The 57,671-nt window shown below is 32.7% G+C and carries 58 protein-coding genes and 2 pseudogenes (1 of these 60 running past the window's edge); 42 read left to right on the top strand and 18 right to left on the bottom strand.

What is annotated here, in order from left to right; all coding sequences use genetic code 11:
* The 6 genes from CBF36_RS06415 to CBF36_RS06395 form a co-directional block, all read left to right on the top strand.
* On the top strand, positions 1–367 hold the 3' end of the coding sequence (locus CBF36_RS06415) for a TrkH family potassium uptake protein (RefSeq protein WP_125957610.1). Its footprint begins 977 nt before the window's first position; 367 of the gene's 1,344 nt are visible here — the last part of the coding sequence; the start codon falls outside the window, past its left edge; its stop codon occupies positions 365–367.
* Positions 368–478: 111 nt separating this feature from the next.
* Positions 479–1,369, top strand: coding sequence for a beta/alpha barrel domain-containing protein (locus CBF36_RS06410; RefSeq protein WP_125957608.1), 891 nt, complete (start codon positions 479–481; stop codon positions 1,367–1,369).
* A 65-nt stretch (positions 1,370–1,434) separates the two neighbouring features.
* Positions 1,435–2,115: an NAD(P)H-dependent oxidoreductase gene (locus CBF36_RS06405; RefSeq protein ID WP_125957606.1), complete on the top strand. Its 681-nt coding sequence runs from the start codon at positions 1,435–1,437 to the stop codon at positions 2,113–2,115.
* Positions 2,115–2,291 (top strand): hypothetical protein, encoded by a 177-nt coding sequence (locus CBF36_RS12265; RefSeq protein ID WP_165865403.1) that lies wholly within the window; start codon positions 2,115–2,117, stop codon positions 2,289–2,291. The genes CBF36_RS06405 and CBF36_RS12265 overlap by 1 nt, the downstream gene beginning before the upstream one ends.
* A 60-nt stretch (positions 2,292–2,351) precedes the next feature.
* Positions 2,352–2,936, top strand: coding sequence for a hypothetical protein (locus CBF36_RS06400; protein ID WP_125957605.1), 585 nt, complete (start codon positions 2,352–2,354; stop codon positions 2,934–2,936).
* 119 nt (positions 2,937–3,055) lie between these two features.
* A complete protein-coding gene (locus tag CBF36_RS06395) occupies positions 3,056–3,805 on the top strand; it encodes a tyrosine-protein phosphatase (protein ID WP_165865402.1) in 750 nt (249 codons plus the stop codon).
* A gap of 10 nt (positions 3,806–3,815) precedes the next feature.
* Here CBF36_RS06395 and CBF36_RS12525 read toward each other — a convergent pair whose 3' ends face one another.
* Positions 3,816–4,289 carry a methylated-DNA--[protein]-cysteine S-methyltransferase gene (locus tag CBF36_RS12525; RefSeq protein WP_270279664.1) on the bottom strand — a complete coding sequence of 158 codons (474 nt, stop codon included), beginning with the start codon at positions 4,287–4,289 and terminating at the stop codon, positions 3,816–3,818.
* An 82-nt stretch (positions 4,290–4,371) separates the two neighbouring features.
* Here CBF36_RS12525 and CBF36_RS06385 point away from each other — a divergent pair, with 82 nt between their 5' ends.
* From CBF36_RS06385 to CBF36_RS06370, 4 genes are read left to right on the top strand one after another with little or no spacing between them, the layout of a single operon-like run.
* Positions 4,372–5,739, top strand: coding sequence for a bifunctional metallophosphatase/5'-nucleotidase (locus CBF36_RS06385; protein WP_125957601.1), 1,368 nt, complete (start codon positions 4,372–4,374; stop codon positions 5,737–5,739).
* 19 nt (positions 5,740–5,758) lie between these two features.
* Positions 5,759–6,367, top strand: coding sequence for a YutD family protein (locus tag CBF36_RS06380; RefSeq protein WP_125957599.1), 609 nt, complete (start codon positions 5,759–5,761; stop codon positions 6,365–6,367).
* Between the two features lie 10 nt (positions 6,368–6,377).
* Positions 6,378–7,142, top strand: a complete 765-nt coding sequence (locus tag CBF36_RS06375; protein WP_125957598.1) for a TIGR01457 family HAD-type hydrolase — start codon at positions 6,378–6,380, stop codon at positions 7,140–7,142.
* Positions 7,143–7,145: 3 nt separating this feature from the next.
* Positions 7,146–7,784 (top strand): TIGR01906 family membrane protein, encoded by a 639-nt coding sequence (locus CBF36_RS06370; protein WP_125957596.1) that lies wholly within the window; start codon positions 7,146–7,148, stop codon positions 7,782–7,784.
* Positions 7,785–7,788: 4 nt separating this feature from the next.
* Here the strand turns inward: CBF36_RS06370 and CBF36_RS06365 are convergent, their stop codons facing one another.
* Together CBF36_RS06365 and CBF36_RS06360 are read right to left on the bottom strand one after the other, a co-directional pair.
* Positions 7,789–8,295 carry a phosphatidylglycerophosphatase A family protein gene (locus tag CBF36_RS06365; protein WP_071457198.1) on the bottom strand — a complete coding sequence of 169 codons (507 nt, stop codon included), beginning with the start codon at positions 8,293–8,295 and terminating at the stop codon, positions 7,789–7,791.
* A gap of 67 nt (positions 8,296–8,362) precedes the next feature.
* A complete protein-coding gene (locus CBF36_RS06360) occupies positions 8,363–9,352 on the bottom strand; it encodes an NAD(P)/FAD-dependent oxidoreductase (RefSeq protein ID WP_125957594.1) in 990 nt (329 codons plus the stop codon).
* A 151-nt stretch (positions 9,353–9,503) separates the two neighbouring features.
* Between CBF36_RS06360 and CBF36_RS06355 the strand changes: the two genes are divergently transcribed.
* From CBF36_RS06355 to manA, 6 genes are all read left to right on the top strand, one after another.
* Positions 9,504–10,172, top strand: coding sequence for a TetR/AcrR family transcriptional regulator (locus CBF36_RS06355; protein ID WP_125957593.1), 669 nt, complete (start codon positions 9,504–9,506; stop codon positions 10,170–10,172).
* A gap of 12 nt (positions 10,173–10,184) precedes the next feature.
* Complete coding sequence (locus CBF36_RS06350; RefSeq protein ID WP_125957591.1) at positions 10,185–11,903, top strand: ABC transporter ATP-binding protein; 1,719 nt, start codon at positions 10,185–10,187, stop codon at positions 11,901–11,903.
* On the top strand, positions 11,900–13,744 hold the full coding sequence (locus CBF36_RS06345; RefSeq protein ID WP_125957590.1) for an ABC transporter ATP-binding protein: 1,845 nt from the start codon (positions 11,900–11,902) through the stop codon (positions 13,742–13,744). The genes CBF36_RS06350 and CBF36_RS06345 overlap by 4 nt, the downstream gene beginning before the upstream one ends.
* Positions 13,745–13,872: 128 nt before the next feature.
* The gene (locus tag CBF36_RS06340; protein ID WP_165865401.1) at positions 13,873–14,757 is read left to right on the top strand and encodes a VOC family protein; all 885 of its coding nucleotides are present in this window, start codon (positions 13,873–13,875) and stop codon (positions 14,755–14,757) included.
* Between the two features lie 73 nt (positions 14,758–14,830).
* Positions 14,831–15,853, top strand: a complete 1,023-nt coding sequence (locus tag CBF36_RS06335) for a serine hydrolase domain-containing protein (protein ID WP_125957587.1) — start codon at positions 14,831–14,833, stop codon at positions 15,851–15,853.
* Between the two features lie 51 nt (positions 15,854–15,904).
* Entirely contained in the window at positions 15,905–16,867 is a 963-nt protein-coding gene (gene manA / locus CBF36_RS06330; protein ID WP_125957585.1) for a mannose-6-phosphate isomerase, class I, read from the top strand.
* Positions 16,868–16,914: 47 nt separating this feature from the next.
* Here the strand turns inward: manA and ald are convergent, their stop codons facing one another.
* From ald to CBF36_RS06300, 6 genes are all read right to left on the bottom strand, one after another.
* Complete coding sequence (gene ald, locus CBF36_RS06325) at positions 16,915–18,033, bottom strand: alanine dehydrogenase (RefSeq protein WP_125957584.1); 1,119 nt, start codon at positions 18,031–18,033, stop codon at positions 16,915–16,917.
* 126 nt (positions 18,034–18,159) lie between these two features.
* Positions 18,160–18,846 carry a type 1 glutamine amidotransferase gene (locus tag CBF36_RS06320; protein WP_125957582.1) on the bottom strand — a complete coding sequence of 229 codons (687 nt, stop codon included), beginning with the start codon at positions 18,844–18,846 and terminating at the stop codon, positions 18,160–18,162.
* 1 nt (position 18,847) lies between these two features.
* Positions 18,848–20,191 carry a Mur ligase family protein gene (locus CBF36_RS06315; protein ID WP_125957581.1) on the bottom strand — a complete coding sequence of 448 codons (1,344 nt, stop codon included), beginning with the start codon at positions 20,189–20,191 and terminating at the stop codon, positions 18,848–18,850.
* Between the two features lie 140 nt (positions 20,192–20,331).
* Positions 20,332–21,735, bottom strand: coding sequence for a TrkH family potassium uptake protein (locus CBF36_RS06310; protein ID WP_125957579.1), 1,404 nt, complete (start codon positions 21,733–21,735; stop codon positions 20,332–20,334).
* A gap of 198 nt (positions 21,736–21,933) precedes the next feature.
* Positions 21,934–23,373, bottom strand: coding sequence for a cardiolipin synthase (gene cls / locus CBF36_RS06305; protein ID WP_125957577.1), 1,440 nt, complete (start codon positions 23,371–23,373; stop codon positions 21,934–21,936).
* Positions 23,374–23,440: 67 nt separating this feature from the next.
* Positions 23,441–23,860 carry a reverse transcriptase-like protein gene (locus CBF36_RS06300; RefSeq protein ID WP_165865400.1) on the bottom strand — a complete coding sequence of 140 codons (420 nt, stop codon included), beginning with the start codon at positions 23,858–23,860 and terminating at the stop codon, positions 23,441–23,443.
* Positions 23,861–23,944: 84 nt separating this feature from the next.
* Here CBF36_RS06300 and CBF36_RS06295 point away from each other — a divergent pair, with 84 nt between their 5' ends.
* On the top strand, positions 23,945–24,382 hold the full coding sequence (locus CBF36_RS06295) for an EbsA family protein (RefSeq protein ID WP_125957574.1): 438 nt from the start codon (positions 23,945–23,947) through the stop codon (positions 24,380–24,382).
* On the opposite strand, the gene CBF36_RS06290 is transcribed toward CBF36_RS06295, so the two are convergent.
* Positions 24,379–24,600, bottom strand: a complete 222-nt coding sequence (locus CBF36_RS06290; RefSeq protein WP_125957572.1) for a cold-shock protein — start codon at positions 24,598–24,600, stop codon at positions 24,379–24,381. The genes CBF36_RS06295 and CBF36_RS06290 overlap by 4 nt on opposite strands.
* A 192-nt stretch (positions 24,601–24,792) precedes the next feature.
* On the opposite strand from CBF36_RS06290, the gene lspA reads away from it, so the two are divergent.
* Both lspA and CBF36_RS06280 read left to right on the top strand, forming a co-directional pair.
* Positions 24,793–25,248, top strand: coding sequence for a signal peptidase II (gene lspA / locus CBF36_RS06285; protein ID WP_125957571.1), 456 nt, complete (start codon positions 24,793–24,795; stop codon positions 25,246–25,248).
* A gap of 66 nt (positions 25,249–25,314) precedes the next feature.
* Positions 25,315–25,761: a Fur family transcriptional regulator gene (locus CBF36_RS06280; RefSeq protein ID WP_125957569.1), complete on the top strand. Its 447-nt coding sequence runs from the start codon at positions 25,315–25,317 to the stop codon at positions 25,759–25,761.
* Positions 25,762–25,804: 43 nt separating this feature from the next.
* Here CBF36_RS06280 and CBF36_RS06275 read toward each other — a convergent pair.
* Together CBF36_RS06275 and CBF36_RS06270 are read right to left on the bottom strand one after the other, a co-directional pair.
* Positions 25,805–26,848: pseudogene (locus CBF36_RS06275) on the bottom strand (toxic anion resistance protein); the annotation flags it as partial.
* A gap of 149 nt (positions 26,849–26,997) precedes the next feature.
* Positions 26,998–27,669: a 5-bromo-4-chloroindolyl phosphate hydrolysis family protein gene (locus CBF36_RS06270; RefSeq protein ID WP_125957565.1), complete on the bottom strand. Its 672-nt coding sequence runs from the start codon at positions 27,667–27,669 to the stop codon at positions 26,998–27,000.
* 183 nt (positions 27,670–27,852) lie between these two features.
* On the opposite strand from CBF36_RS06270, the gene CBF36_RS06265 reads away from it, so the two are divergent.
* From CBF36_RS06265 to CBF36_RS06255, 4 genes are read left to right on the top strand one after another with little or no spacing between them, the layout of a single operon-like run.
* A complete protein-coding gene (locus CBF36_RS06265; protein ID WP_125957564.1) occupies positions 27,853–28,401 on the top strand; it encodes an NUDIX hydrolase in 549 nt (182 codons plus the stop codon).
* Between the two features lie 10 nt (positions 28,402–28,411).
* Positions 28,412–28,582, top strand: a complete 171-nt coding sequence (gene macP, locus CBF36_RS12260; RefSeq protein WP_165865399.1) for a cell wall synthase accessory phosphoprotein MacP — start codon at positions 28,412–28,414, stop codon at positions 28,580–28,582.
* Between the two features lie 12 nt (positions 28,583–28,594).
* Positions 28,595–29,287 carry a 5'-methylthioadenosine/adenosylhomocysteine nucleosidase gene (locus tag CBF36_RS06260; RefSeq protein WP_125957562.1) on the top strand — a complete coding sequence of 231 codons (693 nt, stop codon included), beginning with the start codon at positions 28,595–28,597 and terminating at the stop codon, positions 29,285–29,287.
* A gap of 11 nt (positions 29,288–29,298) precedes the next feature.
* A complete protein-coding gene (locus CBF36_RS06255) occupies positions 29,299–29,844 on the top strand; it encodes a cysteine hydrolase family protein (protein ID WP_125957561.1) in 546 nt (181 codons plus the stop codon).
* A 46-nt stretch (positions 29,845–29,890) separates the two neighbouring features.
* On the opposite strand, the gene CBF36_RS06250 is transcribed toward CBF36_RS06255, so the two are convergent.
* Positions 29,891–30,895, bottom strand: a complete 1,005-nt coding sequence (locus CBF36_RS06250; RefSeq protein WP_125957559.1) for a YeiH family protein — start codon at positions 30,893–30,895, stop codon at positions 29,891–29,893.
* Between the two features lie 108 nt (positions 30,896–31,003).
* Here CBF36_RS06250 and CBF36_RS06245 point away from each other — a divergent pair, with 108 nt between their 5' ends.
* A complete protein-coding gene (locus CBF36_RS06245; protein WP_125957558.1) occupies positions 31,004–31,831 on the top strand; it encodes a LysR family transcriptional regulator in 828 nt (275 codons plus the stop codon).
* 2 nt (positions 31,832–31,833) lie between these two features.
* On the opposite strand, the gene CBF36_RS06240 is transcribed toward CBF36_RS06245, so the two are convergent.
* Positions 31,834–33,300, bottom strand: coding sequence for a helix-turn-helix domain-containing protein (locus CBF36_RS06240; RefSeq protein WP_165865397.1), 1,467 nt, complete (start codon positions 33,298–33,300; stop codon positions 31,834–31,836).
* Positions 33,301–33,611: 311 nt separating this feature from the next.
* On the opposite strand from CBF36_RS06240, the gene CBF36_RS06235 reads away from it, so the two are divergent.
* From CBF36_RS06235 to CBF36_RS06175, 13 genes are all read left to right on the top strand, one after another.
* A complete protein-coding gene (locus tag CBF36_RS06235) occupies positions 33,612–35,036 on the top strand; it encodes an amino acid permease (protein WP_125957555.1) in 1,425 nt (474 codons plus the stop codon).
* Complete coding sequence (locus CBF36_RS06230; RefSeq protein WP_125957554.1) at positions 35,033–37,501, top strand: YhgE/Pip domain-containing protein; 2,469 nt, start codon at positions 35,033–35,035, stop codon at positions 37,499–37,501. The genes CBF36_RS06235 and CBF36_RS06230 overlap by 4 nt, the downstream gene beginning before the upstream one ends.
* 65 nt (positions 37,502–37,566) lie before the next feature.
* Positions 37,567–38,952: a glutamate decarboxylase gene (gene gad / locus CBF36_RS06225; protein WP_125957552.1), complete on the top strand. Its 1,386-nt coding sequence runs from the start codon at positions 37,567–37,569 to the stop codon at positions 38,950–38,952.
* 160 nt (positions 38,953–39,112) lie between these two features.
* A complete protein-coding gene (locus CBF36_RS06220) occupies positions 39,113–39,775 on the top strand; it encodes a hypothetical protein (protein WP_125957551.1) in 663 nt (220 codons plus the stop codon).
* Between the two features lie 20 nt (positions 39,776–39,795).
* Complete coding sequence (locus tag CBF36_RS06215) at positions 39,796–40,038, top strand: hypothetical protein (RefSeq protein ID WP_125957549.1); 243 nt, start codon at positions 39,796–39,798, stop codon at positions 40,036–40,038.
* A gap of 147 nt (positions 40,039–40,185) precedes the next feature.
* On the top strand, positions 40,186–41,703 hold the full coding sequence (locus CBF36_RS06210) for an AcpB/EbpR/MafR family transcriptional regulator (protein WP_125957548.1): 1,518 nt from the start codon (positions 40,186–40,188) through the stop codon (positions 41,701–41,703).
* A 166-nt stretch (positions 41,704–41,869) separates the two neighbouring features.
* Complete coding sequence (locus tag CBF36_RS06205; protein WP_125957546.1) at positions 41,870–43,384, top strand: flavocytochrome c; 1,515 nt, start codon at positions 41,870–41,872, stop codon at positions 43,382–43,384.
* Between the two features lie 163 nt (positions 43,385–43,547).
* Positions 43,548–46,361: a sigma-54-dependent transcriptional regulator gene (locus tag CBF36_RS06200; protein WP_125957545.1), complete on the top strand. Its 2,814-nt coding sequence runs from the start codon at positions 43,548–43,550 to the stop codon at positions 46,359–46,361.
* Between the two features lie 140 nt (positions 46,362–46,501).
* Positions 46,502–47,017, top strand: coding sequence for a mannose/fructose/sorbose PTS transporter subunit IIB (locus CBF36_RS06195; protein ID WP_125957543.1), 516 nt, complete (start codon positions 46,502–46,504; stop codon positions 47,015–47,017).
* A 17-nt stretch (positions 47,018–47,034) separates the two neighbouring features.
* Positions 47,035–48,024 (top strand): mannose/fructose/sorbose PTS transporter subunit IIA, encoded by a 990-nt coding sequence (locus tag CBF36_RS06190; RefSeq protein WP_125957541.1) that lies wholly within the window; start codon positions 47,035–47,037, stop codon positions 48,022–48,024.
* A 23-nt stretch (positions 48,025–48,047) separates the two neighbouring features.
* Entirely contained in the window at positions 48,048–48,866 is an 819-nt protein-coding gene (locus tag CBF36_RS06185; RefSeq protein WP_125957540.1) for a PTS mannose/fructose/sorbose transporter subunit IIC, read from the top strand.
* A gap of 18 nt (positions 48,867–48,884) precedes the next feature.
* A complete protein-coding gene (locus CBF36_RS06180; RefSeq protein WP_125957538.1) occupies positions 48,885–49,796 on the top strand; it encodes a PTS system mannose/fructose/sorbose family transporter subunit IID in 912 nt (303 codons plus the stop codon).
* A 101-nt stretch (positions 49,797–49,897) separates the two neighbouring features.
* Positions 49,898–50,275: a DUF956 family protein gene (locus CBF36_RS06175; protein ID WP_125957537.1), complete on the top strand. Its 378-nt coding sequence runs from the start codon at positions 49,898–49,900 to the stop codon at positions 50,273–50,275.
* Between the two features lie 29 nt (positions 50,276–50,304).
* Here the strand turns inward: CBF36_RS06175 and CBF36_RS06170 are convergent, their stop codons facing one another.
* Together CBF36_RS06170 and CBF36_RS06165 are read right to left on the bottom strand one after the other, a co-directional pair.
* Positions 50,305–51,258 (bottom strand): glycosylasparaginase, encoded by a 954-nt coding sequence (locus CBF36_RS06170; RefSeq protein ID WP_125957535.1) that lies wholly within the window; start codon positions 51,256–51,258, stop codon positions 50,305–50,307.
* A 21-nt stretch (positions 51,259–51,279) separates the two neighbouring features.
* Positions 51,280–52,581 (bottom strand): annotated as a pseudogene (locus tag CBF36_RS06165) (Sapep family Mn(2+)-dependent dipeptidase).
* A 325-nt stretch (positions 52,582–52,906) separates the two neighbouring features.
* Between CBF36_RS06165 and CBF36_RS06160 the strand changes: the two are divergent.
* The gene (locus CBF36_RS06160) at positions 52,907–53,464 is read left to right on the top strand and encodes a recombinase family protein (protein ID WP_117972750.1); all 558 of its coding nucleotides are present in this window, start codon (positions 52,907–52,909) and stop codon (positions 53,462–53,464) included.
* 51 nt (positions 53,465–53,515) lie between these two features.
* Here CBF36_RS06160 and CBF36_RS06155 read toward each other — a convergent pair whose 3' ends face one another.
* Both CBF36_RS06155 and CBF36_RS06150 read right to left on the bottom strand, forming a co-directional pair.
* Positions 53,516–54,274 carry an ABC transporter permease gene (locus tag CBF36_RS06155; RefSeq protein ID WP_125957533.1) on the bottom strand — a complete coding sequence of 253 codons (759 nt, stop codon included), beginning with the start codon at positions 54,272–54,274 and terminating at the stop codon, positions 53,516–53,518.
* A 1-nt stretch (position 54,275) separates the two neighbouring features.
* On the bottom strand, positions 54,276–54,917 hold the full coding sequence (locus CBF36_RS06150; RefSeq protein WP_125957532.1) for an ABC transporter ATP-binding protein: 642 nt from the start codon (positions 54,915–54,917) through the stop codon (positions 54,276–54,278).
* Positions 54,918–55,098: 181 nt separating this feature from the next.
* Here CBF36_RS06150 and udk point away from each other — a divergent pair, with 181 nt between their 5' ends.
* The 4 genes from udk to CBF36_RS06130 all read left to right on the top strand — a co-directional run bounded on the left by udk (position 55,099) and on the right by CBF36_RS06130 (position 57,275).
* A complete protein-coding gene (gene udk / locus CBF36_RS06145) occupies positions 55,099–55,731 on the top strand; it encodes a uridine kinase (protein WP_125957531.1) in 633 nt (210 codons plus the stop codon).
* A 20-nt stretch (positions 55,732–55,751) separates the two neighbouring features.
* Positions 55,752–56,336 carry a peptidylprolyl isomerase gene (locus CBF36_RS06140; protein WP_125957530.1) on the top strand — a complete coding sequence of 195 codons (585 nt, stop codon included), beginning with the start codon at positions 55,752–55,754 and terminating at the stop codon, positions 56,334–56,336.
* Between the two features lie 130 nt (positions 56,337–56,466).
* Positions 56,467–56,835, top strand: a complete 369-nt coding sequence (locus tag CBF36_RS06135) for a CvfD/Ygs/GSP13 family RNA-binding post-transcriptional regulator (RefSeq protein ID WP_125957529.1) — start codon at positions 56,467–56,469, stop codon at positions 56,833–56,835.
* 71 nt (positions 56,836–56,906) lie between these two features.
* Complete coding sequence (locus tag CBF36_RS06130; protein ID WP_125957527.1) at positions 56,907–57,275, top strand: hypothetical protein; 369 nt, start codon at positions 56,907–56,909, stop codon at positions 57,273–57,275.
* Positions 57,276–57,671: the final 396 nt, after the last annotated feature.

Below are 57,671 nucleotides of genomic sequence, written 5' to 3'. Positions count from 1 at the left end.
TCGCGATGAAGCAGAGTGGCAAGAGCGTTCTATTCCACGAAATATTGTGATGAAATCTTTTGTTTTATTTTTCTTTGCAAGTTTATTGTGTTTACTTAGTGCATTAGTATTATCTATGACAGAATATAGTCCGCAACATTCTGGTATAGAGTATGTCTTATTTGAAGTAGTTTCAGCATTTGCGACTGTTGGCTTAACGATGGGATTAACACCGCATTTGACTATATTTGGCAAATTGCTTATCATGTGTTTGATGTTTATTGGGCGAGTAGGACTTTATACAGTCATGTACGCCTTATTGAGAAAAGAATTAAAAGATATGGGGAATAAATTTAATTATCCAAAAGAAACTGTTTTGATAGGTTAGAAATGAACGTCTTTTTTAAGAAAATTATTTTTGAAAATTTTCAAAATTTAATTTAAATTTTTGTGTGTTATGTATTATAATGAGCATATTAAAAATAAAGGAGAATGTGACATGCTAGATGAAAAGACATTAACTATTGTAAAAACACATCCAGGATTTATTGCGGCAATGGATCAGGGTGATTTGAGTACTCCAGGTGCTTTGAGACAGTATGGTGTGCCAGATGAAACGTACCAAACATCTGAAGAAATGCATAATATTATTCATGATATGCGCACACGTATGATTATTAGTGATGAGTTTTCGTCAAAATATGTATTAGGTGTTATTTTATACAAAGATGCGTTAGAGAGAACCATCTTTTCAGAACCGATGCCAAACTATTTGTGGGATAAAAAAGGCATGTTACCGTTCTTGAAAATTGATCAAGGATTAGCACCAATTAGAAATGGTGTTCAATTGATGGAGGAGTTAACAGAGTTTGATGAGTTGGTGGAAAAAGCAAAAGACTTTCCATTTATTGGGTTTAAATACCGTTCATTGATTTGTTCAGCTAACAAAGAGGGCATTAAGCAACTAGTCAAACAACAATTTGATTTAGCAGAAAAAGTGTATGATTTAGGTTACTTACCAATGTTAGAGCCTGATATTGAGTTACATATTCCAGACAAAAAGCAAGCGGAAATTTATTTAAAAGAAGCATTAAACGAGGAATTAAGTCAACTAGATAGTGACGTAAAAATCATGTTGAAATTGACGTTACCGACAGAAGCAGATTTTTATCATGATTTATTAGATTATCCAAATATTGTAAGAATGTTGGCTTCTTCAAGTGGTTTAAGACAAACAGAAGCAGATAAAAAATTAAGTGAAAATCATGATATGATTGCAAGTTTTTCAAGAGCATTAACAGAAGGACTAAGTTATCAAGAAAGTGATTTAGAGTTTGATTTTCATTTAAGACAAACACTTCATGCGATATTTAATGCATCAAATACATAAAAAGTAAAGAGTGACCATCTGAGACAGGCAGATGGTCTTTTTATAGCAAAGATTAGGAGAGAGTTATGAAAACATTAGTGGTTATCGCCCATCCCAATTCACATGAATCTGGGGTGCAATCATTTTTAAAAGAAAGTTGTGCTTCTTTATCATCGGTTGAAATATACGATATACAAGAGGAATTAAGTACTTTTGATTTAGTCAAAACACAGGAATTATTAAAAAAGCAAGACAGGATTATTTTTCAATTTCCAATGTACTGGTATGCAGCACCAGATATTTTATACAAATGGCTAGAAAAAGTACTAACTACTTCATTATATAGGGACGCTCTGAAAGATAAAGAGTTGGGCATTGTGATTAATATGGGGCAAAAGCTATCTTCTTTTCAAGCAGGTGCATCAGAACATTTTACCATTTCAGAGTTATTGAGACCTTTTCAGGCAATTGCTTACAAGTGTCAAATGACTTATTTAACACCTTTTCCAATTGCACTATTTTCTTATTTAAAAGAAAATGATAAAAAACAATTATTAATTAACTATCAGCATTATTTGACAAAAGAAAAGGATAGTCGCTTTTCTGTTAGAGAAAATTGGGCTATCAAGCGATTAGTTGAATTAGAACAAAAGCAAGTCATTAAAGATAAAGAAAATCGATTATCATCAATACGGGATGCATTAGAAGAAAATCGTTTAGAGTTAGATAGCTTATTGATGACATTGGAAGAGATGAGGGATGAGTAGTGCAAGAAAAAGAATGGGTATTAAATGAATTATCTTTATTAAAAAAAGAAACTCAAACATATGAGGTGAGTGCTTTTTTAAATGAGTTAGAAGATATTTTAAGCGAACAATATAAACGAATTGAACAAGCAAAAGCTGAGCTAGATGGATTATTATGGAGTCCAAATGAGTGGTAGTATTTATCTTTTAGACTAAATTTGTTATAGTAAAGAAAAACACATTTAATAGGAGAACCAATGAAAAATGTAAAATACTTAATACTACTTCTATTTTTAGTTGGCCTAAGTGGTTGTGGAGATAAAAAAAGTGAAACAAAAGAAACAACTGAAAGTACAGTCGGTATGGTGATTAAAGACAAAAAAGGGAAACGTAGTACCGTTGTGAATAATATGCTAGTAGGGCATTCTAAGATTAGTTTCAACAATGAAAAATACGATATACTGTCTGAAGGGAAATTTAACCAACAAACATTATGGGGAACATTTCAACAAGAAAATAATCGAAATACCTATATTCAAATAGATGCTTTTGATAATACTCAAAAAATGTATGGTGATATATCAGGTTATGTGTTAGATGGCATTAAGTGGGGAGAAGAAGAACCAGTCCAATATTTAGGGGTGATGGAAGAAGCGCTTCAGCCGTCTAAGGATAAGAAAACCTTAATGTATAAAGCACGTACAGGTGATATTATTTTTTCAGTTACCATGTTTGGTAAAGATAAATTAACGAATAAAGAAATACTAGATTTAAAAGAAATTGCTAAAAGTATAAAAATCGAGTACGTAGCAGATCAAATGACGTCTTTAAGCGGTGAATAATTTCATCGCTTTTTTATATTTTTTTGGAAAAAATTCAAAAATAACCTTATTAAAAAAAACGTAAGTTTGGTAAACTATAAGATGTAGCATATTAAATGATTTTTTTAGGAGGAAATACAATGGATACATTAGTGAATTTTAGAGATTTAGGTGGAATTGTGACCTTAGATAATAAAAAAGTGGTGAATCATCAATTTTTAAGAAGTGGTGAAGTAGTCCATATTTCAACAGAAGATAAAGAAGAATTAGTTAACACATACAATTTAAAAAAAATTGTTGATTTTAGAGGGGACACTGAAGTTAGCCAAAGTCCTGATGACACCATAACAGGTGTATCCTATGAGCATATTGATATTTTAGGTGAAACAGCTAATCAAGGTGCGAGTTTAGAAGAATTATTAAATCCTAAATATGATCCAAAACAAGCGATGATGACAATTTATGAAGAACTTGTTTTATCAAAAGACGCACAAAAAGGCTATTCTAAATTTTTAAGAGATTTTTTGACTGAACCAAATGAAGCCACATTGTTCCATTGTTTTGCCGGAAAAGACCGAACAGGATTTGCTGCTGCGTTGATTTTATCTAGTTTAAATGTATCAAAAGAGGCGATAGATGAGGATTATTTGAAAACAAATGAATCTAGAAAAGCAGCCAACGATGTGATTTTAAATGAAATGAAGGAAAAAGGAGCATCAACTAAACAACTGGATAATATGTTAGTCATGTTAACGGTTGATAAAGATTATCTTGATTATGCCTTTGATTTAATTAACCAACATTTTGGTAGTTTAGAAAGCTATTTTACAGATATTTTAAAACTTCCAACAACTTTTTCTAAAGATATGCAAAAATTATATACAATCTAACAAAAGGAAATCATTCGTGATTTCCTTTTTCTAATGTAATAAGCGATTGTTTAATCCTTAAGCCAAATTCAGATGTCCCAAAGTATCCTGTTAGTTGACCAGATTGACTGATGACTCGGTGACAGGGAATGATTATCGGGATAGGATTTTTTTTACAAGCTTGTCCGACAGCTTGATAGGCTTTTGGTTGATTTATTTTTCTGGCGATATCTTTGTAGCTACATGTTTGACCATAAGGGATATCCAACAAGGCACGCCAAACGTTTTGTTGAAAAGATGTTCCTATACTTAAGTCTAGTGGTACAGTAAATTGTTCTCTTTGATGTGATAAATATTCTTGTAGTTCCTTTAAACATTGGCTAATCGTCGAATCAGTCGGTTTAGTGGTATTGATTACATCCAAGGGATCAATAAAATGAATATGAGATATCTTTTGGTCTGTTTGTTCGATATCTAAAAAAAGATGGTTAATGTTATAGGTCAATGGAATCGACTCCTTTGTTTATCATAATACCCAATTTTAATGAGATATGATAGTATAAAAGATATGAGAAGGGACGTTAATCATGAAAGAAACCATTCACTTACTACATACAAATGATATACATTCACATATAGAGAAATGGCCTAAAATTAGGCGTTGGCTAAATGAAGAGACAAAAAAATATGAAAATCAAGGCAATAATGTTTTTAGATTTGATGTGGGAGATTTTCTGGATAGAGTGCATCCTCTAACCGAAGCAACAGATGGCACAGCAAATGTTACCTTGATGAATCAAGTTCATTATGATGCTGTAACGATTGGAAATAATGAGGGAATTACTAATAGCCAACCTGTACTAAATCATTTATATGAACAAGCAAATTTTCCGGTAGTCTTAAGTAATTTAAAGGATAAATCAACCAACGATTATCCAACTTGGGCAAAACCATATACGATGATAGAAACAACGCATCAGATGAAAATAGGTGTATTTGGATTAACCGCACCAATGGCATTAAGTTATGATCCGTTCGGGTGGCACGTTATTGATCCATTTGTAGCAGCCAAACAAATGATTGATGAGCTTTCGGAAAAAACGGATGCGATTATTTTATTATCTCATTTAGGTATTAATGATGATAAAAAGATGGCTAATCTTTACCCACAAATTGACATTATTTTAGGCTCACACACACATCACTTATTACCGACAGGATTAATCGAAAACGGTGTATTATTATGTGCTGCAGGTAAATTTGGTGAATATGTAGGAGATGTATCACTTGAATGTCTTAATAAAAAAATCATAAAAAAAACAGCGAAAACGATTGATATAAAGTTGTTATCACAAGATATTGCTGATATAAATGAAATTACTAGCTATAAAAATCAAGGAGACAAGTTATTAGAGGGTAGACATGTGGCTAACGTAACCAGTAAATTAAACAAAACAGATTATTTGATTACAACAACATTAAGTGCCATGAAAGAAAGTAGTGGTTGTGATGTGGCAATAGTTAATTCAGGATTATTCTTAACTGATTTAGGGCCAGGTGAGATTACTGAAAAAGATTTACATGATTGCTTACCTCACCCAATGAATTTAATAAAAGTAACACTGCAGGGAAAAGACCTAATCAGACTGGCTAAAGAGGTTGTGAAAAATCGTGACTTTTTACGTAAGTTTCCAATTGTTGGCATGAAATTTAGAGGGAAATATTTTGGTGAAGTATGGTATGATGGCTTTAATTATAATGAAGAAACACATGAGGGTTTTTGGCTAGGAAAACCAATTGAGATGGATAAATATTATAGCTTTGTGACAGTTGATCATTTAGCTTTTGTACCATTTTTCCCGACTATAGAAATAGCAGGGAAGATAGAGATATTAGGACCTAGTTTTTTAAGAAATAGTGTGGCAATGTATTTAAATAAACAAAATGACGATTAAAAGATAGAGGTAAAAAATTATGTCGAAAAAAAATAAAAAAATAGAAGAAATAGAAGAAATCGACGTTCAGCCAGAAGAAGTAGATGAAGTTCTTTTGGAGATGTTAGAAAATTACAATCCAGACTCTTTTCCGTTAGCTAATGGAACGTATCGATTGGTGAAAGAATATCGAGATGGCTTTGATTATGAAACACTAATTAAACGATATAATGATGTTTTGTCAAAATATGACTATATTGTTGGAGATTGGGGTTATGACCAACTTAGATTACGTGGGTTTTTTAAAGATGATTTTAAGAGTGCGCCGCTAGATGCTAAAATTAATACATTGAATGATTATTTATATGAATTTTGTAATTTTGGGTGTGCTTATTTTGTCATTGAACAAATTGGTGATTTTAAACGAAAAGGTCGATCATCTAGTTTTAAACCATCTAAAAACAAAAATCAAGCACACATTAACGAGAAAAAATACGATGCTAAAAATAATAAAAAACCAAAACCTAAAGGAAACAATCAATCAAGAAATAATCAATCGACTAATAATAATAAAAAAAATAATAAACCACCTAAAAGTAAAGAAGGTACTAAAGAACGGCACTTTAAAATAAAGAAAAAAGAAGATTAGGAGAGAAAAAATGACTTATAAAGGCTATTTAATAGATTTAGATGGAACGATTTATTTAGGAGATAAGCCAATTGAAGCTGGTAAGCGATTTGTTGATCGACTAAAAGAAAAAAATATTCCTTTTTTATTTGTAACCAACAATACAACTAAAACGCCTAGTGTGGTAAAAAAAAGATTGCAAGACTCTTTTGACATTGATGTCTCTGCTGATACGATATACACAGCGAGTTTAGCAACAGTTGATTATATGAATGACAAGGAATTAGGTAAAAGAGTGTATGTGATTGGTGAAGAAGGATTAAAAGAGGCCATCTTTTCTTCAGGATTTGTGTTAGATGAAGAACATCCTGATTATGTGGTTGTGGCTCTTGATACAGAATTAACCTATGAAAAATTAGCAGTTGCGACACTTGCTATTCAAAAAGGGGCACATTTTATTGGGACAAACCCTGACAAAAATATTCCAACCCATCGTGGTCTGATGCCAGGAGCTGGAAGTTTGATTGCAGCGATTGAGACAGCGACACAAAAAAGTGCAACTTACATTGGAAAACCAGAAGCAATTATGATGGAAAAAGCTTTAAACCGGTTAAATTTAGCTGCGAATGAAGTCATGATGGTGGGCGATAATTACGAAACAGATATCCGAGCAGGAATTGATAATGATATAGATACATTATTAGTCTTAACAGGATTTACAAAAAAAGAAGATGTGGCAACACTTCCTATTGCTCCTACAAAGGTCATTGATTCTTTAGATGAATGGCAGGTATAGCTAGTGGTAAAATCAAAGGAGATAGTAAATAGAGTTGTCTTAATTCTATTTTTATTAAGTTTAGCGATTACGTTGACAATTAATGCTAGATGGTTATATGTGTTTGATATTCATTATTTAGGTATTACAGAGTACACAGAGTATAGTAAACAAACCATTTTATCTAACTATGATGATTTGATGCGATATTTAAATTTCTTTTGGGTAAAAATACTGTCAATGAAAGATTTTCCCACTTCATCTGAAGGGGCATTTCATTTTGTTGAAGTGAAACGATTATTTCAGTTGAACTATGCGATTCTATTGGTAACATTAGTTCCAAGTGTGTGGTATTTATATCGTTTAGTTAAGCATAAGATGGTATGGACGCTTAATACGATGATACAAGGAATCCTAATAGGTTTAGGGGCGTTAGCTTTTTTTATGATTGTGGCGTTCGACCAATTCTTTGTCTTATTTCATGAAGTTTTTTTCAATAACGATGCTTGGATTTTTTATCCAGAAACAGATCCTATCATTTTAGTCTTGCCTCAAGAGTATTTTTTCCATTGTTTTGCTTTATTTTTTGTTTTATTTATTTTATTTTTAGTGATATTACTTATTAAAGGAAAAAGAGAACTAAAAAAAACCAGTGGTGCATAACGCATCACTGGTTTTCGTTTAGTCGATCAGGTTCAGAATGAGCGAGGCGGCTAGCAGCGGCAGCAGCAATAGCCCCAACGATGTCATCTAAAAAGGTATGAACTTGATTGCCTTCATGTGAATTTAATTTTTCTAAAATACCTGGTTTAACTTTATCTATATAACCATAGTTAGTGAAACCAATTGAACCATAAATATTAACAATTGATAAAGCTAATATTTCATCTATACCATATAAGCCCTCATCTGTTTCAAGAATTTCTTGTAATGGTTCTAATACTTGGTGATTTTCAGCTGCAATATCCAACTGAATACCAGTCAAAATAGCATTTTGAACTTCACGCTTATTTAAAACTGCTTCAACATTTTCTAAACACATATCAAGGGTTAAATCTTGCACGTATTTTTCTTGTAGAAAATAAACCAATTCAGCAATGTCTTTAATAGTGACACCACGATCTAATAATAATTGTCTAGACATTTTCTTTAATGTCTCTTTTTTTATTGTCATCTTTACACCTTCTTAATTTATATTGTTATATAGTATAACCTAGTAAAACAACTATAACAAGTCATGGTTATTGGTCAAATAAACTTGTACTATGCATAGGTTGTACACGTTCTTTAGGATTTATGTGGTTTACTGCATGATTGACAGCGATGGGTGCTTCACCAAATCCTGTTGCAATTAATTCAACTTTTCCATCATAGGTTGAGATGTCTCCAATGGCAAAAATTCCCTCAACGGATGTACGAGTCGCGGAATCTGTCACAATAGATTGTCGCTTTAGTTCAATAGGCCAGTGCTTAATAGGGCCAAGAGAAGAAGAAAATCCATAATTAACTAATAAATCAGAAACATGAAATGTTTTTGAAAGATCTTCTTTTGGATTAAATAAGGTCACATCACTTAATTTCCCGTCAGTTTCATGTAGTTCTTGAATGACGAAAGGTGTTTCAATGGAAACGCTCGATTGTTTTAAAAGTTCCATGCTATGTTCGTGTGCACGAAAGGTTGGACGGCGATGAACTAAAATAACTGACTTAGCGATTTTTTCAAGCATTAATGCCCAATCTACTGCCGAATCTCCTCCGCCACAAATCATGATGTCTTTGTCTCTAAATTGTTCCATGTCAGTGACAAAGTAGTGTAGTCCATTTCTCTCAAAGAATTCATGACCTTCAGTCGTTAAACGTTTTGGTTGAAATGCTCCATTACCGGCAGCAATAATAATGGTTTTCGAGTAGTGAGTTTCTTTTTTTGTTGTGAGTTTAAAGATGTCACCTTCTTTTTCTATATCTAAAACTTCTTCATCTAAACAAATCGTGTGATGAAATGGTTTGATTTGCTCAACTAATTGATCGACTAATTGTTGAGCTTTTATATTTGGAAATCCCGCAACATCGTAAATCAGTTTTTCAGGATAGAGTAAACTAAGTTGTCCACCAAGTTGAGGCAATGATTCAATAATTTTTGTTTTGGCTTGACGCATTCCTGCATAAAAAGAGGCAAAGATACCTGCTGGCCCTCCACCAATAATGGTAATATCATATAATTCGTTTGTCATGTGAAACTCCTTTACTAATCAATAATTAAAGTATAAATGACCTGTTAAGATAAATAAACTAATTTGAATTTATTAAGGGTTTCTAATTGATTTATGACACCGTGTCATATATAATGACAACATGTCATAAATAAGTAAGGAGGTAACAACTATGCCAAGACCCACTTTTTTTCGCTTGGAAGAGGAGAAACAACAAAAAATTATTGAAGCTTGCGAAAAAGAATTTTCTTCTGTTCCCATCCATCAATCGTCTATTGCTAATATCGTGAAATATGCGGATATTCCTAGAGGGAGTTTTTATCAATACTTTGAAGATAAAGATGATGTATTCTACTACATTTGTGATATGTTGGTGAAAGAACCTGAAACAACATTTATGGAATTGTTTCAAGAAAATAAAGGAAATTTATTTTTAACCATGCAGGAATTTTTTGATTACTTTATTCATTTAGTATTAAAAAGTCAACATGCTAAACTATTAAAAAATATTTTTATGTATATGGATTACAAGCGCTCTAGTGAAATATTTGATGGATTAGACGCTGAAAGAAGAGCAGCACAGCATTTAAAGGGTCGAAAAAAACAACGCTATCATCAGTATGAACAATTAATTAATACGATTGATTACTCTTCTTTGACTATTTCAAATGTTAAAGAATTAAAAGTGTTACTTCGTTTATTGTTTAATACAATGCATGCTTCTATCAATGAGGCTTATCGCTCAGAACAGATGGGTAAAGAAGTCGATATTGAAAGAGTTAAAACAGAATTTAATATGAAATTGAATTGGATTGCCTACGGGGTAATGAAAGATAACTAGGAGGATAGATACATGTTAAGAATTATTAAGCGAATGTCTCTACCAGCCGTATTAGGTGCCATTTTATTTATGGTTATTCAAATTACGAGCGATTTATATTTACCAACATTAACATCAAATATTATTGATAATGGTGTAACAAAAGGAGACATTTCGTATATTTGGCAAGTTGGTTTTGTGATGATTGGTATTTCATTTATCGGGATATTAGCATCCATTGCCAATACGTTTATTGCGACAAGACAAGCACAAAAATTAGGGAAAAAATTACGTTCTGAAATCTATGAAAAAGTAGAGTATTCTTCGCAACGTGAATTCGATAAGATTGGAACAGCGTCTCTCATTACAAGAACAACCAACGATGTAAATCAAATTCAAATGGTTAGTCAAATGTTTTTAAGAATTATGATTAATGCGCCAATCACATTAATTGGAGCAAGTGTTTTAGCATTTTATCGAGATAGAGAGTTAACAAAAATTTTCTTATACGTTATCCCACTAATTATTGTGGTTGTTGGGGTGACAATGTATTTTGCTATTCCATTATTTAAAAGTTTACAAGAAAAAACCGATAGACTTAATTTAGTATTTCGTGAAGGATTAACTGGTGTTCGTGTTATCCGTGCGTTTAATCAAACGAGCTTTGAAGAAAATCGTTTTGATGGGGCAAATAAGGATTATACCAACACTGCTATTAAAGTAAATACGCTAATGTCATTTCTACTACCTGTGATTACATTCATAATTAGTGTCACAAACGTTTCAATTATTTGGTTTGGTGGCCACAATATTGCTGATGGGACACTTGAAGTGGGGAATATGATGGCATTTATGACGTATGCCATGCAAATATTAATGAGTTTTGTCATGATGGCGATGATTTTTGTTTTTGTCCCTCGTGCGCAAGCTTCAGCAGTTCGTATTAATGAAGTATTAGATATGAAGGATGATATTAAAAATCCAGATGCACCAAAAGAATTTAGTCAAGATAGCTCACTAGCTTTTAAACAAGTTAGCTATAGTTATAGTGGTGCTGAAAAACCTGCTTTATCAGGTATTGATTTTACAGCTAAAAAAGGTGACACAGTTGCGATTATTGGTGGGACTGGTTCTGGAAAATCCACCCTCGTTAATTTAATTCCTCGTTTCTTTGATACAACAGAAGGAGAAATAGTGGTTGATGAATGCAACATCAAAGATGTGCTACAGCATGAATTACGTGAAAAAGTTAGCTTTGTTCCACAAAAAGCAGTGCTATTTACAGGAACAATTCGTACAAATATGCAATATGGGAAAGAAAACGCCACTGATGAAGAAATTTGGGAAGCGTTGGAAATTGCTCAAGCTAAAGAGTTTGTGTCTGAATTACCTGATGGCTTAGATAGTAAAGTAGAACAAGGTGGAACAAACTTTTCTGGAGGTCAAAGACAACGGTTATGTATAGCTAGAGCATTGATTAAAAAAGCATCGGTCTATGTCTTTGATGATTCATTTTCAGCATTGGATTTCAAAACAGATGCGGCTTTAAGAAAAGCATTACAAGAATCCATTACTGAATCAATAGTCGTGATTGTCGCACAGAGAATTAGTACAGTAGTGGATGCAGATACCATTCTTGTATTAGATGATGGTGTAATGGTAGGCCGTGGGGATCATCAACACTTAAAAGCGACAAACAATACTTATCAAGAAATCATTTCATCACAATTGAGTAAGGAGGAAATAGCATGAGACAACATGGACCTGGTGGAGTAAAAGGCAAAAAAGCCAAACCAAAGAATTTTTGGAAAACAACCAAGCGTTTGATGTCATATATGTTAAAACGTTGGTATTTAATAGCATTAGTGTTTGTGTTGGCTACCGCCTCAACAATATTTCAAATCCGTACACCTAAAATATTAGGGGAAGCAACAACTGAAATTTTTGCTGGATTAATGAAAGCCAAACAAACGATGATGAGTGGTGGAAAAGTAGGGAAAATCGATATTGATTTTGATAAAATCGCTAGTATTTTAATGATTGTTCTAGCGATGTATGTTGCTTCTGCTATTTTTAGTTTTCTGCAACAGTTTATTATGACACGTATTTCTCAACGAACAGTGTATCAATTAAGAAAAGAATTTAAAGAAAAAATGGGACGAGTTCCTGTTTCTTATTATGATACTCATTCAAATGGAGATATCATGTCACGTGCCATTAACGATATGGATAACATTGCAACAACGCTTCAACAAACACTGACACAATTTGTCACCAGTATTTTGATGTTTTTTGGGGTATTGTGGATGATGTTAACAATTAGTTGGAAATTAACGATTGTAGCAGCATTAACTGTTCCACTTAGTTTAATCATTACCATGATTATTGCGCCAAAATCTCAACGTTATTTTGGTAAACAACAAGCTAGTTTGGGATTATTAAACAATCAAATAGAAGAAAGCTATAGTGGACATACTGTGGTAAGAAGTTTTAATCACGAAAAAGATAATATTGAGGTATTTGAAGTTCAAAATGAAAAACTTTATGAATCTGGTTGGAAATCACAATTTATTTCAGCCATTATCATGCCTTTAATGAACTTTGTTAAAAATATTAGTTATGTGTTTATCGCCGTATTAGGTGGGATACAAGTTGCAAATGGAAACATGCCTTTAGGGGATGTGCAAGCATTTATGCAATACACGAACCAATTTGCACAACCACTTAGTCAAATGGCTAACTTACTAAACACGATTCAATCAACGATTGCTTCAGCGGAACGTATTTTTGAAGTATTGGATGAGGCAGAGATGAGTGATAAGGTAGTCGATGAAGCCAATATTGTTCCAACAGATGCTGTTGTATCGTTTCAACATATGGCATTTGGATACGATGATAGTGAGTTATTAATGAAAGACTTTAATCTGGATGTTTTTGAAGGACAAAAAGTGGCAATTGTTGGCCCAACAGGAGCTGGAAAAACAACTATTATTAACTTGTTAGAGCGCTTCTATGATGTCTCAGGTGGTTCTATTCTTTATGAAGGCAAAGACACAAGAAATATTCAACGTGAAAAACTACGTTCTCATTTCTCAATGGTTTTACAAGATACTTGGCTGTTCACTGGTTCGATTTTTGATAACATTCGTTATGGAAATATGGAAGCCAGTGAAGAAGATGTCATTCGTGCAGCAAAAGCAGCTAGAGTTGATGAATTTGTTCGAAGATTACCTGAAGGATATAATACTGTTTTAAATGAAGATGCTTCAAATATTTCTCAAGGTCAAAGACAATTAATTACCATTGCTCGTGCCTTTTTAGTTAATCCAGATGTTTTGATTTTAGATGAAGCCACTTCAAGTGTGGATACTCGAACTGAAATATTGATTCAAGAAGCAATGGATAAATTATTAGAAGGACGCACAAGTTTTGTTGTGGCTCATAGACTGTCAACCATTCGTGATGCAGACAATATTATTGTAATGAATCAAGGAGATATTGTTGAAACAGGAAATCATAATCAATTACTTGAAAAAGCAGGATTTTATGCTGAATTATACAACAGTCAATTTTCAACAGGGGTAAGTATTTAATAAATAAAATGATATTCATCTAATTTTCCGAAGATATTAATGGAATTTCTTTGATAAAAGGTGTTACAATGTAAAGTGACGTTAAGGGAAAAGACATTGATTTGAAAATTTAGGGGGAAATGAATATTATGGTTAACTTTTCATTAAATCCAAACACCGAATTAACTTCTGTTGCCATTAAGGTAAAAGATTTTGACAGAATGTTGAGTTTCTACCAACAAGTTGTTGGGTTTGATTTGATTAATGAAGAAAATGATATGGCTATTTTGGGTATTGGTAGTCAGAAAAGAAAATTGCTGGGATTGATTTCAACACCAGATGGCGTTGAAGGATCAAACACTCAGACAGGATTAAACCATACATCGTTTGTTTTTCCAACTCGAGATGACCTAGCTCGTTTTATTAAGCATCTCATGTTATTGAATTATCCAATTGAAGGCGAAAGTGATCATGGTTTTTGTGAGTCGGTTTATATTAGTGACCCTGAGAATAATCGTTTAGAATTTAGTTGGGATAAGCCAAAAGATGAGTGGCCAATGGTAGATGGTAAAATAGATGGTGTGACAAAAGAATTAAACATTCAAAAATGTTTAAACAAAGTGGAAGGTGAATACACTTCAGTTCCAGGTGAAACTAAAGTAGGTCATGTTCACTTATCAGTATCTAATTTAGAGAAGGTTTATAAATTTTATGCTGAAAAATTAGGATTCAAAATAAAAGATGATGATTTTAGTTCAACTCATTTATTGTCAGTCAATGACTACCATCATCAGCTAGCCATTAATGAATCACAATCTAATGGGATGTCACCTGTCATTCGTGATACTGATTTAGGAGTAGACCATGTGACGTTTGATATTCCAACAATGGAAGACTTGCTTTTACTAAAAGAAAATCTCGAAACACTTGGTTGTGATTTTTATTATAATAAAGGCAAGAGAATCATTGGTTTATATGATCCAAGCGGTATTCATTTGTGGTTTATCGTATTTAAAAAAGAGAATAAAAAATAACAATAAGGCTGATAAACTCTACTGGTAATACTGGTTAGAAGTTATCAGTCTTTTTGATAGATAAGGAGACAAGATGTATTCTAAAACGATTCAATTTATTGAGTCACTGTGTAAAGAACACATTATTCCAGGTGCGAATTATTTGTTTTTTAGTCAAGGTGATATTTTAAGAGGAAGTGTGGGTTACAAACAACTGCTACCTGTTAAAGAAGAAGCTACATTCGATACCTTATATGATATGGCATCACTTACGAAGGTTATGATGACTAATACTGTCGTATTAAAATTAATTGAACAAAATCAACTAAATATTGATGTGCCTTTTAACACGTATCTACCCATATGGCATGAAGACAAGGTGACGTTAAGACATCTATTAACACATACCTCAGCTATTTCAGGGTACATTGACAATAGAGATGAGCTATCAGCTGAAGAATTAAAAGAGGCGTTGCTAACGTTACCAGTGGATTATAAGAAAATGGGTAGAGAAAAAATATATACAGATACAGGAACGTTACTAATAGGCTTTATGCTTGAAGAAATCTATAGTAAAAATGTGCATGACATATTTGCAAAGGAAGTTTTGATTCCCTTAAATATGATGCATAGTGGTTTTAGTAAAATAAACACTTCTTTATGTGCGCCAACGGAGTTAACGAAAAATCGAGGGTTAATCAAAGGAGAAGTACATGATCCAAAAGCATATCAATTAAAGGAACACTGTGGTAGTGCGGGGCTATTTAGTAATATTGACGATAGCTTTAAGTTTGTTCAAATGATGTTAAATAAAGGAAGACTACCAAATAGAGAGTCGTTTTTAGAAGAAGAGACAGTGATGTTACTATTAAATGATTTTACACCGAATAACGATTTATCTCGTTCACTAGGTTGGGATTTAAAGTATCATTTAGAAAAAAAACATCCAATACTATATCATACAGGTTATACTGGCACGTTTATGTTGATAGATATTATTGAACAAGAGGCTTTTATTTTTTTATCAAACCGAGTTCATCCTTATGATAATAGACAAGACTATTTAAGAAAACGTGATGAATTAATTGAAGTTTATCAAAAAGAACAGACGAATTAAATAAGAAATGATATACTATTTTTATCAATACAGATGAGGTGAAGGGAAAAGATGACAGAGCCATTATTTTTAAAACCAGTATTCCAAGAAAAAATTTGGGGTGGAGAAAAATTATCCACTGAGTTTGGTTATGAATTAACTAGTAAAACAATAGGAGAATGTTGGGCAATTAGTGCACATCCTCATGGTGTTTGTACGGTTGAAAATGGGGAGTTCAAGGGAGAAAAGTTAAATGATTTATGGAAAAAACATCCGGAACTTTTTGGTAATCCAAAAGAAGAGGTATTTCCATTATTGACTAAAATTTTAGATGCTGAAGATGACTTATCTGTTCAAGTCCATCCTGATGATTTTTATGGGTTAAGTCATGAGGGAGAATTAGGAAAAACAGAATGTTGGTATATCATTAGCGCAGAACCTGGAGCAGAAATCATTTATGGTCATCATGCTAAATCAAAAGAAGAATTAAAAAAAATGATAGACTCTGGTGAGTGGGATCAATTATTGAGACGAATACCTGTTAAAAAAGGTGATTTTTTCTATGTTCCTAGTGGGACAATTCATGCCATTGGTAGTGGAATTATGATTTTAGAAACGCAACAAAGTAGTGATACAACTTATCGTGTATATGATTATGATAGAACAGACGATAATGGAAACACACGCGAATTACATATTCAACAATCACTAGATGTGACGACTGTTCCTCATGTTGACCCTAAACTAGAAATCACACAATTAAATGACAATCAATCAAGTGTGACAACATTTATTGAATCAGATTATTTTGATGTATTTGAGTGGAATGTCAATGGAATATTAGAGGTTAAATCTCACGCACCATACACATTAGTGAGTGTTATTGAAGGGTTTGGTTATTTAAAAATTGATGATAATCAGTCATATGAGCTTTCTAAGGGGATGCATTTTATTATCCCAAATGGCATTGATTCATGGGTATTAGAAGGTGATATGGATATCATTGCATCAGAGCCTGGAAAAAAGAATAGATAATAAAAAAGACATCATGTTGATTTTCAAACATGATGTCTTTGGTTTCATTATAATAATTCTGTGATCGGTTTATAATCTTCTAAACGATTTTGATCTTCAGCAATTACTTCTGAATTTAAACTACCATTATACGTGTTAAATCCATTTCTTAACGCTTCATCGTTTTCAACAATTTCTTTTAATGATTGATTAGCTAATTTGACAACATATGGTAATGTGTTGTTTGTAAGAGCAAGTGTTGAGGTACGAGCTACTGCACCAGGCATATTTGCAACAGCATAATGAACAACACCATGTTTAATATAAGTTGGTTTATCATGACTTGTGACATGATCAGTTGTTTCAAAGATACCACCTTGGTCAATCGCAATATCAAGGACAACAGAACCTGGTTTCATTTGTTTAATCATATCTTCAGTCACTAATTTTGGTGCTCTACGACCTGGAATGAGTACAGCTCCGATAACTAGGTCAGCTATTTTAACTGATTTTTCAATGTTATGAGAGTTAGAAATCACTGTTTCAATATCATTTCCAAAAATATCTTCTAATTGTGCTAAACGTTTAGGGTTAATATCTAAAATTCTAACTTTAGCACCTAAACCAATGGCTATTCTAGCAGCGTTCATTCCTGCAACACCACCACCGATAATGACAACTTGACCTTTTTCAACGCCTGGAACAGAAGATAATAAAACACCTGAACCTTGATTAATAGATTGTAAAAAGTATGCACCAGTTTGAGGCGCCATACGACCAGCAATCTCTGACATTGGTGTTAATAAAGGCAATGAACCATCAGGTAAACGAACTGATTCATAAGCAATAGCTGTTACTTTATTTTCTAATAACGCATCAGTTAATTCTTTATTAGGGGCTAAATGAAGATATGTAAATAAAATTTGATTAGGTTTGAATAAATGATATTCAGATGCTAATGGTTCTTTTACTTTTAGGACCATATCAACATCCCATGCGTCTTCTTGATTTTGAACGATGGTTGCACCCATTTCTTCATATGCACTGTCTTCAAATCCAGCACCAACTCCAGCTTGAGTTTCTACGAGTACTTCATGTGAGTTCTCCACTAAAATTTTGACAAATGGAGGAGTCAAAGCAACGCGATTTTCATTGTTCTTAATTTCTTTTGGTACGCCTATTTTCAATTTTTTTCACTCCTATTCTTTCATAATCTATAAAGATTATAACAACACTATTATACATAATATGTTGACGAAATGCTAATAATATACTGTTTGTAAAAAAAAAGAACACAAGTGTAGTCTTGTGTTCTAACCTAAATCTTCTAAAGAAAACGTTGTTTCATATTTTCTTTTCATAGCCATATTAAGTATTCTAAGTGCTAATTGTTTGTTTTTTGCTAGTAGTGGACCATGGAAGTATGACCCCATGACATTTTTATAAATAACACCCTCTGTTTTATCTTTGCCATTATTTCCATAACCTTTTACAACGGTTCCTAACGGTTTTTCTCCTTCACCTAAAAACGTGATGCCATTGTGGTTTTCAAAACCATAGTATGTCTCGTTAAATTCTTCGTTGTAAATTTCAACGTCTCCAATAAAGCGGTTGTTATCTTGACTTAACGTATAGTGAGGTAGGGCAGAAATACCGTTAATTTTCTCACCATCAGCTCCAATATAATATTCACCAAGTAGTTGGAAGCCACCGCAAATCGCTAGCATGACACCATTATTGTCAATATATCGAGTGATAGAGTCTTTTTTTGATTGGATGTCTTCAGACACAATTTTTTGTTCGTAATCTTGTCCTCCGCCAAAAAAAACGAAATCATATTTTGTATCATCAAAGTCTTCAAAGACACTGATAATTTCTGTTTCAATCGAAATACCTAATTTTTTTGCGTAGTAATTTAGTAAAAGTAGGTTACCATTATCACCATACGTATTAAGTAAATTTCCATACAGATGGCAAAAGTTTAATTGATAGTCTGACATATTAGGCATCCTCCTTAATAAATCCTTGTTGAATTAATTCTTTTCTTAAGCCCAATACAGCAGTGTAAGTGGCTAAAATATAAACGTGTTCAGTAGGAGATGTTTTGATTTCTTCAATCACTTGATTTAGTGAAGAGGTTTCAATCAAGTTATCTTCCTGTATTCCTGCGACTTTAAGTCTAAGTGACATATCTTCATGTCGCTCTCCACCAGAGATGACTTTTGGAATAGATAACTCACCAAGTTCTTCTAACTGGCTATCCCAAATCCAACTAACATCAATCCCATCAGCATAGTTTGCATTTAAAAGTGCCGCTAAAGAGAATGGATAGGGTGAGAGCTTCATTGTTTCAATGACTTGATTTAGTCCAACAGGGTTTTTTACTAAAACAAGAGTACATTGTTTATCGCCAATTTCAATGACTTCTTGTCGGCCAAACACTTTTTCATCATAGGCTAAACCTTTTCTAATTTTATCAGGTGCAATATGATAATGTTTAGCAACAGCAGTGGCTGCTAGAGCATTATAAATATTATACATTCCACCTACTTCAATTTGATAATCGTGTTCATCAATAGTAAAAGTAGAAGAAACATTAGTCATGTGCTTAATATCAGTTAAGGAAACATTAAGATCAGGGCGTTTAAAGTCACAGTTTGGGCAATAGTAATCGCCCAAGTTACTGTAAGTAATCATGTTATAGTGAAGAATGTGGTGACAATGAGGACACAGAACACCATCAGTATTATAATGAGCCATCTGTTCTTCATCATCAGCATGATTAAATCCGTAATATTCTCTTGGATTTACAGTATCGATTGAGTTAAAGATAGGTAAATCCCCATTCATTAGAATAGGTGCAGTTGGTGCTTTTTTAGCCCCATCAACAATTAATTGGTACGTTGTATAGATTTCGCCATATCGATCCATTTGATCGCGGAAAATATTAGTAAATAAAAATAATTCAGGGGTTAAAAATTCTGTTACTTTATTTAAACTGGCTTCATCAATTTCTAAGACAGCCACATTTTTACCTTGTTTGTTTTTCTTACCTTGAAGAAATGTCGAAACAATTCCTTGAAGCATGTTGGCACCTGTTGTATTGGTGACAACTGAATCAAATTCTTCTTTTAAAATATTAACGGTTAAAGCAGTTGTTAACGTTTTACCATTTGTTCCTGTCACAACAATCACATCATAATCTTTTGCTAGACTTGAAAGGATTGTTGGATCTATTTTTAAAGCTAATTTACCAGGTAGACTACTGCCACCTTTAAAAAAAGTTTTTAATAGCCATTGTGAAGATTTACCAACTGTTGTCGCTAATCCACTTTTAAAACTCATATAGATTCCTCCTGTGTATACATTAACTTAATCATAATACCATAAAATAAGAATTGAGAGATTAAAAAAATGCATAAGATTCTATTATAAGATAACAAAAACTACTTAGAACATAAAAAAATATGTCCTAAGTAGTTTAATTAACCAATGATAATTTTTTCAGTTGGATAAACATAGCCACGGTCATGTTTTTCTTTTGGAATAAAAATCATTAAGGTATAAAGCATTCCGATACGACCAACAAACATTAAAATCGCAATGACAATTTTACCAATAGGAGAAAGGGAAGAGGTAATTCCTAATGATAGCCCCGTTGTTCCAAAGGCAGAAGCGACTTCTACGATTAACGCAATCATTGATTCATTTTCAGTAATAGTGAGAATCATAATGGATAAAAAGCACATGAATGCTGATAAATTAAACACAACAATGGCTTTTTTTATATCTGTTCGGTCAATTCGCCTGTTGAACACTGTTACGTTTTCTTGCCCTTTGATAAAACTATACATATATAAACCTAAAATAGCGACAGTTGTTGTTCGTACCCCACCACCAACAGAACTGGGACTACATCCAATAAACATCAACATAGAAAAAAGTAGTAGGGTAGGTGTTTGAAAATCATTTAGATTATTTAACTGCAACCCGGCATTTCGTGTTGTTGTGGAATAAAACATGGAAGTCAGCCATTTTTGTGACTCGCTCATATCTATAAATAGGTGATTTTTTTCTAATAAATAGATTAAAATTGTTCCAACAACGAATAATACAAGGTAAATGCTAATGGCTAATCGGCTGAATAATGAAAAGCGAAAGGGCAGTCCATGTTTTTTTTGTTTATAAAACAGCCATTCTTTTACTTCCATCAAGACAGGAAACCCAATTCCTCCAATCATGATGAGTAACATCAAAATAGGTAAAAAGAAGAAATCATTTTTATAAGGTGTGACGGATTCCCCCGTTACATCAAAACCAGAGTTTGTGACGGCAGAGATGGATTGATAAAATCCATGAAATAACGAGTCCACTAAATCGAGATGATGCTCTGCAAAATAGAAATGTGTGGCAAAGACAAAACCAAAAATTAACTGTATCACTAATAGGGTAAGCATCGTATTTTTAATTAATCGAATACTGCCACTAAGCTTTGGTGAATTCATATCAGTCATGATTAGTTGTCGACGCTTTAGAGAAATTTTTTTCTTTGATAAGATAAAGAAAAAAGTGGAAACCATCATAATACCAAAGCCACCGATTTGAAAAAGGACTTCAAGTAAAATAATCCCTCGTTGATTAAACACTTCATTGATGTTAAATGTTGTTAATCCAGTGACACTAATGGTACTAATTGCCATAAAAATCATATCAAATGTTGAGTATTCAGCGCCATTTTGATGAAAATAGGGCATGTTAAGTAAAAAATAAGCAGCAGCGGTCATAAGAACATAATAAATAAAAATAATTTGTATGCTTGAAAAGTGCTGGTTAATGTATCTAGTACCTGAATGTCTTAGCTTCATATAAGAAAACTCTAAACGAGGCATACTGTTTCCTCCTTATCTTGTCATGTCCCAACTAGTATAACAACTTCTGTATTATTAAACTAGTCTTAACAAAAAAGCACCTAATTTTGTACAGTACGGCATAACGAAAAATTGAGTTGAAAGAAAAAAACTTTAGCACAATGACCGCAATAAAAAGAAGTCATAAAGAGAGTATTTTTCTCTTTACGACTTCTTTTATTACATAATAGGTGAAAATAATCTTGCGGTTTTTTGTTTGAATTTTAACCAAATAGACATATCGTCAACCATTTGCTGTGTCATTTTTTTAGATATTTTTAAATCTTCAGTGAAATAATGAGATAACTTGTGATTGATCGATTGATCATACATAACAGCACTTGCTTCAAAGTTTAATTTATAACTTCGAATATCTTGATTTGCAGAACCCACGATACTGACATCATCATCCATAATTAGGACCTTAGAGTGAAGAAATCCACCTTCATAAATGAAGACATCCACATCGTATTTCATCACAACTTGGGCGAAATACTGTGTTGCGCGATAGATAAAAGGGTGATCTGGTTTATTCGGAATCATAATTCGAACATCTACACCAGATTGTTTCGCAATTTTTAATGCATCAAGAATGGTGTCATCTGGTATAAAGTATGGTGTTTGAATCCAAATTCGTTTTTTAGCACTGGTGATAAGTTTTGTAAAAGCTAATTTAATTTGTTGTTTCTCGTCATGTGGCCCACTAGCAATAATTTGAATATCAGTTGTGGCTTTTTCATTTGGTTTTTCATGATATAAATAATCCAGTTTTCCAATAAGTTTTTTATCATTAGGAACGGAAACATTCCAATCAGATAAAAAGCGTAATTCTAAGATAGAGGTAGCAGGACCGTCAATTCTAAGATGAGTATCACGCCAATAGCCAAATTTTTTGGTTGTTTCAACATATTGATCCGCAATATTAAACCCTCCAACGTAACCAATTTTTCCATCAACGACTGTAATTTTTCGATGATCATGGTAATTGACACGGAATTTTAAAATCGCTTTTTCACTTGTAACAAATGTTTGAATTTGCCCACCAGCTTCAATTAATTTAGAAAACTTCGCTCTCTTAACTCCTTTAGAACCTAATTCATCATATAACAGGCAAACTTCTACCCCTTCTTTTGCCTTTTCAGTTAAGAGATCAACCACTCTCATCCCCGTTTTATCTGTCACAAATGCATAATATTCAATATGGATAAACTTTTTAGCGTGTTTAATATCATTTAATAATGATTCTAATTTTTTCTCTCCATCTGTTAATATGGTGACATTGTTATGATGCGTTAAAGGAGTATGATTTAAGTTTGACATAAAGTAGGCAAGTTGTGCGTGTTCATGGTCAGTAGGTGTATCATCATATAATTGCAATGTGGGATCGTAAATATCATCTAGTGAACTAAAATCCATTGTAATTTGATTTTTAATTTCATACCGTTCTTTTTTGCTCAAACCTAGACCGAAAAATAAATATAAAATAAATCCTAAAAAAGGAATAAACATAAACACTAATAACCAAGCCCAAGTAACACTTGTATCACGCTCTCTATAAAATATCAAAAACAGAGCAAATAGCAGGTTGATTAAATATAAAATAATTAAAAGGACACTCATTAATATCCCCCTTTCTTTAATACCTTATTTTAGCAAAAAAATAGTGATATACCTAGTTAATTATTTATCATTTAGGACTCTTTTTTTGACGTTTTAATTCTTTTTTTAGTTCTTGTTTAGCATGGTGATCAGCCATTTTATTTGATTCTTGTGGAATCCATTCAATTGTTAAATCGCTAAACTCTTGACTTAAAACAAGCAATTTTGATAATAGAGGTAGAAAGACATCTTTTTTTACATAACGTTTATGAAAAGATTTAACCACAATACTACTATCAGAATAAATAAAAATTAAGTCTTTTTGCCAATTGTTTTGTAGGCAGTATTCTAAAGCTAGAATCATCGTTTGGAATTCTGCTACATGGTTATCTGTTGCATCTAAGGGAAACGTTTCGACGATTGTCTGATCTTCTTTTTTTATAATAAAGCAGCCAACACTTACTTTATGTTTAGGATGGGTTGAAGCATCAGTGTTAATTTTTATCATAAAATTCCTCATTTCATTTTTTTATTCGTATATATTGTGTTAAGATTATATCTTAGAGTAGAGTGATTGCAACGGAGGTTAGTGATGAGTGAGAATAAGATTCACATATATAGATATCAACCAATATTAGCTGATACAGTAATCTATTGGTCGTTGACCTTTGTCTTATTTTTTGCCAGTATGATAGGTTTACTAGAAGAGCAAGGACGTATTAATCTATTTAGTATTGTCACGTTTCTTATTTTTTTGTTTTTTTTCTATTTAGGAACAAGGCGAAAGCTAATATTGACTCAGGATCAGATTAAAGTGAATGCTGTATTAAAAAAGAATGAATACACAATAGATATCAATAAAATCAAAAAAGTACTCGTTGGTAAATATGGGTTTACATTAGTAACAACTCATCATGAGCGGTCTTATTTAATGCTTCCATCATCTAAAACACATTTTATTCATCATTTAGAAGAATCAAGCTATCTATCTTGCATGATAAATGGACATAAAAAAGGAGTTGATGATTAATCAACTCTTTTTTCTTCTTCTATTACAGACACATTGGATGCTTGTAAGCCGCGTGCGCCTTCTTTTATATCAAATATAACATGTTGCCCTTCAAAAAGTGTTTTAAACCCATCCTGTTCTATTGCAGTAAAATGAACAAAGATTTCCTCATCTTGGTCGTAAATAATGAATCCATATCCCTTTTTTACATCAAACCATTTCACTAAACCTTGTTTCATTTCACATTCCTCCAGGTTTTTTCTTATCTCATATTGATTATTATACGTTTAGAACGAATATTCGTCAAATAACAAAAAACTTATGTGAAAGCGTCTAGAAATAAAGTTTGTTCTTTCAAAAAAATGTTATATACTATATTTATTATTTAAGTAGATTTTAAGATATCAATTATCTATGAGGGAGATGACTCAATGTTTCTATATGTTTTAATTATTATTGGAAGTATTATTTTAGATCAATTAACCAAATTTATGGTAGTACAAAATTTAGATTTGTATGACACAACGATGACTAACCCTATTTTGTCCATTACACATATCAGAAATGAAGGGGGAGCCTGGAGTATATTTGAAGGACATATGTGGTTCTTCCTATTAGTGGGAGTGATTGCGTTATGCATTTTTTCTTATTTATTGTATAAAAACAGATATAAAAATAAATGGCTAACAGTGGGATTAAGTTTTGTCATTGGTGGGACGATAGGTAATTTTATCGACCGCTTTAGACAAGGGTATGTAGTAGATATGTTCCAAACAGAGTTTATTAAATTTCCAATTTTTAATGTGGCGGATATCTGTTTAGTAGTTGGAGTAGTCTGTATATTTATTTATATTTTATTGTTTGATGATGAGACGTCTAATAAATGAGTATCTTGCGAAAATGAATAAAGAGTAGTAAAATAGAATTAATATAAATAGTGAGGATGATGCTATATGTCAAAAAATCACTTAGTTGACGAAGCGATTGAAAAGTTAAAAGCAGCGGATATAAGAATAACACCACAAAGATATGCTATCTTAGAATATCTAATTGAAAGTCATACACACCCAACAGCAGATGATATTTATAAAGAGTTGGAAAGTCGTTTTCCTAATATGAGTGTGGCGACTGTTTATAACAATTTAAGATTGTTTACTGAGATTGGTTTTGTGATTGAAATGGCATATGGTGATTCTTCAAGTCGATTTGATTTTACTACTGAAAAACATTACCATGCAATATGTGAAAAATGTAAAAAAGTGGTTGATGTCAACTACCCTGGTTTAGGAGACGTTGAAGCGGCTACTGAAAAATTAACAGGATTTAAAATAAATGACCATCGTTTAGAAATGTATGGCATTTGTCCGGATTGCCAAAAATTAGAAGAAGATGTGATGTAAAAAAAAGTCATATTCCTCAATGAAAGGGGAATATGACTTTTTGCTATTTACTTCCAGACATTTCAAGTAATTTATTTTTTAAATCTTCTTCCATCATGGATAATTCTAATTCAGCGTTGCGACGTTTTTCTTTACCTTCTTGCTGAATTTTAAGTGTTTCTTGAATGGTTTCAATTAAATCATTTTGTGTTTTTTGTAAGGTTTCAATATCGACAATGCCACGTTCATTTTCTTTTGCTGTTTCAATGGCTGAAATTTTTAGCATTTCAGAGTTTTTAGCTAGCAAATCATTGGTTGTTTCAGAAACTTGACGCTGAGCTGTGACCGCATCTTTTTGTCTTAAAAGAGTTAAAGCAATCGCCACCTGATTTTTCCACAAAGGAATGGCTGTATTAATAGACGCTTGTATTTTTTCAGCTAAAGCTTGATTTGTATTTTGAATCAAACGAATTTGTGGAGCTTGTTGAATGGTAATTTGTCTTGCTAATTTTAAGTCATAGGTTCTTTTTTCTAAACGATCGACAAATTGATTTAAATCATTCACAATTTGTGTATCCATTTGGTCACCTGTTTGTTCAGCATGTGCGATTGCCTCTGGAATAGTTTTTGTTTGAAGTTCTTCAATTTTTAATTCCCCAGCTGCAATATAGATGTTTAAGGCATCAAAGTAGTCTTTGTTTTTGTGGTACAGTTGCTCAAGCATGGCATTATCTTCTAGCAAGCCATTTTTTTCATGGTCTAATTTAACTGCTATTTTGTCGATTTGAGCCCCAATTTTTTGATATTTTGCTGTGATTTCATAAATAGATTGTTTCACTTTACCAAACATGCGTTTAAAAAGATTTCCATCTCTTGCTTCAAGTTCACTAGGACTTGCTTCGTTTAGTCGATACATTAATTCAGTTAAAGAATCACCCATTGGACCAATATCTTGTGTTTGAACATGATTCAACATGGTATGTGAAAATTCACTTAATTTTTGTTGTGCCGCAACACCATAGCTTAAAATGGATTGGCTATCATTTGTATCGATTTGATTGGCTAATTCCTGCGCTTGTTGTTTTCGTTCGTCTGATAATTTATCAAGCACTTTTGTTGATGCTTGAGCTTTTGTTACTTGTTGTTTTTTTTCAGCTTGATTTAGTAACTCTGTTTGTTCTATTTCCGAAAAAGGGTTACTAAGTAAATCATCTAAAGTATTGTCAACTGGTTCTACTTTTTTTAATTCATCCGACATTAAAATTCCTCCTGATCATCAGAGATATTGTGTTTAAAGGCTTCTCTATCAGCATTTTGTTTGGCAATTGAAATTTCTACTTCTAAATCTTCGATATCATCTGAAACAAAATTTTCATAATCTTCTATGATAAGACGAGAGACATTTTCGATTGCACCAATACTATTATTTAGTGTATCATATGTTGCTTTACTTTTGATTTCATGATCAGAAATTTCAGCATATTTATTCGTCATTTCAACTAGGTTAGGCAAATGAGTATACAAAAACTTATCTGCCAAATGAAGTTTTTTAGGTTCTTTAACAATTTCTTTGAACATCGCTTTTGCTACTTTCAATGTGTCATATCTCAAGTTAATGGCATTTAACTTTGGAATATTATGGAAGTTTTTTTCTAATTGATCAATTTGTTCTTTGGTTTCTGATAAGGTTGTTCTAAAAAAAGCAATCTCTTTGTCAGACATGCCAGCTTCATGATAATGTTCTTGTTTTTCTTTAGTTAATTCAGGAACGACCTCTTTGCTTTTTCGTTTAGAAACCTTTCGATAAACTATCCAACCAATAGCAAGCAAGATAAATACGGCACCAAGATTTTCATCAATCTCCGTCAAAACGAACATTCCTATTAAAAAACCGATAACGCCGACGATTGTGTATTTCCTTCTCTTCATTTTGTCACTCCTCTTTTCAAGTATTTTTTGTATAGTACTAGTTTAGCATAAGGAACTAAAAACATTATCAGTCCTAAGTTTGATTTATAAATAAGTATAAGGATACAGTGAGTTTTGTTGAAATAACGTCTCTTTAAAGGTATCATAAACATAAATAAGCTAAATGACAAGGAGCAGACATGAATGAAAGATAAATTTAATGAAGAAACGCTCGAAAGAAAAGACATATTCAAAGGGGCAGTTATTGATGTTTGCGTTGATACTGTTGAATTACCTAATGGGAAAAAATCTAAACGTGAATTAGTTTTTCATAATGGAGCAGTTGGAATTTTAGCGATAACACCGATGAATCGTCTTGTTTTAGTTAAACAGTTTCGTAAAGCAATAGAAAAAAGTATTTTAGAAATACCAGCAGGGAAAATTGAAGCACATGAAGATAACCCTCTAGAAACAGCTAAACGTGAATTAGAAGAAGAAACCTTTTATCAATGCGATTCAATGGTAGAAGTGGCAGATTTTGTCACATCTCCAGGTTTTTGCAATGAAAGAATGGTGTTATTTCAAGCACATGGATTAAAAAAAGTTCAAAACCCTTTACCAAGAGATGAGGATGAATTTTTGGATATCGTGGAGTTATCTTTAGAGGAAGTAAAAGAACACATTCGTCTTGGTACAATTTGTGATGCCAAGACATTATATGCTATTCTATTATGGGAAATGCAAATGAAATAAGGAGTTTATCATGTCGAAAGAAAAACAAAAGAAATCAGAAACAACGTCACAACAAATTTTAACAAGAAGTCGTGTAAGAGAGCATAATAAAAATGAACAACGCAATGCATGGTTAAATCGTGCGATTGTGATTATCGTCATATTATTAGTCATTATGTTGTATGCTATTTTTAAATTATAAGGGAGTTTGTGTATGAAAATTGGAATTATTGGTGCAATGGAACAAGAAGTTGTGTTATTAAAAAATCAACTAGAAAATAAAAAAGAATGGCATGAAGCAGGTGTATCATTTTATTCAGGGACTATTGGAACGCATGATGTCGTAGTGACACAATCAGGTATTGGTAAAGTTTTAGCTGGATTAACAGCGACATTACTAATTAGTCATTATCATGTTGATTGTTTAATTAATTCAGGCTCTGCTGGTGGTATTGGTAAAGGATTATCAATTGGAGATGTTGTCATTTCTGATAAATTAGCTTATTTTGATTCAGACGTTACAGCATTTGGTTATGAATATGGACAAATGCCACAAATGCCATTATTTTATGAAGCAAGCAATCAGCTCATTATTGCAGCCACAAAAGCAGCAGTAGATAATCAATTAGCGACACGCATCGGGTTGATTGTTTCAGGGGATACGTTTGTACATAGTCAAGAACAAATAGCCCATATAAAAAAACATTTTCCTGATGTTTTAGCTAATGAAATGGAAGGCGCGGCGATTGCTCAAGTGGCGCATCAATATAAGTGCCCGTTTGTTGTGATTCGTGCGATTAGTGATGTGGGCGATGAAAATGCTAGTGTAAATTTTGATGAATTTATTGTTGAAGCAGGAAAAAAATCTGCTGAAATGGTCGTTGAATTAGTGAAACAACTAAACTAAGGAGTGAGGACATGGAAGCTTTAATATCAATAGATTATACAAATGATTTTGTTGCAAGTGATGGAAAATTAACAACTGGTGAATTTGGTCAAGCCATTGAAACAGAGATGATCCGTTTAACTAACCAATTTATTGACGATGGAAATTATGTTGTTTTTGCTATTGATTGTCATGATGACACAGATAAGTATCATCCAGAGAATAATTTATTTCCTCCTCATAATATTATTGGAACAAAAGGAAGAGAATTGTATCAAGGATTAAATGATGTGTATCAAAAAAATAAGGAAAAAGATACGGTGTATTGGATAGATAAACGTCACTATTCAGCCTTTAGTGGCACAGATTTAGATGTTCGATTAAGAGAAAGAAAAATCGATACAGTTCACTTAGTAGGGGTGTGTACAGATATTTGTGTGTTACATACCGCTATCGATGCTTATAATTTAGGATACAATATTGTGATTCATGAAAAAGCTGTCCAAAGTTTTGATCCAGTTGGACATAAATGGGCTTTAGGCCATTTTAAAAATACGCTTGGCGCAACAATCATTTAAAATAAAAAGCAAGTTCCTATTGATTCTAGGGCTTGCTTTTTATTTGTTAACTGGATAATAATTTTATTAAAGTAATCGCAACAATCGTTTGAACAATCCCCACACTTCCAGCATACGCTAAAAATCGAGGGCCTTCTTTTAAAAATTCTTTTGCGTTAATCCGTAATCCAATAGCTGCTAAAGCAGTAATTTCAAACCAGCCACTAATTGAGTGCGTTGTTTGGCTTAATATAGTTGGAAAATGAATGACACTATTTAAAACGCAACAAATGATAAAGCCAATGATATACCAAGGAAGGGGGAATTTTTTCTTAGTCTTTTCTTGTATTGTTAGGTTGTTGTCTTTTGATTGGTTAGCGATTTTTCCAAAAGCAAATACAACAACCACTAAGAACATAATCCGTAAAATTTTAAATAAAGTCGCCATCTCTACAACTTGCGAGCTGACCATATTGGCACTAGCAATAACTTGACCGACTGATTGAAGCGTTCCACCGATTAAGGCACTTTTAGCCATCACGTTATCTGTAAAAACGGCACCACCAATAATAGGAAGAGTCAGCATCATCACAGTACCTAATAAATTAACTAAGGTAATGATTTGTCCTTTTTCTTTATCCTTTGCCCCAATTTCTGGTGCAATTGCTCCAATCGCAGATGAACCACAGACAGCATTTCCGCCAGCCATCAGAAGTGACATGGTTTGATTAAATTTTAATTTCTTCCCGATAAAATAAGCTGCGAGAATCGTTAGCGTCATCTGGCACATAATAAAAAGAATACCAGATCCTCCAATTTGTGCGATAGTTTGAAACGTGACGGTTGTACCTAGTAGAACAATGGATAATTCTAGCAATGTTTTTTCTGAGAATTTGGTTCCTTTTTGCCAAATTGATTGACTAAAAAAAAGATTACCTAATAAAATTCCTAATAAAATCGCAATAGTTCCAGCTCCTAGAGAAGGCAACCATATAGCGATGATTTTTGATAAACTAGCAATTGCTAGGGATAATAAAAGACCAGGGTAGATAGTTTGACTAAATTGTTTCATATTCATTCCTCCAAAGTTAACATAATTTGATTATACTGGTTTAGTTTACATTTTAAAAATAAATAGTTAGAATATTAACTATTATAAAAATAAATAGTAGGTGTGACGATGTTTAAATTATTTTTAACCTTTAAAGAAGCATATGAAACGAGAAATTTTACTAAAGCAGCGGAAAATTTATTTATTTCCCAACCAGCCGTTTCTAGCCAGATGAAACAATTAGAAGAAGAATTAAATTGTAAATTGTTTATTAGAAAATCAAAACAAGAGATGTCTCCAACCAAAGAAGCAACTATCCTTTATACAAGACTATTAAATTTAGAAGATGATTGGTTAGAAACTAAGAGATTAATTAAACAGGTGGGGAATAATCCAGTTAAATGCGTTATTAGCGCGTCGAACACTTTTTCTATTTATTATTTACCTGATTTGATGAGTCGATTGGTTGAGAAGTTTCCTCACGTTTATTTCGAACTGGAAATGCATAATTCAGAAGAAGTGTTGGAAAATGTACTGCAACATCGTGCGCATTTTGGGTTTATTGAAAAACCATTAGAAACAGGTCCTGTTTGCCGAAAAGAATTCCTTTCAGATGAATTAGTGATTGCTGGAAATCTTGAAAGTGAGTTGTGGTTGTGTCGGGAAGATATTTCTGGTGTTTATCACTATACCAAGCGCTATTTTTTACAAGAAAATATTCAACCAAAACGTTTATGTGTGAAAAATAATGAAATGATTGTGAGATTACTCGAAAAAGGTATTGGGAAAAGTATTATTTCACGTGTGTCAGTCCCTAAACATATGCCCTATCAAGAACTAGGTGTGAATTATAAACGTTTATTTTATTTTTTAAAAAAAGATTATCTGACACACCCCGTATTATTAGAAATTGAATCAGTCATTGAACAATACGCAAAAGAAAAAGGCGGAGAATGAAATCATTCTTCGTCTTTTTTTTGTTTTTCTTTAATGATGGTCTCTACTTTTTGAAGAAAGGTTAGATCAAGTGGAAATTTTACCATAATAATTGGTGTATCTGCGTAGAGTGACTGTTCACTCGTTTCATGAAAAGGAGTTAAGACAATATCTGTCTGCTCTTTTGAGTAAGATTCTTGATAGCTTATTTGATGATTGAAATATAAATTCAAATATTCTTTTATTTGCTTTTGATGCAGATAGTCAAATGCTGGCTCTATATGTATTGATAAGACTTTATATAAGTGTTTCGGATCAACAAAATAAAGAAAGCGAAAAAAATATTGTTGTAAAAGAATATTAAGTTGACTACTAGGGATAAAACCAGTGTCAATCAAATGTTTATTTATGACATCTGTAAATTTTGAGGTGATAAGTGGGTATTGTTCAAGATTATAATGAACCGTTACCCCATATTTATATTCAAATACTAGTTGATTAAATACCATTGTGACAAAACTAGTATAAAAAATATCTCGTTTCATTAATGAAATGTCTTCATCAGATAACGGACGAAATAACGGAAATAAGTCACAAAAGATTAAATCAGTTATCGTCATTAGTTCTAATTGATTGTCACTAAAAAAATTGTAGACCAGATTAGTATCTTGTTTTCTATTCAACTCTTCATCAAGTGTCATGATATAGAAAAAATAAGCGATTTCTTTTTGATTAAAAACATAATAGTGATGAAATAATTCTTCAACATAGGGATAGATAGGATGAGAAACTAGAAAACGATTGAATTTATCACTAATAATAATGAGTTGATTAAAACTAATTCGTTGCAAATGAATTAAAAAAATATTTAGAGTTTTTTCTTTTTTAACATCTGATATTTGAAAATTAGCTTTTTCTAAAAAATCATCAAAGTGTTGATTTAACTCCTCGTAATTTATCCCATCAAGTAAAAAATAAGTGTTTCGGCTGATCATCGTATCAAATAGAGCAATAAAATACCTGATTTTACGTTCATCCCCAACTAATTTTAAATGAACCAAGTCAATTCCATAAACATGGCAGGTTTCTCTAATTCGTTTGATATTTTTTCTAACAGTGGTTTCACTTAAAAAATGTACTTGGCAATAGTTGGTTACTGAGAGGATGTGTTGGTTAATGATGTCATTTAATAGAGTCATGGTTTGGCTACTTTGAACAACAAATTTTTTGAAATCTTCAAAGTCATTTGAGTAATCAGTAATTTTAATGCCTTTAATTTTTAGGTAATCAATAGAAAGTTGGTTATTTGTAGTTAAATCATATTCTTGTTTTATTTCTAAAATATCTTTTATATAATGTTGGACTGTTCTTTCAGAGATATTCAATTCTTTAGAAATATAGGATGTTTGTGTCCAATCATAATGATTATAAATGATGTTAATGACAGAAATAGTCATTTTTATTTTGGGTTCAAGTAATAAATCAATCAATGATTTCATTCCTTTCGAGAAAATAAATCAGACATACTAATAAACCAAGTATAATCCGTTTTATAAAAAAAGACAATTCGTATAAAAAGAGATTTTAGGTTAATAAAATCAAAGTTTTTTAGTTTTTTTTTCATTTTGTGTTCTAAGTTAAGTATGAATTACGCGATATACTATCGTTGCCATAAAGATAGTGGAGAAATTGATAACATGCTTTGACGCTTTATAATGCTATAGCATTTTTTATCTACTGTAAAGAAAAAAAGGTGCAATGACTCTATTGTTTTTGAAGTTTAGGAGAGAGGTTTTAAATCATGCAGAACACAAAAAAATTATCTTTATTCAGTTTTTTTGCCATGACGGCTTCGTTATTTATCACAGTCTATGAGTACCCAACGTTTGCTGAATCGGGGAAGACACTTATCTTCTTCTTATTAGTATGTGGTTTATTTTGGTTTTTACCAGTAGCCCTTTGTGCGGCAGAAATTGGTACTGTAGAGGCATTTGACGGAGGTGGGATTTTTGGATGGGTAGGTAAGACATTAGGAGAAAAATTTGGTTTTGCTGCCATTTTCTTCCAGTGGTTTCAAATCACAGTCGGATTTGTCACAATGAGTTACTTTATTATTGGTGCGTTATCATACGCATTGAAATTTCCAGAGATGAATGACAATAAGCTCATTAAATTTTTAGTGGTAGTTTTAATTTTTTGGTTATTAACATTTTTACAATTTAAAGGGACAAAAACCACGTCTCAAATTGCGAAAGCAGGTTTTGTGATAGGAATTATTATTCCTGTAACTGTCTTATTAATTTTTACTATTAAATATGTTGCTACAGGTCATGCTGTGACCCATTCTTTTTTAGATAAGTCATTTTTCCCTAATAAGCAGACATTTTCCTCTTTAGTAACCTTTATTTTAGCTTATGTTGGAGTGGAAGCATCCGCCTCACATATCAAATCACTTGATAACCCACAAAAGAATTATCCGTTGATGATGGTTTACTTAGTTATTACAGGAATTGTATTAAGTACCATTGGCGGAACGACTGTTTCAATGGTTGTTCCAGTTAAGCATCTATCTCTTAATAGTGGGGTCATTCAAGCGTTTGAAGTTCTAATTTTAAAAGGTCATCCAGAATTATCATGGTTAGTTGAAATACTTGCTATTATGTTGGCTTTTGGTGTTTTAGCACAAGTTAGTTCATGGATTGTCAGCCCAACTGAAGGGCTACGTTATGTAGCTGATCAAGGACTACTACCAAAAAATTGTCAAAAAATAAATAAAAATGGGGTGCCAACAACACTATTAATCATTCAAGGAGTGATTGTTACCATTTGGGCTGCCGTTTTAACTTTTGGTGGTGGAGGAAATGCCGTGTCATTTTTAACAGCCATCTCTTTAACAGTGGTAATTTATTTATGTGGCTATTTATTATTTTTTATTGGTTATTTTATTTTAATTTTTAAAAAATCAAATCAAGGGTTAAAAAGAGCCTATGAAGTACCAGGGGGAAAAAAAGTAAAAGCGTTATTAGCTGGATTAGGTATGTTGATGTCCTTATTAGCATTATTTTCTTCCTTTATAGCACCGAGTGAATTAAAAACAACAGAAGCAAAAACCTATCTCATCACCTTAGGCGTGAGCTCTATTATCACCGTGTTGTTGCCTTTTGTTTTTTATCAACTTTATGGAAAAAAACATTCCATGAATTTAACTAATGAAGAAAGAAAGTGATTAATTTGCAAATGATTAAACAGGAATTTAAACAGTTATTTCATAATAAATTATTGTTAATTTCTGTCATCGCGATTTGTTTCATTCCTATTTTGTATTCCAGTGTATTTGATAAGTCAGTTTGGGATCCTTATAACAGATCAAGTCATTTACCAGTTGCTGTCGTTAATGAAGATCAACCTGTCGAAATGCTAGGTCAAAGAATAGATGTTGGTAAAAGTGTGATAGATGAGTTAAAGCATAATAAACAACTTAAGTGGGAATTTGTTGATGCAAAAGAGGCAATGCAAGGAATGAAAGATTTGAAATATTATATGATTGTGACCATTCCAAAAGATTTTTCAAAAAATGCGGCCTCACTGTTAAAAACTAATCCCACACAAATGGAAATTCAATATACTACAAATGGTTCATTAAACTATATTGGATTAGATATGGCACAAATTGGGGCAAAAGAATTAGAAGCTAAAGTCAGGGAAAGTGTGACAGCAGCTTATGTGAAAACAGCCCTAGATGTTGGGAAACAAGGTAAGCAAGATTTAATCAAATTAACGAATGGCTCAAAAGAATTAGCAACAGGGAGTCAAACATTAGATAAAGGATTGGGTGAATACACAACAGGTGTTTCTTCTGCATCTAGTGGGTCTAACAAATTGACTAATGGTATAAATGAGCTTGCTTCAAGTGTATCACCATTAAAACAAGGTGTGTCAGAACTACAAAATGGTGCGACACAGTTGTCTAATGGATTAAATAAAGTAAATGATACATTACAACCACTTTATGGAAAACTAAGTGAAGTGGGAAGTGGTGTGAGTGATTTATTAAATGGGACAAAAGAATTAGAAAACAGTCTAAATAACATTGAAGGAAATTTATCTGGTTCTTCTGCCAAATTATTGAAAGAAGACTTAGAAAAAATAGATCAACAATTAAGATCTGTCTTAAATGATTCGAAAGAGTTAAATCAAATTTCTAGTGGGTCATCTGATTTAGCAAAAGATCTAGTCGATTTAGGTCAACAATTATCTGTATTTAGTCAAGTGATTGGCAAAATAAATCAAACTGTTTCAGATGATACCCAACAACTTGAACAGCTATTAGAATCTATCGTTAAAAATAATACTCAGATAAGTGATGAGGTAAAACAGCAACTTATCTCTCAAATTTCTGAGCAAGTAACAAGTTTTTCGACTCAATTAGTGAAGGACATACAATCCTCTTCAGGAGATATAGATAGTATTGTCAGTCAAGTTCAATCAGGATTAACTCAAGCTAGTCAGCAAGCAAATAGTTTATCTAACCAAGCCATAATGGTCAGTCAAGTGGCTAAGGGTATTTCTAATAATACTGGTGAAATAAAACAAACACTTAATGATGTGACTAGAGGGACAACAGACTTATTACAAAGTTTAGGAACAACGATTAAAACTAATAATCCTCAAGATACGTTAAAAGAAGTCGAAGACGGATTAGCTCAAGTCAATCAATTAGTTAATGAAGCTCCTGTTGCACTTAATGGAGTGAACCGTTTGTCAGTAGGTAGTGATCAATTAGCCGACGGATTAAATACGATGTCTGGTAAATTACCAGAGTTGGTATCAGGTGTGACACGGCTAGATAATGGATCCAATGAGTTAAGTCAAGGATTAACTAAATTGACAGATAACACCCCTAAATTAATGACTGGTGTTAGTCAATTAACAGTAGGTGCCACAACTATGGCGAATGCTCTTAATCAAGCAGATACCATTGTAAGTCGACTAAAATTTAATAACAAAAATGTCAATATGTTTGCAGCACCAACAGGATTAAAAAATATTGAATACAGTAAAGTAAAAAATTATGGGCAAGCCTTAGCACCATATATTATGTCATTAGCATTATTTGTTGGATGTATTGTCTTTAATTTTATTTTTCCAATTAGACGTGTTTCTATGGAAAATCAATCAAGTCGTGATTGGTGGTTAAGTAAAGTCGCAATGGGATTTGTTGTAGCAACAGCCATGGCGATTATTGAAGCAACGATTATGTTAACGTTAAAACTGCCTGTTGATCAGGTTGGAAAATTATATTTGGTTGGGATAGTTACGGCTTGGAGTTATATGTTCCTTATTATGTTCTTAGCCATGACGTTTGATAATCCAGGCCGATTTGTTGCGATGATTTTATTAGTGTTACAACTTGGTGGAGCTGGAGGAACATTCCCATTACCGTTACAGAATAGTTTCTTTAATGCTATCCATCCTTATTTACCAATGACTTATTCGGTTTACGGATTTAGAGAAGCCATTTCAAGAGGGATTGGGGCACCGATGTTTAATCGTAGCATTGTAACGTTATTATGTATTTTTATTTTCTTTGTTATCCTTTTAAGATTTTCAATGGATTATTTACAAAGAAACCATTTAGAAAATATCTCTGCTTTAAATGATAATCAAAAATTACAAGCATTAGAAAAATAATTATTGCCTAAATGAGATTGTTATCCCATTTACATATATATGAATGAAAATTAGGAGGTCTAGTTATGACTAGCGAAAAAAATCAATCAGTAGTACCAATATTTGGATCAAATGCATCAGAAGAAGCAGTAATGTTAGACAAAATGAGAATGGACCCAATCAATCCATCTATTGCTTATCGATTAATAAAAGATGAATTAATCAACGAAGGAAATGCTCGACAAAATTTAGCCACATTTTGTCAAACTTATATGGAACCTGAAGCAACAGCTATTATGGCTGAAACAATGGAAAAAAATGCCATTGATAAATCTGAATACCCACAAACAGCAGCGTTAGAACAAAAATGCGTGAAAATGATTGCTGATTTATGGCATGCACCTAATAGAGAGCAAGTAATGGGAACATCAACTGTTGGATCAAGTGAAGCCTGTATGCTTGGTGGGATGGCAATGAAATTTAGATGGCGTGACCGTGCTAAGAAAAATGGGTTAGATATTAATGCTAAACGACCAAATTTGGTTATTTCTTCAGCATATCAGGTGTGTTGGGAAAAATTCTGTGTTTATTGGGATATAGAAATGCGAGAAGTCCCAGTTGAGAGTGGTCATTTGAGTATTAATACGGACACTGTTATGGATTATGTTGATGAATATACCATTGGGATTGTTGGTATATTAGGAATAACTTATACAGGGAAATTTGATGACATAAAAAAACTAGACGAACTAGTAGAGGCATATAACCAAGAGCATCATCAAGAGTTAGTTATTCATGTGGATGCTGCAAGTGGCGGATTATTTGTCCCATTTGTAGAGCCAGATTTATTATGGGATTTTAAATTAAAAAATGTTGTGTCTATTAATTCATCTGGTCATAAATATGGGTTAGTTTATCCAGGTGTTGGTTGGGTATTGTGGAAAGATAAAGAGTATCTGCCAAAAGAGTTAGTATTTGAAGTAAGTTATTTAGGCAGTGTAATGCCAACAATGGCGATTAATTTTTCAAGAAGTGCAAGTCAAATTATCGGACAATATTATAATTTTTATCGCTTTGGGTTTAATGGATACAAAGAAATCCATGAGCGAACAAAAAAAGTAGCTATGTCTTTAGCAAAAACAGTTGAAGACACTGGACTTTTTAAAATGTTTAATACTGGTGAAAATTTACCAATCGTCTGCTTCACATTAAAAGAGGATGCCAATGTAGAATGGTCACTATATGATTTGTCTGATCGTTTGCAAATGAGAGGTTGGCAAGTTCCTTCTTATCCATTCCCTAAAGATATGCAAGATACCATTGTTCAACGTTTTGTGTGTCGTGCGGATATGGGACAAAACATGGCAAATGCTTTTGCTAAAGATTTTAATGCCGCGATAAAAGAATTAAATCAAGCGAGAATTTTATGTCATGAAGCACCTATCGAAACAACAGTGAAACCTGAGCATTAATCAGGTAATGAATAAATTGTGAAATTGTATTTCATAATGTATCGAAAAAACAGAAAATATTATTCATAAATTAGATAAAATTAAAAAATATAATACTTATAGTAAATTAATTAAATAACTAATTCTTATTAGACATTAGTTAAATTCAGGAGGAACAATCATGAAAAAAACAGCATTATTAAGTATCACTGTCGGAGCAACATTATTATTACTTTTAGGTGGATGTGGTTCTAAAGAAGAAGTAAAAGGAACCGTTGAAGCAGGGACAGTCTCTTCTACAACAGAAAAATTAAAAGACGGTGAAAAAGTCGATGTTGAAAGTGTTAGCTTAAAAGATGATGGCTCATTTAAAGAAATCATAAAAGGGGACAATGATCCTAAAGTTAAATTAGAAGCAAAATATGATACTGATTGGCAAGATAAAAGTTGGGAAAATGTTGATTTTAAAATCGATAAAGTGAAAATTGTTGAAGTAGACAAATACAAAGATAAAGAAAACAATGAATACAAAGGTTTAATGTCTATGGACTTCACTTTGAAAAATGATGGAAAAGAAGATGTTAGCATCCATCCAAGTGACGCTGTTCTAGTATTAAAAGATGGCACAGAAATTACTGGAAAACACTTCAGAGATTATTGGGAAGATGTTTTTGCTAAAGACAAACAAAAAGATGGTCATGTTTACTTCGCTTTTGATAAATTAGATCAAGCTGACCAAGTAAAAGAAATTAAATTAACTTTTGATGGACATAAAAAAGGTGACGATAGTGATAAAGTGGAACACACTTATGATGTTAAATTACCTTTAGAATTACAAAAATAATCAAACAGGAGTGATAACAAATGACAGATTTTGCTAAAAAAGAAGAAAAAGCTATTAATAAGATTTCTGATGTATTATGCAATCTTGATGAAACACTAGCTAAAATTAATGATGAAATGGAAAAAGGACATGAAAAATCAGTGAAATGCTGGTTTGAAGAAAAGAAAGCCATTCATGACATTAAAAAGATTTTACATGAAATTGATAAATACGATAACTATAACGAAAAAGAATTAGACAATCTTGTTGATGAATGGGATTAAAAAATAAATGACAGTTTAGTCGACATCTTTTTTAAATGAATAGACATTGGGCGGAGTAATGAAAATTATTCCGCTTAATTTGTACCTTTTACTTTCACTGGATCTGTCGCTTTTTTAACTGTCATAAGATATAGGAGCTATTGAAATATGGAAACAGATTTATTTATGTTATTAGATGCAAATAGTCGAAATATTTTATCTATTTTTTCAATCATATCAGAAAAAAATGAATGGTATAGCATACATGAGATTAGTGAAAAATTGAATGTTGTGGAAAGAACCATCCAACGCTATGTGATTCAATTAAAAGATTGTATTGAGCAGTTTAATAAAGAAGAAAAAGAAGAAGACAGATTGTATTTAAGTTATGAAAAATATAGAGGCGTCTATCTAGAAACACCTAAAGGTCAAGGATTGAATCGATTTAAACAATTAGTGTTAGAACAAGATGAAACTTTTATGATGTTAAAACAAATATTTTTTGAAGAGTTTCAATCAGTGACCAAGTATTCGATGGATCATTTTATCAGTGAGAGTAAGGTCAGAAAAGGGATTAAAAAAATTCGTCAGTATTTGAAAAGGTATCATTTGTCCTTATCCAATATTAGTTTCAGGATAGTGGGAGAAGAAAAACAAATTCGATTGTTGACCTATTATTTAACATGGTATGGTTTTAAGGGAAATGACTGGCCCTTTAAACAAGTAAGTCAATCAAAGGTTTATGAAGTAGTCGATGGTTTGAATCAATCATTAGAGATGCACTTGACTCAAACACAAAGAAAGCAACTAGCTTATATGTTAGCTATCAATCTATTTAGGTTAGGTAAAAATCATGTAATTAAATTTGAATCTGAATGGAAAGACTATGTCAATATTACTCAAATTTTAAATCAAGCGCCCTTTTTAGAAATTCTTTTTTTAAAAAGGCAACAAGCATTAACAGCTGAAATTTATTTTTATCTATTATTAATTCAACTCAGAATGAATATCTATCAATGTGATAACTTAACAAGACAAGTGTTAGATTATCATAAAAAAAATAACTCAGATGTATTTCTTGTAACCCATTCATTGGTTAGTACATTTCATCAAGAACTACTGCCTATTCCTAAAAATTATTATGATTCTTTTTTTCTAACAACGTTTTGTACCCATTTATTTTGTAAATTATTTCATCATGTATCTTTGACAATCGATGGTCGTTATATGTTGGATGATACACAGGAAAAATACACAGTGCTATATTCAGAGCTACATCGCTTAGTAGATAAGGTCTATAATCAAACCAATGATTCTATTTTTTTACAGAAGCGTTTTTTAGTTCAAAAATACATGCTATTATTTTCTATGATTAAACCATTGACCTATTTTGAGCCGACCATTTGTATTTTATTAGAAAGTGATTTGCCATATTTAACGAAAGAGCTATTAGAAAGAGATATGACATATCGCTATTCTGGTCAATATCATATTGAATTTATTGATACATATGATGGGAAAGAAGTGGATATTGTCTTAACAAATGTATCAAATATTTTTAATCGTAATGACTCCATGTCACCAATGATTCAATATTTTGATTTTCCTTTAACGATAAGAGATTATGAAGAATTAGACAGGCTAATCAAAAGGACGTATCAGTGTAAATATCTGAAAGTTGATTAGAAAAAGAGGTTAATTTTTTAAATAACAGATGAAAAAAGACTTAGTTTCATTAAAAAATAATAAGTTGTGAAATTTTTGTTAAATTTTTTATTGTTAAAATAGCAAATTTAGGGTATTATTTTCTAAGTATGTTAGTAATTTAACAAAGAAAAAGGGGATTAGATTTATGAAGAATAAACTATTCAAGTCATTAACTATTAGTTTTGCAACTTTAATGATGTTATCTGGTTGTGGGGGACAAAAAACTGCAGAGAAAACATCTCAAAGTTCATCAACAAAAGCAAGTACATCAGATGTAACTTCTGGTGCGTCAGAACAAAAATATACTGACCCGAAAGAGTTAAAAGATGAGTACGATATCATTATTGTTGGTGCTGGTGGAGCAGGGATGTCAGCGGCTTTACAAGCTAAAGAAGATGGTAAAAATCCAGTTATTTTAGAAAAAATGCCAGTAGCTGGTGGGAACACAATGAAAGCTTCAAGTGGGATGAATGCTTCAGAAACAAAATATCAAAAAGAAGCTGGTATTACAGATTCAAATGATAAATTCTATGAAGAAACACTTAAAGGTGGACATGGGACAAACGATAAAGAATTATTACGTTACTATGTTGATCATTCAGCAAGTGCCATTGATTGGTTAGACTCAATGGGAATTAAATTAAACAACTTGACTATCACTGGTGGGATGAGTGAAAAAAGAACTCATAGACCTGAGGATGGCTCAGCAGTTGGTGAATACTTAGTTCATGGATTATTAAATAATATTCATGAAAAAGAAATTCCAATTTTTGTTAACGCTGATGTAACGGAGATTTTAGAAAATGATTCAAAAGTTGATGGCGTTAAAGTAACAGTTGAAGGCAAAGAAAAAGAAGTGCATGGTAAAGCCGTTGTTGTGACAACAGGTGGATATGGAGCTAATCCAGAAATGCTAGAAAAAGAAAAACCTGAACTTAAAGGGTATGTCACAACAAACCAAGAAGGTAGTACTGGTGATGGTATTCGTATGATTGAAAAACTTGGCGGACAAACGGTTGATATGGATCAAATCCAAATTCACCCAACTGTTCAACAAGACAAAGGAGTACTGATTGGTGAAGCTGTTCGTGGTGAAGGTGGTATTTTAGTTAGCCAAGAAGGCAAACGATTCACAAACGAGATGGGCACACGTGATAACGTATCGGCTGCTATTACTGCGTTACCTGAAAAATCAGCTTACTTAATTTTTGATGCTGGAGTGAAAGAAAGAGTTAAAGCAATTAATTTCTATGAAAAACAAGGATTTGTAAAATCTGCTGATTCAATTGAGGCATTAGCTAAAGAAATTGATATGGATGGTAAAACACTTGATACAACTGTGGCTGATTGGAACAAAGCAGTAGAAGCTAAATCTGATTCAGAATTTTCTCGTGAAACAGGTATGGATAATCCTTTAAACAAAGGACCTTTCTACGCTATTAAAATCGCACCAGGTATCCATTATACAATGGGTGGTGTGAAAATTAATGATAAAACAGAAGTGTTAAATAAAGACAATCAACCAATTACTGGATTGTATGCTGCCGGAGAAGTAACAGGTGGGCTACATGGAAGTAATCGTATTGGTGGAAATTCAGTTGGTGATATCATTGTATTTGGTCGCCAAGCTGGAGAACAATCAGCAAAATTTGTTAAATAATTAGTTCTTTAAGAGTCTCGATAAACGAGGCTCTTTTTTTATCTAGGTAGTTCGTAAAATGATTGTTTTGTATAACAAATGATACACAAAAGATATTTTAGTTTTTTATAAACGATACACTAGTATACAATATGGTTAGTGTATCGTTTATAGGAGGTAACAAATGAAACGGATTGACCAAGTGTATAATTATGTTGTGGATCAAACAAAAGAACTTTCTCCCACTGATTTGACAGGTGAGTCTGGTGTCACAACAAAAGAAGTTGCTGATTTTTTAAAAATTCAGCGTAGTAATGCTAGTAAAGATCTAAATACATTAGTAAGAGAAGGTATTGTGGAAAAATTAGATGGTAGACCAGTCAGATATGTTGTCAAATCGATTTTTCAACATGAACCTTTATCAAAATATGTTCCAAGTTATCAAGAAGAAACGCTGGTGACTAAACAGACAACTACTCGTCCAGTTTTTTCAGAAGATATTTTTAAGCGAATTATTGGTATTAACGGCAGTATGAAAAATGCCATTATGCAAGCAAAAGCAGCTATTTTATACCCACCCAATGGACTGAATTGTTTAATTACAGGACCAACAGGATCAGGAAAAACCTACTTTGCTCACACGATGTTTCAATATGCTAAACAACAACAGGTATTAGATGAGAACAAAGAATTAGTGGTGTTTAATTGTGCTGACTATGCGAGTAATCCAGAATTACTAATGAGTCATTTATTCGGTCACATAAAAGGTGCTTTTACAGGAGCAGACGAAGAAAAAGATGGTTTGATGAGTCTAGCAAATGATGGGTATTTATTTTTAGACGAGATTCACCGTTTACCACCTGAGGGGCAAGAGATGATTTTTTATTTTATGGATAATGGAAAATATTCCAAATTAGGTGAGTCGACTAAGACAAGAGAAGCGAATGTCCGTATCATCTGTGCCACAACAGAGGATCCTAACTCAGCTCTATTGAATACATTTGTCAGGCGAATTCCTATTACTATTAAACTGCCAACCTTTAAGGAAAGAAGTGCAAAAGAAAAAGTTGAATTAGTAAAAAATATGATGATTATTGAAGCACAACGTATTAATCGACGCATTATTTTAACGGAAGATGTAATAAAAGCATTAATCGGAAGTGTGTCATATGGAAATGTGGGGCAATTGAAATCGAATGTTCAACTTGTTACGGCACAGTCTTTTTTAAAACATATGGACCAACAGGATGTTACGATTACGATGGATGAGTTAAATGATGGAATAAAAGAAGGGCTCGTACACTTAGCCAGTGATCGACATACAATGGCTGAGTTGACACAATTATTAGAATCAAAAATGACGATTTCACCTAATGAATCATTTGATACGTATGAAGGAGATAGTTATGAGTTACCTTATAACTTATATGAAATTATTGGTGATAAAGCGGCATTATTAAAAGAAGATGGGTTTAACCAAGAAGCCATCAATCATTTTATTACAACAGATATTAACGTTCACTTGAAATCATTTTACCGTAATCATGGCTTTAATTTTGATTCAGAAAATAAATTAGGAGAAATTATTGATAGTAAAGTCATTAAAACAACACGTATGTTGTATCAGTATGCTGTGGAGCATGCAGGATATAAATTTGAACAAAACTTTTTATATGCAATCGGCCTTCACATTAGCTCTTTTTTAAATCGTTATAAAGAGGGCATTCAAATAGAAACTGGGAATGACGAGAATATCATAAAAATGATTGAAACCTACCCGAATGAACATCGTGTGGCAAAAGTGTTTAAACAAATTATTGAAGAGGAACATCAAGTTATTTTGCCACAGTCTGAAATCAATTACTTAACTGTTTTGCTAATTTCTTTAAATGAATCAGTGAAAGACGGAAGAATTGGGATTGTTGTGGCAGCACACGGAAGAAGTACGGCATCGAGTATGGTAGAAGTTGTGAGTCAACTATTAAAAGTAAACAACATTCGTGCCGTAGATATGCCCCTTGATATGACCCCGACTGAAGCATTGGATAAAGTGATTCATGAAGTAAGCGAAGTGGATGAAGGAAGTGGTGTATTATTATTAGTTGATATGGGATCGCTAACAACTTTTACAGAGGATATAAAAGAAAAAACTGCTATTAATGTTAAAATTATTGATATGGTGACAACAGCATTGGTGTTAGAAGCAGGCCGAAAAGCGAGTTTACTGGAGGGAGATTTGTCAGATTTATATCAATCATTGAGTCATTTTCATGGGTATCACGCAAAAGATTTGTCTGATGAGAGTGATACAACAGATAAGCCAAAAGCGATACTAGCCATTTGTGCTTCAGGACAAGGAACAGCTCAGCGAATGAAGGAATTAATTAATGATTATCTCACTTTATATATGGAAGAAGATATTGAAGTGTTGACGATGTCGATTATGGATTTAGATGTTAAATTGCCATTAATACAGGAAAAATATCATTTATTAGCCAGTACAGGAATAAAAAACCCTAATTTATCTGTTCCATTTATCACAATGGATCAGTTGTTTTCTAAAGAGGGTCCATCTTTTATCGGAAATATTGTATCAAATATACCTGCTCCCAATACAAATTTTACTTTAAATGAAGAAACAGCTAAAAAAACCTGTGTAGATTATATTAATGACTACTACACATTTATTAATGCAACAAAATTAATTGAGCCATTATGGCAGATTTGTCAAAAGATTGATATGGATATTTTATCAAGTAGAAAAGATTATTCTTTTTATATTTCTTTAACCATGCATTTATCTGGGATGGTTGAACGAATATTAAGAGATGATACACTATCAGCTACTCAATCGGAATTAAATGCATTAAAACAAACAGTTTACTTAGAGTCATTAAACAATAGTTTAAATTTATTAGAACAGTTATTTCAATTAGACATTCCAAGCGATGAGTTAGTCTATATTGTAAATATTATAGAAAATCAATTGAGTTTATAGTATAGATACACTAAAGATACACTTTGAAAAGTGTATCTTTTTTTGTTTTATTAATTGATTTAACAGTGTTTTTAAAAATTGGCATGCATCTTGCTTAAATGATTCATAGAATGTTTAAAATGAAGAAAAGGAGGCATCATATGGATATTCGATTGGTTCGTATTGATGACAGATTGATTCATGGACAGGTTGCTACAGTCTGGACAAAACATTCAAAAATAAATCGTATTCTTGTTGTTAGTGATGATGTAGCACAGGATGCTCTTAGAAAAACACTGCTCATTCAAGCAGCACCACCCAATATTGTTGTCAATGTAATTCCCGTAAAAAAAATGATAGAAGTCTATCATGACCCACGATTTAACGACTCTATTAAAGCAATGCTATTATTTACGAATCCTTCAGACGTTAAAAAAGTGGTAGAAGCTGGTGTGAAAATTGACACACTCAATGTTGGTGGAATGAGTTATCAAACAGGTAAACACATGATAACAAACGCTGTGGCAATAGATGACAAAGATGAGGAAGCCTTTGTTTTTTTAAGTAATCAAGGAATAGCTATTGATATAAGAAAAGTTGTTTCGGATAGTCCTGTTGATTTGATTCATTTATTAAAAAAGAATCACTTAAAAACTGACAAAAAGAAAACGATATAAAATAGGAGGTCACAAATATGGTTGGAATTATTTTAGCAAGTCATGGTGAGTTTGCTAAAGGAATCTTGCAATCTGGTTCAATGATTTTTGGTGAACAAGAAAATGTTAAAGCCGTTACATTGATGCCTAGTGAAGGTCCAGATGATGTTAAAAGAAAAATTATTGAAGCGATTGACACATTTGATCAGCAAGAGGAAGTCCTTTTCTTAGTTGATTTATGGGGAGGTACACCATTTAATCAAGCAAATACATTATTTGAAGAACATAAGGATAATTGGGCAATTGTTAGTGGATTAAACTTACCAATGTTAATTGAAGCATATGCGATGAGATTATCAGAAACGAGCGCTCATAAAATCGCGTCTCAAATTGTGACAACAGGAAAAGATGGGATTAAAGTTCGCCCAGAAGCGCTTGAACCACAAGATGAGAAAAAAGAGGAAGAAGCACAACCAGAAGCTCACATGGGGTCAATCCCACCAGGAACAGTTATTGGTGATGGAAAAATTAAATTTGTGTTGGCACGTATTGATTCACGTTTATTACATGGTCAGGTGGCAACTGCTTGGACTAAGGCGACTAATCCAACACGCATCATTGTGGTATCTGATTCAGTAGCGAAAGACGATTTGCGTAAAAAATTAATCGAACAAGCAGCACCACCAGGAGTAAAAGCAAATGTTATTCCGGTTAAAAAAATGATAGAAATTGCAAAAGATCCTCGTTTTGGTGGAACACGTGCGTTACTATTGTTTGAAAATCCGGAAGATGTTGTTCGCGTGATTGATGGCGGTGTGAAGATTGATGAAGTAAACGTTGGTTCACTTGCTCACTCTGTGGGAAAAGTTGTGGTGAATAAAGTTCTTTCTATGGGACAAGAAGACGTTAAAGCCTTCGAACAATTAAAAGCTGATGGTGTTAAATTTGATGTACGTAAAGTACCAAATGATTCACGAGCTAACATGGATGAGTTGGTTAAAAAAGCAAAAACTGATTTAGGAAAATAAAACATTATTATAGGAGGGATATCATGTCTGTTATATCAGTCATTTTAGTTATTATTGTTGCCTTTTTCGCAGGTATGGAAGGTATTTTAGATGAGTTTCAATTTCATCAACCATTGATTGCATGTACATTAATTGGATTAGTTACAGGTCACTTGGAAGCAGGGATTCTTTTAGGAGGATCACTTCAAATGATCGCTCTAGGTTGGGCAAATATTGGAGCAGCAGTAGCACCAGATGCGGCACTTGCTTCAGTAGCATCTGCAATTATTTTAGTTAAAGCATTAGGAGCTCAATCAATTTCTGTTAAAGATGCGGTATCATCATCAATCGCAGTCGCTATTCCATTAGCAGTTGCAGGATTATTCTTAACAATGATTGTTCGTACATTAGCTGTACCAATCGTTCATATGATGGATAAAGCAGCTGAAGAAGGAAATATGGGTAAAATTGAACGTTTACACATTATGGCTGTATGTATGCAAGGGATTCGTATTGCCATTCCAGCTGCAGCACTTTTATTTATTCCAGCTGAAACAGTGCAACACTTTTTAGAATCAATGCCAGCTTGGTTAACTGAAGGTATGGCAATTGGTGGGGGAATGGTTGTAGCGGTAGGTTATGCCATGGTTATTAACATGATGGCAACAAAAGAAGTATGGCCATTCTTTGCAATGGGATTTGTCATTGCGGCAGTTTCTGATATTACATTAATGGGCTTAGGGGCATTAGGTGTCGCATTTGCCTTAATTTACATTAACTTATCTAAAATGGGTGGTTCTTCATCTTCAGGTGGAGGAAGTAACACAGGTGACCCATTAGGCGATATTTTAAACGATTACTAATTTAGGAGGAAAGAAAAAATGGCAGAAAAGATAGAACTATCAAAAAAAGATCGCTTGACTGTTGCTTGGCGTTCAACATTTATCCAAGGTTCTTGGAACTATGAACGTATGCAAAATGGTGGTTGGGCATTCTCAATGATTCCAGCAATCAAAAAATTATACAAAACAAAAGAAGAACAATCAGACGCATTAAAACGTCACTTAGAATTCTTTAACACACATCCATATATTGCTTCTCCTATTTTAGGTGTAACATTGGCGTTAGAAGAAGAACGAGCTAATGGATCTGAAATTGATGACGTGGCAATTCAAGGGGTTAAAGTTGGGATGATGGGACCTCTAGCTGGTGTTGGAGACCCAGTTTTCTGGTTTACATTACGTCCAATGCTTGGAGCTCTTGGAGCATCTCTTGCATTAGGTGGGAGTATTCTTGGTCCAATTATTTTCTTTGTGGCTTGGAACTTAATTCGTTGGGGATTTATGTGGTACACACAAGAATTTGGTTACCGTGCTGGATCAAAAATTACAGATGATTTATCAGGTGGTTTATTACAAGATGTTACAAAAGGCGCTTCTATTTTAGGGATGTTTGTTTTAGCAGCATTGGTAGAACGTTGGGTATCAATAGACTTTAAACCAGTTGTTTCCAAAGTACCTCTTGATAAAGGAGCTTTTGTTGACTGGGCAAATCTACCAAGTGGTATGGCAGGTGTTAGACAAGCCTTTGAAGAAGTCGCACAAGGTAGAGCGTTAAGTGATGTTAAAGTGACAACATTACAAAATAACTTGGATCAATTAATTCCAGGTTTAGCACCATTATTATTAACATTCTTCTGTATGTGGTTACTTAAGAAAAAAGTGAGCCCAATTGTTATCATCATCGGTTTATTCGTTGTTGGTATCTTAGGTCACGTGATTGGGTTACTATAAAAATAAGTTTTAAGAGGTCTTGTACAGGCCTCTTTTTTTAAATAGTAGCTATTTTTTGATATAGTGTTAAAAGAAAAGTGAAAAGTAAAGGAAGTGGCTAGATGGTTCAGTCTCTTAATACAAAAATCGATTTAGTGATAGATGCAACAGCATTTACTGGTTTGACAGATTACGGAGAAATTATGATAGGTGATAAGGGGTTTGAATTTTATCATGGACGTGATCCAAGGAAATTTATTCAAATACCTTGGGAAGAGGTAGATTATGTGGTTGCGTCTGTGATGTTTAAAGGGAAATGGATACCAAGGTATGCCATCCAAACTAAAAAAAATGGGACGTATACTTTTTCTTCTAAAAAACCCAAAGTGGTCTTACGTGCTGTAAGAGAGTATGTTGATCCAGAAAGAATGGTGCACTCACTAGGGTTTATGGATGTTGTTAAACGAGGAATTAGTGCAAAATTTAGTAAGAATAAATAAAAGTATGGACCAACTTTGGCCCATACTTTTTATATAATTGGCATCTTGATCCGCTTTTCATAAGCATCTAACCAGTCTTGTGTGATTGGTTCAATAGAGGTTGTTTTTTCTTTCGTCATATTGGCAAGATAGATTTGTGGTTCCTCTGAAGTTGTTGCGACAGAAAACGTAAATTCCACATTGGTTGCCACACCCCATTCGCTTTTGTTATTCATTGCAATGAGTGACATCGCACCACATTTTCCGTAACGTTTGGTTAGTTTGTCATGAAATGAGTAAACGGTCTTATCGCAAGCTTCTTGAGGGGATAAACCTTCTGCCATACATCGGACGATTTCATAGGATAAAATACCTTTCATTAAATCTTCACCTAAACCTGTTGCAGCTGCACCACCGATGTCACTATCAACATAAAAACCAGAACCAGATAATGGAGAGTCCCCTACGCGACCAGGCTGTTTCATAAATAATCCAGAGCTAGACGTCCCAGCACTCATGCTACCAAATGAGTCTAAACTGATGGCACCAATTGTGTCATGTCCATCATAGGGATTAAGGTGATGATGATTGATTTCTTCTAAACGACGTTCCCATATTTTTTTGGCCCGATTGGTTAACATGTTTTTTCGTTCAAACCCATTTAACATGGCGTATTTTGTCGCGCCTTGCCCAACAAGAAAGCTATTAAATTTCTCTTTACTAAGCTTCCTAGCAACTGAAATAGGGTGTGAGACATCTGTAATCCCTGCAACTGCACCGATTTGAAGCGTGTCACCATTCATAAAAGCCGCGTCCATTTCTAAAACACCTTCCATATTTGGCAAGCCGCCATAGCCAACGGATTTATAGTAGGGGTAATCTTCCACTGTTTTAATGATTTTTTCGACAGCATCTTGAGACGTTCCCTCTTGTCCTAGTAATTCCATTGATGAAACAATTCCGTCATGAGCCATTCTCCATGTTGCAATACTTCCAAAAGTCATTTTTCTCACCTCTTTATATTTTTAACTACCTAATTTTGCTAAAAGTAACCCATAAATGTTTAAATTCATCATTAAATCGTTTTGTGTCATATACTCATCTTTATTATGGGCAATTCCTTTTTGTCCTGGAAAAGACGGTCCAAAAGCAATGATGTTTGGCATGGTTCGAGCATAAGTAGCTCCTGTTGTGGTTACTGGAGTTCCGTCTAATTGTGTAACAGTTTCATAAATATCTGTCATATCATCAATCATTTTATGGTGTTTATCAAACACAACAGAAGGCATTCTTTTGTTTATAGAAATAGTAGAAGAAACAGGGATGTGTTTTTCTAATTCTGTCAAAATATCTTCTTCTGTGACACTAATTGGATAACGTATCGAAATAGAGAGTTCAACAGAGTGATGATTGAATTCAATATTAGTAGGAGTTAATGACAGTTTTCCTGAATCTTTATCCGAATAGTCAATGCCTAGGGACTTACCATGATGATCATCATGTAACAATTTAAGCCAGTTAAAGTAATCAGCTAATTCACCAACTAGTTTGTTTTCTACTTGAATAGGTAAAAGAGTCACAGCGTTTATCCCTAATTCAGGAGCATTACTTGGTGAACGTTGACCTATAACATGAAATGTTTCTCCGTTTATTAAAGTGAGGTGAATATCATCAGGAACAGCCCCACGTTCAAAATTTTTCGACATATGCTGGATTTGATTGATTGAGTTGTCAGTAATAGGTGTACTAATCGTTAAGACAATAATTCCACGTTCACCATAGACAGCAGGATATTTACAGTCGGGTGTATAACCATACATTGGAGGAACTTCTTTTTCAAGGTACATAGGAATGTCATGTTAACCACTCTCCTCATCCGTACCAAAGATAATACGGATGGTTTTCGTTAATGGAAAATTCATCCTTTTTAAAGCAGCTAAAGCATATAAATTTGCTAGAATAGGGCCTTTATTATCTAAAACGCCTCTACCATAAAAAATACCATCTTTTAATGTTAAATCAAACGGAGGATAGGTCCAGCCAGATCCAGCCGGCACAACATCAAGGTGACCAACAATGCCAATATAATGTTCGTTGTCATCACCTAATTGAGCATAACCAACTGCGTCATTAATGATAGCTGTTTTAAATCCCAATTCTTTGGCTAACTTTAAAGTTTCTGTTAACGTTTTTTTAGGCCCTGTCCCAAAAGGTGCGTTTATTTTTTTTTTTCCTTTAACACTTTCAATTGCAATGATTTTCTTTAAACCTTGGATAAATTCATCTTCAATATGAGAAAGTGACAAAATAATATCTGAATCGTTCATTTATCATTTACCTTCTTTTTATTTTTATTATAAACATAAGAAACGTTAAATGAAACTATTATCTTGTTAATGATACTTTTATGTGAAAAATATGAATTTATTATTTAAAAATTGCATATACATGTGAAGTTTTCGGTAATTTTAAATAACAAAATACGCTATTTTCATGAAGTTTCATTTAAAGATGATTAATTGTCAATTTTTACCTATTGTTAGGTAAAGTTTGATATGGAAGGTTTTTTAAAAAAGAGATATAGTATGAACATAGCCAAGAAATAAAACGCACCAAAAATTTAATAACAAAAAATAACAGGGGGTAGGAGCTATGAAAAAAATAGGATATGTTTATGCTTCTAGTGAGGAAAATTATGTAAGAGAGCAAATCGATGGGTTAAATAGTTTAAATATTGAAACAGTATCGATTGAGAAAGAAACAAATGAGGAAATTTCACAAAGTGATACAGTATTAACTGATATCGTGGCAAGTTTAGAGTCAGGTGATCAATTAGTTGTTTATGAATTAAGATGTTTAGGTAAATCAGTTATCCAATTAGCTGAATTTTTAGGTCAATTAAAAGAAAAAGGTATTGGATTAGTAGTAGTTAAAAAAGGTGAAGCATACAGTGACATTGATGATGCAGCATACTTAGAAATGGTTTTAAAAATCGCTGAAATGGAAAAAATGATTATTAGAGAACGAACAACTAAAGGATTACAAGAAGCACGTCGTAAGGGTCGTGTAGGCGGACGTCCAAAAATTTCTCAAGAAACAATCGACCAAATCAGATTCTTATATAACAATAATAGATATACATTAAGACAAATTGCAGAGGAATGTAACATTTCTTTGGGAACAGCTTATAAATACGTACAAGAAAGATAAAACAAAAAGACTAGTAAATGACATCCAAATCATTTACTAGTCTTTCTTTGTTTATTTTAATTGTGAGAAGTCGTTAAAGTATTGTTTATAAGATAGGTAACTGGCAATCATGGTTGAAAAACCAGTTGTCGCAATTAACATAAACATCACAACGATTTGGTATCTGATGGCAGTTGTTGGATCAATACCAGCAAACATTAACCCAGACATCATACCAGGTAAACTGACTAAACCAACCGTTTTGGCACGATCGATACTTGGTGACATTGCAGATTTAATACTTTCTCTTACGATAGGTAAGGTTGACTGTTTTTTTGTTGCCCCTAATGCGAGTTTTTCTTGCACTTGTTGACGTTGATCTTCAAACTTAGTTGACATTGTACGATAGCCAACCCCGACGGCAGTCATCGCATTACTGGCAATCATCCCAGTTATTGGAACAATTTGTGAGGGTGTCCATTTCAAAGTTCCGGATACAAATAGAATAACCAGTGATAAAATTGTACCAAAACCAATTGAAATCAGAGAAATTTGAAATGCTTTATCCAAATGGTTTGCACGTTTTCCAGCATGATGTGCGGCATTTAAAATAATGAAAGCAACCATTACTAGAGTTAAAATCATATTATCAAGTTGGAAAACAAACCCTAAGACATATCCAATGATGAATAATTGAATCACTGTTCGAATGGCAGAAATAAAAATGTCTTTCCCTAGCCCTAGTTTTTCCTTATAGTCAATAACTAAAGCGACAACAATTAATAAGCTTGCTAATAATAGCGATGTATTTGAAATATTTAAGTCAGTCATATTATTTTTCCTCCAATTTTCCGTCAATAATGGTAATTTGACGTGTCCCTAAGCTAAATTCATTACTATCATGTGTCACCCAAAGAATCGTTTTTCCTTTTAACTCATTTAAAATAAATTGTTGGATAATGTTTTTATTTTCGTCATCTAAAGCACTAGTGACTTCATCTAATAACAAAACGTCTGGTTCAAAAATGAGATTTCTAACAAACGCAACACGTTGTTTTTCCCCACCAGATAAATCAATAATCTTTTTATTTAAGTAAGATTCATTAAGTTTGAATGTCTCTAACAGTTTTGTTACTCTAGATTTGTCGAATTCTTGACGTCGAATATCAAATGGAAATATCAGATTATCCATAACAGTGTCACCAAAGAGAGTAGGTTGTTGGAAAAAATAAGATACTTCCTTCCTATAATCAGTAATGTTTTCTTTGTCAATTTCTTTATTTTTATAAAGTAATTTTCCAGAAGTAGGTGTAATCATCGATGCTAGCACTTTTAGTAAGGTACTCTTACCACTTCCAGATGGACCGCTAATAGTGATGAAATCTCCTGAGTTGATTGATAAATTAATGTTGTTTAGAATCGTTTGATTTTGCGGTTTAAAAAAAACATTTTCTAAATTGAATAATGAATGCATAAGTAATCTCCTTTTTTCTATTAATATATCTATAGTATATCATTATAATAATTATTATTTAATATTAATGCTTAAGTGATAATTACTTTGTTTGCTAGAGATTCATTTACTTTATATTGAAATCATGTGGCTTATAGAGTAGGATATCAAAGAAGGAATAAAAAACGAGCGGGGGATATTAATGACGGCAGCAGAAGGTAGACCGATTGTCATAGGTGTGACTGGTGGGTCTGGAAGTGGTAAAACAAGTGTAAGTCGCGCGATATTAAAGGCATTACCAAATCACTCAATTTTATTGTTTGAACAAGATTCTTATTATAAAGATCAAAGTCATCTATCATTTGAAGAAAGATTAAATACAAATTATGATCATCCATTTGCATTTGATACTGATTTATTGATTGAGCATTTACAAGATTTAATGGAATATAAAGCCATTGAAAAACCTGTCTATGATTATGAAGCACATACTCGTAGTAAAGAAGTGATTTATCAAGAGCCAAAAGAAGTGATTATATTAGAAGGTATCCTGATACTAGAAGATGAACGATTGAGAAATTTGATGGATATTAAAGTATATGTAGATACGGAAGATGATATTCGGATTATCCGTCGTATCAAAAGGGATATGCATGATCGAGGACGTTCATTGGATTCTGTCATTGGACAGTATTTAAGTGTAGTTAAACCAATGCATCAACAGTTTATAGAACCAACAAAAAAATATGCGGATATTATTGTGCCAGAAGGTGGCAAAAATCAAGTTGCAATAGACTTGTTAACAACTAAAGTAAGAAGTATACTTGAAAAATAACAAATGAGGAGGAATTAAAAATGACAACATTTCCACAATTAGATTTAGAAAATGCTAAAGTAACAGCAACAATTAAAACAAATCGAGGTGACATTAAAGTTGCTCTATTCCCTGAACAAGCACCAAAAACTGTAAAAAACTTTATTGAATTAAGTAAAAAAGGTTACTACAATGGTATCATTTTCCATCGTGTTATTCCTGATTTCATGATTCAAGGAGGAGATCCAACTGGAACAGGTATGGGTGGAGAAAGTATTTATGGTGAAAAATTTGAAGATGAGTTCTCTAAAGATGTATTCAATTTAAGAGGCGCTTTATCTATGGCCAATGCTGGACCAAATACAAATGGTAGCCAATTCTTTATTGTTCAAAATAAAAATGTTCCATCTAACATGCTATCTCAATTAGAAGGTGCTGGATTCCCAGAAGAAATCATCGAAGCATATAATAATGGTGGAACACCATGGTTAGACTTTAGACATACAGTATTTGGTCATGTCATTGAAGGCATGGATGTTGTGGATGAAATTGCTAGTGTCAGTCGTGATTCACAAGATAGACCAATGCATGATGTAACAATCGACGAAGTTTTAATAGAAGAATAAGATGTTTTTGTCACTTGCCTATTTGGGTGAGTGGCTTTTTCTTTTTATATTGTAAAGAGTAGTGAATAGTTTAAGATGTTTATGTTAAAATGATGACTATAAGAAAATTTATTTTAGGAGATTTTAGAACATGACATTAAAAATTGGAGACATATTGACAGGTGAAATAACAGGGATTCAGCCTTATGGGGCATTTGTGTCTCTTGGAGATAATCAACAAGGTTTGATTCATGTATCAGAAGTTAAACATGGATTTATTAAGAATATTGAAGATGAGTTATCAGTTGATCAGAAAGTGAAAGTTCAAATTATTGATATTGATGAGTATACCAAGAAAATCAGTTTATCATTAAGAGTCTTTCAAGATGCGCCACCTATTTTGTATAAAAAGAAAAAATATTTTACAAATAGATATAAGAATATAGGTTTTGAAAGCATTGATAAGAATTTATCACATTGGGTTGATGAGTTTTTAGATGATATTACGGAAAATAACTGATATATTTCTGAAAATATGTTATAATTGCATTTGTCGATTTATTATAACTATTAAATAAGAGGTGTGTAATATTGGAACAGTCTAGAGTAGCTGGGACAGTCATTCTTAATCAACAAGATGGTCATAAAAAATTTTTAGTACAAAAAGATCAAGAAACAGTTAGTTTTATTCAAACAACTATTGATACCAATTATACAAGTTTAGCTTGCATATTAGATAAGTTGACTCAATCAGTTGGCTTGGATTCTGATGCAATGGATTTAGTCGAATTAACTAATATCAATATTGAAGATGAAAAATTACCACTTTTTGTATTTAGTTTAGATGAAGAGAATATTGAAACCAGTGCATTGAATTCAGAGTTTTTGTGGGAAGAACCTTCTACTTTGCGTATGGTATTACAACATTTTAACGTAAGTGGTGTGCCTTTTTTAAATTAGTTGTTGACAAAAGTATTCACAGGATGTAATATATAGAAGTTGTCACAACGACGTTATTTAATTAAAAAATAATTTTTGAAATAATGTTGACAAATAACTAACAACTTGATATGATATAAAAGTTGTTACGGAAACAAAGTTTAGACCTTTGAAAACTGAACAAAGTAAGACGAACCAAATGTGTAGGGCGTTTCTACTATGTAGAAACAAACCATATTTAGTGAATACAATTCGCTAGCAAGTTTTAAAACAAATGAGCTAAACATCGTAAGATGTTATCAACTTTTTATTGAGAGTTTGATCCTGGCTCAGGACGAACGCTGGCGGCGTGCCTAATACATGCAAGTCGAACGCATTTCTTTTCATCGGAGCTTGCTCCACCGAAAAGAAATGAGT

This window comes from Vagococcus bubulae, from assembly GCF_003950315.1.
Lineage (GTDB): Bacteria > Bacillota > Bacilli > Lactobacillales > Vagococcaceae > Vagococcus > Vagococcus bubulae.
The sequence above is the reverse complement of the archived record's forward strand: the minus strand, read 5'-3'. Positions and strand labels throughout refer to the sequence as shown.

Excerpts from the sequence above, each read along its gene's own strand:
- CBF36_RS06410 (WP_125957608.1), top strand. The coding sequence starts at position 479 with ATGCTAGATGAAAAGACATTAACTATTGTAAAAACACATCCAGGATTT.
- CBF36_RS06405 (WP_125957606.1), top strand. The coding sequence starts at position 1,435 with ATGAAAACATTAGTGGTTATCGCCCATCCCAATTCACATGAATCTGGG.
- CBF36_RS06400 (WP_125957605.1), top strand. The coding sequence starts at position 2,352 with ATGAAAAATGTAAAATACTTAATACTACTTCTATTTTTAGTTGGCCTA.
- CBF36_RS06395 (WP_165865402.1), top strand. The coding sequence starts at position 3,056 with ATGGATACATTAGTGAATTTTAGAGATTTAGGTGGAATTGTGACCTTA.
- CBF36_RS06385 (WP_125957601.1), top strand. The coding sequence starts at position 4,372 with ATGAAAGAAACCATTCACTTACTACATACAAATGATATACATTCACAT.
- CBF36_RS06380 (WP_125957599.1), top strand. The coding sequence starts at position 5,759 with ATGTCGAAAAAAAATAAAAAAATAGAAGAAATAGAAGAAATCGACGTT.
- CBF36_RS06375 (WP_125957598.1), top strand. The coding sequence starts at position 6,378 with ATGACTTATAAAGGCTATTTAATAGATTTAGATGGAACGATTTATTTA.
- CBF36_RS06365 (WP_071457198.1), bottom strand. The coding sequence starts at position 8,295 with ATGACAATAAAAAAAGAGACATTAAAGAAAATGTCTAGACAATTATTA.
- CBF36_RS06360 (WP_125957594.1), bottom strand. The coding sequence starts at position 9,352 with ATGACAAACGAATTATATGATATTACCATTATTGGTGGAGGGCCAGCA.
- CBF36_RS06355 (WP_125957593.1), top strand. The coding sequence starts at position 9,504 with ATGCCAAGACCCACTTTTTTTCGCTTGGAAGAGGAGAAACAACAAAAA.
- CBF36_RS06350 (WP_125957591.1), top strand. The coding sequence starts at position 10,185 with ATGTTAAGAATTATTAAGCGAATGTCTCTACCAGCCGTATTAGGTGCC.
- CBF36_RS06345 (WP_125957590.1), top strand. The coding sequence starts at position 11,900 with ATGAGACAACATGGACCTGGTGGAGTAAAAGGCAAAAAAGCCAAACCA.
- CBF36_RS06340 (WP_165865401.1), top strand. The coding sequence starts at position 13,873 with ATGGTTAACTTTTCATTAAATCCAAACACCGAATTAACTTCTGTTGCC.
- CBF36_RS06335 (WP_125957587.1), top strand. The coding sequence starts at position 14,831 with ATGTATTCTAAAACGATTCAATTTATTGAGTCACTGTGTAAAGAACAC.
- manA (WP_125957585.1), top strand. The coding sequence starts at position 15,905 with ATGACAGAGCCATTATTTTTAAAACCAGTATTCCAAGAAAAAATTTGG.
- CBF36_RS06320 (WP_125957582.1), bottom strand. The coding sequence starts at position 18,846 with ATGTCAGACTATCAATTAAACTTTTGCCATCTGTATGGAAATTTACTT.
- CBF36_RS06315 (WP_125957581.1), bottom strand. The coding sequence starts at position 20,191 with ATGAGTTTTAAAAGTGGATTAGCGACAACAGTTGGTAAATCTTCACAA.
- CBF36_RS06310 (WP_125957579.1), bottom strand. The coding sequence starts at position 21,735 with ATGCCTCGTTTAGAGTTTTCTTATATGAAGCTAAGACATTCAGGTACT.
- cls (WP_125957577.1), bottom strand. The coding sequence starts at position 23,373 with ATGAGTGTCCTTTTAATTATTTTATATTTAATCAACCTGCTATTTGCT.
- CBF36_RS06300 (WP_165865400.1), bottom strand. The coding sequence starts at position 23,860 with ATGATAAAAATTAACACTGATGCTTCAACCCATCCTAAACATAAAGTA.
- CBF36_RS06295 (WP_125957574.1), top strand. The coding sequence starts at position 23,945 with ATGAGTGAGAATAAGATTCACATATATAGATATCAACCAATATTAGCT.
- CBF36_RS06290 (WP_125957572.1), bottom strand. The coding sequence starts at position 24,600 with ATGAAACAAGGTTTAGTGAAATGGTTTGATGTAAAAAAGGGATATGGA.
- lspA (WP_125957571.1), top strand. The coding sequence starts at position 24,793 with ATGTTTCTATATGTTTTAATTATTATTGGAAGTATTATTTTAGATCAA.
- CBF36_RS06280 (WP_125957569.1), top strand. The coding sequence starts at position 25,315 with ATGTCAAAAAATCACTTAGTTGACGAAGCGATTGAAAAGTTAAAAGCA.
- CBF36_RS06270 (WP_125957565.1), bottom strand. The coding sequence starts at position 27,669 with ATGAAGAGAAGGAAATACACAATCGTCGGCGTTATCGGTTTTTTAATA.
- CBF36_RS06265 (WP_125957564.1), top strand. The coding sequence starts at position 27,853 with ATGAAAGATAAATTTAATGAAGAAACGCTCGAAAGAAAAGACATATTC.
- macP (WP_165865399.1), top strand. The coding sequence starts at position 28,412 with ATGTCGAAAGAAAAACAAAAGAAATCAGAAACAACGTCACAACAAATT.
- CBF36_RS06260 (WP_125957562.1), top strand. The coding sequence starts at position 28,595 with ATGAAAATTGGAATTATTGGTGCAATGGAACAAGAAGTTGTGTTATTA.
- CBF36_RS06255 (WP_125957561.1), top strand. The coding sequence starts at position 29,299 with ATGGAAGCTTTAATATCAATAGATTATACAAATGATTTTGTTGCAAGT.
- CBF36_RS06250 (WP_125957559.1), bottom strand. The coding sequence starts at position 30,895 with ATGAAACAATTTAGTCAAACTATCTACCCTGGTCTTTTATTATCCCTA.
- CBF36_RS06245 (WP_125957558.1), top strand. The coding sequence starts at position 31,004 with ATGTTTAAATTATTTTTAACCTTTAAAGAAGCATATGAAACGAGAAAT.
- CBF36_RS06235 (WP_125957555.1), top strand. The coding sequence starts at position 33,612 with ATGCAGAACACAAAAAAATTATCTTTATTCAGTTTTTTTGCCATGACG.
- gad (WP_125957552.1), top strand. The coding sequence starts at position 37,567 with ATGACTAGCGAAAAAAATCAATCAGTAGTACCAATATTTGGATCAAAT.
- CBF36_RS06220 (WP_125957551.1), top strand. The coding sequence starts at position 39,113 with ATGAAAAAAACAGCATTATTAAGTATCACTGTCGGAGCAACATTATTA.
- CBF36_RS06215 (WP_125957549.1), top strand. The coding sequence starts at position 39,796 with ATGACAGATTTTGCTAAAAAAGAAGAAAAAGCTATTAATAAGATTTCT.
- CBF36_RS06210 (WP_125957548.1), top strand. The coding sequence starts at position 40,186 with ATGGAAACAGATTTATTTATGTTATTAGATGCAAATAGTCGAAATATT.
- CBF36_RS06205 (WP_125957546.1), top strand. The coding sequence starts at position 41,870 with ATGAAGAATAAACTATTCAAGTCATTAACTATTAGTTTTGCAACTTTA.
- CBF36_RS06200 (WP_125957545.1), top strand. The coding sequence starts at position 43,548 with ATGAAACGGATTGACCAAGTGTATAATTATGTTGTGGATCAAACAAAA.
- CBF36_RS06195 (WP_125957543.1), top strand. The coding sequence starts at position 46,502 with ATGGATATTCGATTGGTTCGTATTGATGACAGATTGATTCATGGACAG.
- CBF36_RS06190 (WP_125957541.1), top strand. The coding sequence starts at position 47,035 with ATGGTTGGAATTATTTTAGCAAGTCATGGTGAGTTTGCTAAAGGAATC.
- CBF36_RS06185 (WP_125957540.1), top strand. The coding sequence starts at position 48,048 with ATGTCTGTTATATCAGTCATTTTAGTTATTATTGTTGCCTTTTTCGCA.
- CBF36_RS06180 (WP_125957538.1), top strand. The coding sequence starts at position 48,885 with ATGGCAGAAAAGATAGAACTATCAAAAAAAGATCGCTTGACTGTTGCT.
- CBF36_RS06175 (WP_125957537.1), top strand. The coding sequence starts at position 49,898 with ATGGTTCAGTCTCTTAATACAAAAATCGATTTAGTGATAGATGCAACA.
- CBF36_RS06170 (WP_125957535.1), bottom strand. The coding sequence starts at position 51,258 with ATGACTTTTGGAAGTATTGCAACATGGAGAATGGCTCATGACGGAATT.
- CBF36_RS06160 (WP_117972750.1), top strand. The coding sequence starts at position 52,907 with ATGAAAAAAATAGGATATGTTTATGCTTCTAGTGAGGAAAATTATGTA.
- CBF36_RS06155 (WP_125957533.1), bottom strand. The coding sequence starts at position 54,274 with ATGACTGACTTAAATATTTCAAATACATCGCTATTATTAGCAAGCTTA.
- CBF36_RS06150 (WP_125957532.1), bottom strand. The coding sequence starts at position 54,917 with ATGCATTCATTATTCAATTTAGAAAATGTTTTTTTTAAACCGCAAAAT.
- udk (WP_125957531.1), top strand. The coding sequence starts at position 55,099 with ATGACGGCAGCAGAAGGTAGACCGATTGTCATAGGTGTGACTGGTGGG.
- CBF36_RS06140 (WP_125957530.1), top strand. The coding sequence starts at position 55,752 with ATGACAACATTTCCACAATTAGATTTAGAAAATGCTAAAGTAACAGCA.
- CBF36_RS06135 (WP_125957529.1), top strand. The coding sequence starts at position 56,467 with ATGACATTAAAAATTGGAGACATATTGACAGGTGAAATAACAGGGATT.